The following is a 57,671-nucleotide window of genomic DNA, read 5'->3' on the forward strand; positions in this document are numbered from 1 at the left end:
GTCACGGTGACTATTAGTCAGGCCCAGGCAATGCGTCAACTATCACCAACGATGCAGGCTGTTTCTAAGTTTTGGATTGAAACAGCGCAAAACGGGATCACGTCAAACCAAACCGCGCCCGGGGTTGCAGTTTGGGAAACAAGTTCCCGTTATCAAGAGGTTGAACAGATGGCTCGCTATATTCGGCAAATGGTAGCCCATGGGACGGCACGTTATCGTGATTTCTTGTTGCTCACACCAGATTTAAAACAGTATCAAAATATGTTGCCGGCGATTTTTAACCGGTTTGAGCTACCATTTTTCATGGATGTTGACCGGTCGATGAGTGCCCATCCCCTGGTAGCCATGTTACAAGAATTATTAAGTCTTGCGCCACACTTTGATCTTAAGGCGATTATGCTTATTTTGAAGACGGAACTGTTGATTCCAACAGGTGTTGAAGTGGGTGCTTACCGTGAAGCGTTAGCCTTGACTGAAAACTATGCGTTGGCTAAAAATGTACCTGGTTGGAAATGGCAAAGTACAGAGCCTTGGCATTTTGAGGTTAATCTCGCAGTTGACGAAGATGAAGTTGTCAAGGCACGTATGGCTGAGCGCGATGCGCAATTAGAATTAATTCATACACAGGTCAGTGAACTACTGAACCCATTTCTGCAAAATTTGGCGACAGCTAAGACAGCCCGTGAACTGGCTACGAAACTGTATCAATTTTTGCATGATGCTGGCGTGGAGCAAAGGTTGCTCCAGTGGCGGGATGCAGCGATGGATCGTGGTGACTTATTTGCGGCTAAACAACCTGAACAAGTTTGGACACAGTTGATGGCCGTGCTGGATGATTTTGTGGCAATTTTTGATGAACAACATGATATGGCGATTAGTGATTTGCAAGTCGCTCTCCAAACCGCTTTTGAAACAGCTAAGTATAGTGCAGTTCCATCGACCATGGATCAGGTAACAGTATCTGAATCAGGTATTGTTCAGATGCAAACGGCTAAATACGGTTTCATTTTTGGGGCAACAAACAAGAATTTGCCAGTTACGATCAGGCAGCATGCCCTCCTACAAGATGATGATCGCCTGATTTTACAAACCTTATTGCCAGACGGGGTGAGCTTACGTGAAACCGCGGATGCTGAAATGGCCCAGGATGCGATGTTAATTTATAACGCCATGATGAGTGGTCGTGAAAAATTAATCTGGGTATATGCTACTAGTGACGGTGATAATAGTACGCAAGCTGCCTCATATGTTAAAACTTTTGTGCGGGGAATGGGTATCACTGTGACAGTCATTCCAGCATTACCAGCACCTGATGACCAGTCTGATGCCATTCTTTGGCGACTCGGCTCAGTGCAGAGTACGCTGGCAAATCTGGTCGTTGTGAATCGCCAAGCAGCCATGCAAAATACCAAACTCTCGGGTGCCTGGCAGCAACTGACTCACTTACTAACTCGCCTACAACCTGATTATTACGCCCGCATTATGGCGGCCCTTAACTACCGAAATACGGTTGAACAGATTAAACCCGCGTTGGTGACGGCGTTATTTGGTAATGATTTAAAAGCCTCGATTTCCCGTCTCGAAACGTATTCTCGTAACCCCTTCGAGTATTTCCTTCGTTATGGACTAGGTTTGCAGCCACGACAAGCATTTGATGTCACGCCTGCTGAAATGGGTTCATTTATGCATGCCATTTTAGAAAATGTTTTCCAAAAAATGATGGGGCGTGAGTTAGGATCAGTTTCCAATGCTGAATTAGTTCAATTGGAGACGCAAGCTGCACAAGAAATTTTGCAAGCAGGTAATACGATGTTCGATGTCTTACAATCATCGAGTCGAATGCAATTTTTAACGCAAACTTTGATTGAACAAGTCCATGTGGCATTGCTTAACATGCGGCGGGGCCAATTACCTAATGCAGGCATTCAAACGATGGGAACCGAAACCGGCTTTGGTATTGCTAATGGTTCCTTTAAATCAATGACCTTTGACTTGGGTGATGGTAAAGCGGTGACTGTCCGTGGAAAAATCGATCGTTTTGATAAGGTGCATGTCACGACGACGCCTAAAAATTTCTTGTCAATTGTTGATTATAAGTCTGGTAATCGCAGTTTCGATTATCGAAAGGCTTTTGCTGGTCTAGAGCTGCAATTAATGACTTATTGGTCTGCTATGTTGGCCAATCTTGATCAGTTACCCGCGGATACGACGATGGGTTCTGTTGCTTTTTGGTCATTGAAAAATGAGGTACTCAAAGTGGGGCAACAACTAGAACCAGCCCCCTATGAAGATCTATTGCGTCAAGCGGATGAAAAACGGCAGACACAAGGGACTTACAGTGGCATTATTTTGCATGATGATGACTTCTTACAACAGATGGTTAATGAAGCGGTTAAATCACCATATAAGATTAAGTTCAATAAAAACGGTAGTGTCGCTAAGAAGGGTTCAGATGTCACCGAACCTGAGGTCATTGATACCTTAGTGGCCTTCAATGAGGCCAAAATTCAAGAAATTGCGGCTAAAATTTTGGCTGGTCAGTTTGAACTAGCGCCATATCGTGATAACCAAAGCACTGGCTTGCAGTATTCTGATTTCACAAGCATTATGCGCTTTGACGCGATGATGGGGGATCAGTACCATGACTTACCTAAATGGCAAAAAGAGGACATCTTAGCAGCCATGCATGATTTCTTACAGAAAGGAGCGCAGAACTAATGGCTATTCAATTTACAGATACGCAACGCCAAGCGATTGTTGATAAAGGGAAAAACATCTTAGTGTCAGCTTCAGCTGGTTCCGGCAAGACGCGTGTGTTGGTTGAACGTGTTTTACAACGGTTACTTGATGGCGAGGATATCAACCGGTTTTTGATTGTAACTTTCACAGAAGCGGCCGCTGCTGAAATGCGTGAGCGTTTGGAGAAAGCGATTCAAGCTGAAATTAACAAGCAAACTACATTGGCTAAGCAACAGCATCTGTTGAAACAATTGCGGCTCCTAAAAATTGCTAATATCTCAACCCTACATGCTTTCGCCCTGCGCTTGATTGAACAATATCATTATGCGATTGATTTAGATCCCGTCTTTCGCTTGATTGCCGATGATGCGGAAAAGCAGCTCCTGATGTTAGCTGTTTTCCAGGATTTGATTGAAGAAAAGTATGCCAGCGGGGATGCATCTTTTAACAATTTAGCACGCCAATTTGTTTCAAATGGTGGTCGTGATGATGCCTTGCGCCAAAATGTGTTTAAGCTGTTTGACTTTGCCATGGCACGGCCAGATACAGATGACTGGTTACAGAGCTTGGTTAACGCCTATGAAATAGGAGATGAGTACACAGCATCAGTTTTTTATCAGCAGCAGATGCAGCGTAACTTACAAGTGCGGATTGAAGGCCTTTTAAAACGGGCAGAACAATTAGTGAATACAATTAACGACCAGCCTGTGCGTCAAGAAGATGTGCAAACAACGGTTGAGCAGCTGGAGTGGCTTTTAGCACAGTTAAAAAGTACCACTTCATGGGACAGTTTACGTCAGGCTGCGCGGGGCTACGTGTGGACAGCTTGGACAAAAAAGGGTCTTAGTAAACCCCGTGGCCTTGATGAACTTGAAGCGCAAGAATGGGAGCAGGTTAAGGAGACTCGTAAGGCGATTAAAGAAGATTATGAAAACCTCTTGCAAGACTATTTTGCCTATGATAATCAAACCTTACGCGTGGCGATTGCGGGTGCCCGTGAAGTCGTTGCTGGCTTAGTACAATTAGTACGTGACTTCCGGGAGGCCTATTTTGCAGAAAAAACGCGCCGCCGGACTTATGATTTCAATGACTTGGAACATTTTGCGTTAGCAATCGTTTCAAACGCTGAAATTGCAGCAAATCTCCGTGAACATTATGTAGAGATTATGGTCGACGAATACCAGGATACCAACTATTTGCAAGAATACATTCTGCAAGCGATTGCCCGGGATAATAATGTCTTTCAAGTTGGGGATATTAAACAATCGATCTATAAGTTCCGTCAAGCTGAGCCCAAGTTATTTGGTGACAAATTAACTGATACCTACCCTAACGATGCTCAATCTGAAGTCATCACGTTGGCAGAAAATTTCCGTTCCCAAGCAAATGTCACTAATTTCATCAACTACTTATTTATGCAGTTAATGAGCCAAAATTTGGGAGATGTAGAGTACACCGGGGATGCTAAGTTGGTGGCAGGTGCCGATTACTATCCGACTGACATTCCCCATGAGGCTGAATTATTAATTTATCTCAATGATGGTGTCAACGACGATCAGGATGACGACGAGGAACCGAGTGAATTTATCGTGACAGATGGGTTCACACCACGGACTGGGCAGCTAACGTTGATGGCGCATAAAATCCAAACGATGCTGGCAGAAGGTTTTGAAATTTATGATCGTGAAGAGCAAGTTAAGCGGGCCATTCGATATAGTGATATTGCGATTTTGGTACCCTCACGTAACTTAAACTTGGATTTGGTCGATGTTTTCAAACAATTTAATCTGCCAGTGACAATTAATGGGTCGGCCAATTATTTCCAAACCACTGAAATTGCCATCATCTTAGCTTTGTTGCAGGTGGTTGATAATCCGCACCAAGATATTCCCCTTGTGGCTGTGTTACGTTCCCCAATTTATGGTATTAGGGAAAACGGGCTGGCCTTGATTCGGGCCCAACATCAGAAGGGTGATTTTTATGATGCGGTGCAAGCATTTGCTAACAATCAATTAACGATTGCGATTGATGGTGTTTCGACTGAATTGGTCGAAACGACTAAGGATGCGGTCAAGCGTTTCTTACTTGATTTGCAACAGTTTCGTGAAACAGCCGTCCAAAATCAAATTGTCACGTTGCTCTGGCAAATTTATGATACAACAGGCTGGCTGGATTATGTTGGCGGTTTGCCATCCGGCGCGCAACGGCAAGCTAATTTGCACGCGCTATATGAACGCGCGGCGGCTTACCAAGCAAGTAGTTTTGTCGGTTTGTATCAGTTCATTAACTATGTCAATGAACTACAGGCAGTCGATAAAGACTTGAGTGAAGCTGATGCTAATCTAGCCACTGATACTATTCAAGTCATGACCATTCATGGCTCGAAGGGCTTGGAATTTCCGGTAGTCTTTCTGTTAAACGCCACTAATCAATTCAACACGCGGGACCTGAACGGTAAAATGATTCTGGATTCACAGGCAGGCGTTGGGGTCGAGTATGTTGATACTGACCATAATCTGGCCTTGCAAGCGCCGCAGGTGACTGCCGTTCGGGATGCCATCAAACGCGCCATGTATGCCGAGGCTTTTCGAGTGCTCTATGTTGCCTTGACCCGGGCAGAGCAACAACTTTATTTGGTGGGTACCTACAAGAATGTAGCGGAAATCGCCAAAAAGTGGGGCTTGGCTAGTCAATCAAGTGCTGATTGGATTTTAGACGAATCGATTCGACTCCAAGCTAAGTCATATATGGATTTGGTAGGTATGGCTATGGTACGCCATCCCCAATTTAGCAACATGGCTCAGTCATTAGCGCAATATGGTGAATTTGACTTTGGGGATGTTCCTGTAAAGGCGCCGGCGACATATCAAAAGAAAGATTATGCCACGGGCAACATTGGAAATTTGAGTGGTGAATTTGACTTTGATATTCAAGTTGCCAACGGTGCTGAGTTAGCAGAGTTGGTGGCTAAAAGTGCGCCTGCTAATCCTGAGCAACCACTACAGCCAACGACTACCCCGGCAGATATTGACGTGGATGCCACTCGTGATTGGCAGCAAATCCTTGCTTTCAACTATCAATATGAAATGGCTACGCGCGCGACAGCTTATCAATCGGTATCAGAAATCAAACGCTTATTTGAAGATCCCGATTTAGCGGTCGGACGGGATGTTGTTGATTTGCGCATGGCTGTGGGTGATTCCCAGGGAATGCGCTACACTAAACCAGAGTTTGCAGTACCAGCCTTTATGCAAGCCCAACATTCGCGCCCAACGGCGACAGCTATTGGTACAGGTGTTCATCTGGTGATGCAACGTTTGTCCTTGAAAGATGGTGCACCCACTACGGCGGATGTGTTAGCTTTGATTGAGGAATTGACCACGAGTCAGTTGCTTGACCCGCCGGTCGCGATGATGGTACGTAATCAAGCGGCCAGCTTGGCAGAGTTTTTTAGTCATTCAGAACTAGGTCGAGCCATGGTTACAAATGCTGCGACGTTGCAACGTGAAGTTCCTTTTTCAATGTTAATGCAGGCAGAGCAACTCTACAAAGGCTTTATTGGGGATGAACGGGTATTGATTCACGGAATCATCGATGGTTACTTTGAAGTTGACGGGGGCATCTGGTTGTTTGATTACAAAACAGATTATGCGAAAACTACAGCTGATTTAGAAAAAATAAAAGAGCGTTATGCTGGTCAGATTAATGTCTATGCCCAGGCATTGACCGCGATGGGCAAAAATGTGGTTCGGAAATCAATCTATTCCTTCAGTGCCAAAAAGATTATCAATTTATAACGTAACACCCTCAGTGATGAGGGTGTTTTTTTGGTTCTAAAAAACTTCAAAAATAATTGTGCAAAAAATCACATAATTGGTTGAAACTGAAGTGTTGATACGGTATAATGTATTTGTGAAATAGTTAACAAATGTTTTTGAAATTAAAGGAGACAGACCAATGAAGGCTGCAGTAGTACGTGAAACATTAGATGGATTCTTGGACTTGATTGATAATTGGTCACCAAAGCCATTGGCATTTGGTGAAGCGTTGGTAGATGTTGAATATTCAGGCTTATGCCACACCGATTTGCACGTTGCCAGCGGTGATTTTGGTAACCCAAATGAGTTGGGTATGCGTAATGGGAGCTTCCGACGGGTGGTCGGTCATGAAGGTATCGGCCGGGTTGCTAAGTTGGGTGAGGGCGCCTCTGATTACTTAAAGGTGGGTGATCGCGTCTCAATCGCCTGGTTCTATGATGCTTGTGGCACATGTGAATTCTGTGTTTCCGGTAACGAAACTTTCTGTCGTAAAGTTCGTAACTCTGGTTATACAGTTGATGGTGCGATGGCCCAACAAGTAGTTGTGAATGCTAAGTACGCCGTACCAGTACCAGAAGGTTTGGATCCTGTTGAAGCCTCATCGATTACCTGTGCCGGGGTCACTGTTTACAAGGGCTTGAAGGTCGGTGAGACGAAGCCAGGTCAGTGGGTATCAGTGCATGGTGCCGGTGGTTTAGGTAATTTAGCTGTTCAATACGCGCATAATGTCTTTGGCGCCCATGTTGCAGTGATCGATGGTAACGAAGACAAGTTGGCCGCCGCGCAGTCAAATGGGGCTGAAGTCCTGGTTAACCGGCATACCGATGATGTCGTTGCTAAGGTGCTTGAATTGACTGGTGGGGTGCATAATGCGCAAGTTACAGCGGTTAACGATGCTGCGTTCAGTCAAGCTGTGAGTGTGCTCCGGCCAATGGGTAAGTTAGTCGCCATGGCCTTGCCACAAGGGGATATGTCATTGAACATCGCCAAGACAGTTTTGGATGGTATCGAAGTCCGTGGTTCACTGGTTGGAACGCGTAATGATTTAGCAGAGGCCTTTCAATTTGGGGCTGAAGGTAAGGTTAAGCCAATTGTTGAAAAGGTTGATATTCGTGATATTAATGATGTCATCGAAGAAATGAAGGAAGGTAAAATCACTGGTCGTAAGGTCATTGATTTCACGACTTTGTAATTTTGTACTTAAAAAGCACGTTCGTCATTGTGACGAACGTGCTTTTTTGTGAGCCATTTTCAGGCGGTTATCAACTAGCCAGGATAGGATTGAGAAGCCCATTAATAAACCAAAAATTGAAAAGAATAATAATTTATAAGAACCATGATCAATCATCACCCCGCCATAGAAGGGGCCGAGCGCGCGACCAAATGATATCATCATTGTGACGTAACCTTGTTCTTGCCCTTTAGCATTTGGATTACCAATCGCGTCAATCCAGGCAGGAATTTGTGGTGAAGCCAGTAGTTCACCAACGGTTAGAATCAGGAAGGCGACCAAAAAATCTGTGTAAGTTCGCGCAAACATCAAAAAAATAAATGAAATGGCGAAGAGTGTTGTACCACCCAAGACAGTCAGTTTAAAGGAAACATCAGCCAAAAAACGATTTAAAATAACTTGACCAATAATGATCACAATGCCGTTAATTGTCCAAAGCATCGAGTAGTCCTGGGTAGTTAAACCTAATGCGATCATATGCGTAGCAATGACCGTTTCCCACAGGATGTAGCCGAGGTACAGTGAAAACGTTAAGCCTAATAAGATGTATATTAGGAAGGGGGGCTTAAAGGTACTGCGCGCCGCTTTGGCAGCCGAGCGCGCGGCCTGTTTAGTCATGCCTGGCACGTTAAATGTTAGGATGACTAAAACTGAGAAAATGACGTACATGGCCGTGGCGGTTCCAAAGACAAGTTTTGCACCATGGTCGAATAAGAAGCCCACGGTCAGGGTACCGAGAACCACCCCAACATTCATGAAGAGGTATTGCATATTGAAAACTTGACGGGAATCACGGGAAGTGACGGTGGCCGTATAGGCATTTAATAACGTATAAATCGCCCCATCTGCCAGACCGGTCAGCATGAGTAGCCCAGCAAAAGCGGGCCAGCTATGCTGTAAAGTGAGCGTAGTTAGGATGGCGGTAGCGAATATTACCGCGGTGACAATTGCCTTATAGGGGTGCCAACGATCAAATAATTGACCACCCAGCCAACTACCAAGCATCATCATTAGGGACATACCCATCAAGACGATGCCTGTCGTCGTCATAGTTTCATGTAGTTCGTCATGCATATACAAGGTCGTGATCGGCCAAAGAAGTGAAGCCCCGGTACTTTGGATGAGCGTGGCGATATATAAAACACGTGGCTCAACTTCGACGTGGTACGGTTTGGATGCTTCATCGTCCGTCGTGGGATGAATTTGCATAAATACCTCCTGAGAGTCAAAGCAACTCTCGCTATTGTTAAATATGAATTGTTGGTAATAGTTTAGCATAAAGCGAATTCTTGATATACTATGAAGTAGATGAAAACGGATACATCAGTTTAACGCGGTACAAAGGAGTAACAAATGGCGATTACACGACCCAAATATATTATGGCAGTGGATCAAGGAACGACGAGTACGCGGGTGGTGTTGTTTAATCATAATGCCCGCCGTGTCACTTCTACATCGGTTCCGATTACTGCAGTGACGCCAGAAACAGGCTGGTTTGAACAACAACCGATCGACATCTGGCGCACCGTACAAACGGCAGTCGCTGAAACGATGATCAACGCGGGGATTCATGTCGACGATATTGAAGCGATTGGTATTGCTAATCAACGTGAAACAACGATTGTTTGGGATAAAAACACGGGTCAACCAATCTATAATGCGATTGTCTGGTCGTCAACGCAATCACAAGCCATCGTTGATGCCCTCGATCAGGCTAATCAAAAAAAATTAATTACTGAAAAAACCGGGTTGCCTTTAAGTGCCTACTTTTCAGCAAGTAAAATTCGGTGGATTTTGGATCATGTCAGTGGCGCGCAAGCAGCGGCTGAAAAGGGTGATCTATTATTTGGAACCATTGATTCTTGGTTGGTGTGGAATTTAACTGACCGTCAGAGTCATATTACTGATGTTTCAAATGCCGCACGAACGATGTTATTCAACCTGCATACGCGTCAATGGGATGATGAATTACTAGCGTTATTCAATATTCCTAGACAAATGTTGCCAGAAGTTGTGCTATCGGCGGGTGAACTAGCTGTCACCAACCCAATGCAATTTTTTGGTGGCAGCGTACCAATTACGGCTATGGTAGGTGACCAAAATGCAGGTTTGATTGGCCAATTAGGCTACAAGCCGGGCACGGTTAAAACGACGATTGGCGCAGGAACTTTCTTGATGATGAATACAGGGAATCATCTGGTGGCGTCACACAATGACCTGGTGGCAACGATCGCATATCAAATTGGGGAAGAACCGGTTTATGCATTGGAGGGTTCTGTTTTTGCGGCCGGTTCAGCCGTACAATGGCTACATGATCGAATGGGGATGATTTCTGACATGACCGATGCCTGGCAGGCCGCCGAAGCCTCGCAAAACAATGATGAAGTTTATGTGATACCAGCCTTTTCTGGGTTAGGTGCACCATACTGGGATCCCCATGCCCGGGGCGCGGTTTTTGGGATGACACGTGGGACCAATAAGAATGATTTTATTAAAGCGACCCTACAATCGATTGCATACCAAACTGCGGAGATTCTACGCATGATGGACCGAGCGACGGATCATCCAATTGAAGTCATCAAGGCTGACGGCACGGTGTCACGTAATCCTTATTTGATGCAGTTTCAAGCTGATATTACCAATATTCCGGTCGACCGATCAGTACATGAAGATACGACGCCATTGGGTGTGGCCTTCTTAGCTGGCTTGGAAGTAGGCTTTTGGCATTCATTGGATGACTTAGCTAATTTAACTAGTCAGGGGCGGATGTTTGAGCCACAAATGGCAACAGTTAAGCGGAATCGGCTCATTCGTGGCTGGAAAAATGCGATTAATGCAACGCGTTTTTTTGCCAATGCGATGGAAAATGAACCTGATGACGTCGTGAAATAAGGTGTAAATTTTTTACATACGCCACTGTGATTTTGTGAAAAAAATGTTATAATAAGTTAAACGGTTTAAGTTGAAACCGCTAACATAATTTGTTGTTGAGATAAAATAAGGAGTAATTAACATGCCAGCTGAAATTACGACGTTGTTGACATTCTTTGGTGGAACTGGTGACCTTGCAAAGCGTAAGTTGTATCCATCAGTTTATAACTTGTTCAAGAAGGGTTACTTGCAAGAGCATTTTGCAATTGTTGGTACTTCACGTGCAGATTTGACTGAAGAAGAATTCCACGAGATGGTCCGCACTTCAATTCACGACTCAATTGAAGATGAAGCCAATGCCGAGGAGTTTATTGCACACTTCCGTTACATCAAGTTAGACGTTGCTGATAAGGACGGCTATGCGGACATGTTGGCATTGAACAACGAATTGGACGCAAAGTTCAATTTGAAGGGCAATCGGATCTATTACATGTCAGTAGCACCACGTTTCTTCTCTACAATTGCTAAGTTGTTGAAGTCAGAAGGTTTGATTACTGAAAACGGTGAATTCAATCGTTTGATGATTGAAAAGCCATTTGGTTCTTCATACGAAACAGCCGAACAATTAAATAATGACTTGAATGAAGTGTTTGACGAAGATCAAATCTTCCGTATTGACCACTACCTTGGTAAGGAAATGGTGCAAAATATTGCAGCAGTTCGTTTTGGTAACCCATTGTTTGATGCTGCCTGGAACAAGGATTACATCCAAAATATCCAAGTAACTTTGTCAGAAGTTTTGGGTGTCGAAGAACGTGCTGGTTACTATGATACAGCCGGTGCGTTGCGTGATATGGTGCAAAACCACACGATGCAAATTATTGGTTGGTTAGCGATGGAAAAGCCAGCTACATTCACTGACAAGGACATCCGTGCTGCTAAGAACGTCGCCTTTAATGCCTTGTCAATCTATGATGAAGCTGGTGTAAAGAAGAACTTCGTCCGTGGCCAATACGGTGAAAATGCTGATGGAACACAAAAGAAATACTTGGACGAAGACGATGTGCCAGCTGACTCACAAAACAATACATTTGTGGCTGGTCGTTTGCAATTCCGTTCATCACGTTGGGAAGGTGTGCCATTCTATATCCGGACTGGTAAGCGCTTGAAGACAAAGCAAACGCGGGTTGATGTCGTCTTTAAGAAGGGCACTTCAATCTTTGGAGATGCAGCTGGTTTAGATAACCCAGTATTGTCAATTTTGATTGACCCAGTTGGTGGCATTGACTTCAAGATCAATGCTAAAGACACGACGACTGAGTTCCAAACACGTACGAATACTTTGCACTGGGAAGTATCTCCATTGGATGTCGAACGTACGCCAGAACCATACGAGCGTATGATTCATGACGCGATGGATGGTAACGGTTCAAACTTTGCTGATTGGAACGGTGTCGCCATTGCCTGGAAGTTTGTTGATGCAATCCAAAAGGTATGGGATGAGAACCACGAAGAGTTCCCTAACTACGTTTCAGGAAGCATGGGACCTAAGGCCTCTGATGATTTGTTGGCTGAAGATGGCAACGAATGGATTTATAAGTAAACAGTACAAACAGCGAGTAGTTAATACCCAAGTTTAAACCAAGACATGTCCACTGCGGTGGACATGTCTTTTCTGATGTTAGCCACCATAGTCTGAACGCATATCGTGACAAACTACGAATATTCGCAAATCAGTCTGTAAATGCCTGATGTTAAATGCATATTTCGCATTTCGGCATATCTATTGCAACAAAATAGAACGTTCGTGTTATAATTGAAGATATTAAAATGAAATTACCGAACATTTGAGGATTATAATTATGAAAACACGTCGCAGTGATCGTTTAGTTGATATGACGCGCTATTTGTTAGAGCGTCCCCGTACATTGGTGTCTTTGACACAATTTGCTGAGTTGTATGAATCAGCCAAGTCTTCTATTTCTGAGGATTTGACTATTTTGAAGCGCACTTTCCATGAGCGTGGGATTGGTTTGTTAGAAACAATTCCTGGGGCAGCTGGTGGAGCTCGCTTTACACCATACATGACCAAGGCCGATGCCCAGGATTTCGTGGCTTCATTAGTGAATGAAGTTAATGACGAAACACGTGTGTTGCCAGGTGGGTATGTTTACCTGTCTGATTTGTTGGGGCAGCCATGGGTATTACAACGCATCGGTCGTTTGATTGCCACGCAATACTTAAAAGAACCAATCGACGCCGTGATGACTGCGGCTACCAAGGGTGTTCCTGTTGCTCAAGCCGTTGCTGAAAATTTGAATGTTCCCTTTGTGATTGTGCGTAACGATACCAAGGTGACTGAAGGACCAACGATGTCAGTGAACTATGTCACTGGCCAATCACAACGTTTGGAAAAGATGGAATTGTCACGCCGTTCATTGCCAATGGGATCACGGGTGTTGATCGTCGATGACTTCATGAAGGCTGGTGGAACTATTCGTGGCATGGCATCATTGGTTAAGGAATTTGAAGGTACGGTCGTTGGGGCAGCAGTGGTTGCCGAAGGGCGTGTTGAGCATCGCGTGATTGATAAGTACACATCATTGGTGCATGTTGATACCAATAAAGAAGATGGCGTGATTCAGGTCCGCCCCGGTAACTATGCCGAAGAAATTTTCTCGGCTGGCAATGTGACCGATTACGTAGATTAATAGAAAAGAGAGTTTGAGAAAATGTCTCGTTATGTCATTATCTTAGCAGCGGGTAAGGGTACCCGCATGAAATCAGATTTGCCAAAGGTGTTGCATGAAGTTGGCGGCAAGGCAATGGTTGAATTAGTCCTTGATACAGTACTGGAAGCCCAAGTCGCTCAGGTTGTCACCGTCGTAGGTCATGGGGCTGAATTAGTCGAGCAACGCGTGGCGGATCGTTCTGCTGTCGTTTTGCAAGCTGAACAACTAGGTACGGGGCATGCCATTCAAATGGCTGAGCCAGTTCTTGGTGACAAAGAGGGGGTTACCTTGATTGCTTCAGGGGATGCGCCACTCTTCACCTTGGATACGTACCAAGCGCTCTTCGCCTTCCATGAACAAAGTGGCAACGCCGTGACGGTATTAACGGCACAAGCACCCAATCCTGTTGGTTACGGACGTATTATCCGTGATGAAAACGGCAACGTTATTCGGATTGTTGAACAAAAGGATGCGACGCCAGAAGAAGCCCTCGTGCACGAAATCAATACTGGCGTGTACGTGTTTGATAATCGTCTATTATTTGCGGCCTTAAAGCAGGTGACCAATGATAACGCCCAGGGTGAGTATTACTTGCCAGACACATTAGAAATTTTGCGTCAGGCGGGACACACAGTTGGCGCCTATGTGATGGCTGATTTTGATGAGTCCATGGGGGTCAATGATCGGGTGGCCTTGGCACAAGCAAACAAGGTGTTGCGGCAACGTATCAATGACATGCATATGCGTAATGGGGTGACTTTGATTGACCCAGCCAATACGTATATCGATGTCGACGTCAAAATTGGCGCCGATACTGTGATTGAACCCAATGTTTACCTCAAGGGACACACAGTCATCGGGCAACGTGTGTTGTTAACCACGGGCACGCGCATCGTGGATTCAGTGGTGGGCGATGATGTCCAAGTTGATGCTTCCCATTTTGAAGAAGCCGAAGTACGGGCAGCTGCTACGGTAGGTCCATACGCTCACTTGCGGCCACAGTCCGTCTTAGGCGAACGCGCTCATGCTGGTAATTTCGTTGAAATGAAAAAAGCATACTTGGGTGTTGATTCTAAGATGGGACATCTTTCATACCTTGGTGATGCCACCATTGGCGATGAGGTCAATATTGGTGCGGGCACCATTTTTGTGAACTACGATGGTCTGCATAAGTGGCACACTAATGTGGGTAACCGTTCATTCATTGGCTCAAATTCAAAGATTATCGGTCCGGTAAATATTGGTGATGAAGCCTTTATTGCAGCTGGTTCAACCATTACCGATGATGTGCCTAAGCACGCGATGGGGATTGCTCGTTCACGCCAGACGACAAAACTCGACTTTTGGGAGCGGACACCATTGCACGAAAAGTTTGATGGTCTTGAGTAGCCGACAGATAGCATCAAGGGTGAGTTAACCATTTTTTATGTATTAATTTACTTTAATCAAAGTCCTTTAGACATAATCAGTGTCTGAAGGATTTTTCTGCTGGAGAAACTAAAAAGCGATTTATCAATCGTACTAATTGAAAAATGTTGCGAAAAAAGCTATCATAGTAAGTAATGAACTAACAAGTAAACACGAGCTGTTTAATGGAGGACAACATGACGACATATGCGGATCCGCATTTGAAAATTTTCTCATTGAGCGGTAATCGTCCCTTAGCGGAAAAGATTGCAGCATCAATCGGTATCGAGCTTTCATCAATTGATATTGCCCGTTTTAGTGACGGTGAAATCAAGATTAATATCGAAGAATCAGTACGTGGGGATAACGTCTACATCATCCAATCAACCTCAGCACCCGTCAATGATAACTTGATGGAATTGATGATTTTGATTGATGCTCTGCGTCGTGCTAGCGCCAACACAATTAACGTTGTCATTCCTTATTACGGATACGCTCGTCAAGATCGTAAGGCCCGTTCACGCGAACCTATTTCAGCCAAGTTGGTTGCCAACATGTTGGAAATGGTTGGCGCAACGCGTGTCCTAGTTTTGGACTTGCACGCCGCACAGATCCAAGGCTTCTTCGATATTCCTGTTGACCACATGGCCGGTGCTGCTAAGTTAGCCGACTATTTGTTAACTAGTGGCATTGCTGATGACAACACTATTGTTGTTTCACCAGACCATGGTGGTGTGACCCGTGCCCGTACGTTGGCGGAACTATTGGGTTCAACTGAACCAATTGCCATCATCGATAAGCGGCGCCCTAAGGCCAATGTTGCTCAAATTATGAACATCATTGGGGATGTCAAGGGTAAGCGCGCCATCATGATTGATGACATGATTGATACTGGTGGGACCATTACCCAAGGTGCCCAAAAGTTGAAAGATGAAGGTGCTGCAGAAGTCTACGTTGTCGCGACGCACGCTGTCTTCTCAGGTAAGGCTGTTGAGAATCTGCAAAATTCAGTTTTCGAACAAGTGATTGTTACAGATTCAATCGATTTGCCAGCTGAAAAGATGTTCCCTAAGCTGGTACAAGTAACGGTTTCAGACTTGATTGGTGAAGCCATTACTCGTATTAATGAAAATCGAGCAGTGTCACCATTATTCAAGACACGGTTTCGGTCTACACTCTAATTAAATTTATAAAGACGTTCACCATAGAGGTGGACGTCTTTTTTGTGTAGCGGTTACTTAAGAACCGTCCGCTTCAAATATATGTATATGTGATTAACATAATTTGATATTTTAAAACAAAAAGTAAGTTATTTTTTCCAAAAAACGCTATTTTGGACTGGTAAATAATTAAAATAGCCACATTTTTTGTATTCTTAAGCAATTTGTTACAACTTTTTCTCTAAATCACAACATTTGGTGACCTAAATAGGACTATAATGAAATGGTTTGAAGAAATTATTGTGGTAGCCACTAGTCGATGCGACAGGTTCAGCCTGTTACCGCTTCTGACTACCTTATTTGTATATTAGGAGTATAGGATTTTGGTTCATCAATTATTAGCCGAGTTCATGGGCACGGCGCTTATGATTATCTTTGGTGTCGGCGTGCACGCTGACACAGTGTTGGAAAAGACCAAGTATCATGGTTCAGGGCATTTATTTGCGATTACGACCTGGGGCTTTGGGATTACGATTTCTCTGTTCATTTTTGGGGATGTGTCAATTAATCCAGCGATGGCGCTGGTTCAGACGCTTTTGGGACACTACACCTGGGGAACCTTCTTCTTGGTGTCCATTGCTGAAGTATTAGGTGGGATCATCGGGGCATTAATCGTCTATGTCATGTACGCAGATCAGTTTAAGGCCTCTTATGGTAGCGTTAGCCCAGTGACCATTCGGAACATGTTTTCAACTTCACCAGCGATTCGTAACTTGCCCCGTAATTTTTTTGTTGAAGCCTTTGCAACCTTCATCTTTTTGTCAGCGATTTTGGCCATCGCGCAAATTAAGACCCCTGGCGTGGTGCCGATTGCGGTTGGATTATTAGTCTGGGCGATCGGTATGGGGCTTGGTGGACCAACTGGTTTCGCGATGAACCTGGCCCGTGATATGGGGCCACGGATTGCACACGCGTTGCTGCCAATCCCCAATAAAGCTGATAATGACTGGCAATACGGGATTTTGGTACCAGGTATTGCCCCGTTCGTTGGGGCAATCGCAGCCGCTATTTTCGGGAAATATTTCCTAGGCTTGTAGTAGTCGGTGCTAATATTTTTAGACATTGATCCAGGCAGTAACCAAATCAGCCTGGTGATTCCAAAAGGAGGGTGTAGTATGCCTGAAGAGTTTATTCATTATTTATCATTTCGTTACACTGATGAACAAGGTGGCACGCACATCTGGCAAACGAGTGTACATGGACCAAAGTATTTAAAACGGTCACAATTCCATGATTTGCTGGAAAATAAAGCGCCCTTTGATATTGAATATCAACACTGGGTCATTTTGGCAGACGTGCTCTTTATTGATGATGTTGATGCCTAGTTCATGTAGGCCTGCAGTGGCGAGAACCGCTGGGAGATCGTCGATAAAACAGTTGCGCTACCGGCAGTTAACTGGTAGAATAATATATTGTGAATTAGAGACGAATTGTGTCTGATTTGCTCCTTGCCGGCAGGAATAGAAAGTCGGCCATAGACCAAAAGGAGGAACATCATAATGTACGAATTAACTTACATTATTCGCCCTGATATGGATGCAGACGCAAAGAAGGCTTTGGTAGAGCGCTTTGACGGTATCTTGAAGGACAACGGTGCCGAGATCGCTAAGTCAGAAGACTGGTCATCACGTCGCTTCGCATACGAAATCGCAGGATACCACGAAGGTGTATACCACATCGTGAACTTCTCTGCTGAAAACGATGCAGCATACGTTGAATTCGACCGTTTGGCAAAGATCTCTCAAGACATCTTGCGTCACATGATCGTTAAGCGCGCAGTTGAATCAGCTAAGTAATTACTGATTTACTGAGCAGTTGTTTCAGTAACTAGAATGCTGAAAGGGGATTTACCTATGATTAATCGTGTCGTTTTGGTTGGACGTTTGACGCGTGATGTTGAATTGCGTTATACGACGTCTGGTGCAGCGGTGGGGACTTTCTCACTCGCTGTGAATCGTCAGTTTACTAATGCAAGTGGTGAACGTGAAGCTGATTTTATCAACGCCGTTATCTGGCGGAAATCAGCGGAAAATTTCGCTCAATTTACTTCAAAGGGTTCATTAGTAGCCGTTGAAGGACGTTTGCAAACGCGTAACTACGAGAACCAACAAGGTCAACGTATCTACGTGACCGAAGTTGTAGTCGATAACTTCTCATTACTTGAGAGTCGCGCTGAATCAGAGTCGCGTCGCTCATCACAAGGAGCAACTCAAACTAACAACAACGGCTTTGGTGGGAATAATGGTGGTGGCTTTAATGCACAACCATCAAGCAATCCTTTCGGAAGTGCGGAACCATCAAATGGTAATGTCTTTGGCGGTGCACAATCTAGTGCAGCACCAAAGAATGATCCTTTTGCAGGTCAAGGTCAGGAAGTTAGTCTTTCTGATGATGATCTACCATTCTAGATTACTGGATAAATCATTGTCTATCTAAACTATCAGGAGGAATTTAATCATGGCACAACAACGTCGTGGTGGCGGACCTCGCCGTCGTCGTAAGGTTGACTTTATCGCAGCCAACCACATTGAATATGTTGACTACAAGAACACTGAATTGTTGGAGCGTTACATCTCAGAACGTGGTAAGATTTTGCCACGTCGTGTGACTGGAACTTCAGCAAAGAACCAACGTAAGGTTACGACTGCTATTAAGCGTGCTCGTATCATGGGTCTTTTGCCTTTCGTAGCTGAAGACTAATATTTACGTTAAAAGTCTCTGAAGATTTTATCTTCAGAGACTTTTTTGTCTAAAAAAGGCCAGTCCCACCGCATGTCGGTAGGACTGGCCTTTTAGTTAGTCATTACGGGTATGACCGTGTTCAGCGTGGACAGGTGTGACAGGTGCATCGTCTGGGTTACCTGTTCCTGTGTAAGGCTGCACGTCATCAAAATGCACCCCGCGTTCAGCATACCACTGCAAAAGTTTCTGGCGAGATGCCTCAAAACGTGGGGGTATCGCAAAGGTAGTACCTAAATCTTGAATAGATTCATCCAGCGTAACCCCAGGGTTTAGGGAGGCGACCTCGACCCGGTTACCAGCTGGTTCAATTAAGTAAATGGAATTGAAGTAACCCCGGTCAACATAGAGTTCGCGCTGCCAACTAAGGGTTTTAGCGCGTTCCCAGAGATAATCTAAATCGACACTTGAGGCCACCGCGAGCGCATAGTGATCGGTTGAACCGGCCCCAAATTTAGAATCAGGGGTATCAGCTGCGGTGGCTTGCAAATAAATGGCTTGTTCATGGTCGAGATTGATGACATTACCTTTGACAAACACGCCATAATCATGGAACATCGTCTCAAAAAAATTAGCGGTTGCAGCGACATCGGGGACGTGTAGTTCAGCACCCAGCACCCCGGTAATTTGCTTTTCCGCCGGGATATCGCTCATAAAGTTAGTATGCCAATCAAAGACTGCCCGCTCAACTTCCTTCAAAACAACCGGAATAGCCTCCAAATCTTCTGTATGGAGCAGGCAGCGGTCATCAATGGTGACTGGGCGACCAGCGGTCTCTAAACGTTGCTGCCAGTATGGCATGGTACCGGCAGGAATCCCAAAATGTAAGCCAGAGAAGAACATCCTACCATCAACTCGTGGTCGGTCTAATTTCGGATGTACGAAGAAAGTGACGACGGTACCAGGCGTCCCCATGAAGTCTCCATAATAAATGTGGCGCATGTGGGCGTTGGCCTGATTAATTGAATTTTTAATGAACCGTAAGCCGAGGATCTGCATGTAGAAAAGTTTATTCTTCTCAATGTCCCCTGATAACAATGACACGTGATGTGTTTGCATATTGCAATCCTCCTGAGCGTTATTAATTGGTATCATTATGCCAGATGTGGGTCAAAATGGCAGTGAAAAAGGTTAGTTGGTATAATGAGTGATAATCGCGGTGGCTTGGGCTGCTGGGACTGACTCAGAGAGAAACCGACCCATTGGTGAGATGGCGTGGCGATCCTGAAAACGCAACTTATGCACCGCAACCAGCATCACGGTCAAACTGTTTTCTGTTAAAAATAATTGACCAGGTTGACCGAGCTTCCCTTTTGTGTGCTTGCCAATGCGCCAGCTATGATAATCGGCTGGCGTGAGCGGGGTGTTTTGGGGTTCGTACTGACCAGAATTATTTTGAGTCATTACAACGCCAATGAGTTCAGCGGTGGGATATTTATCTGCCATGGTGGTGCTCCTTTATCGTTGTATTATGAAAATTATAGCATTCAAGGTGACATTGCGCTTAGCCAAATACCGGTTAAGGGTGTAAAATGATAGCACAGAACAAGAGAGTAGGTGGCCAGTTTAGCGACGGTAGGGCCCCCGGAAAGTATGTAATTATGCTAAAAACAATTACCCCGTTAGACACGTTTACTTGGACGACGGTTCATAACATGACGCCCGGTGACCGTGAAAAATTGAATAATGAATTTGGCATTGACAACGAGTTGATTAATTATGCCATTGACCCATATGAGAGTGCGCGGATGGAATATGATGATGTTAAGGGTGTGACCTTAATGATAATAGATGTCGTGACGCCGACATCAACGATTGCGACGACTGAGCCAGTCGGGTTGATGTTCACCAACGACATGCAGCATTTTCTGTCGTTTACGCGCGAAGAAACCAGTTATGTGACGGATTACCTGCGCCAAATCATCGAAGAGTTGCTCCAACGGCAAGCGCACGATGTGACCCCCATCAGTCTGTCGGTCAATGTCATCGTGTTGATTGCTGCCAAGTTTTTAGCAGCTATTTTGGAGATTAATCGGCGCCGGATGCCGATACAACGAGAAATGCGGCATGTGAAGAATACCCAGGCACAGATTGATATCTTGATGGATTTGCAAACTGATTTGATTTATATCTTGAATTCATTGCAAACCGACATTGATTTGTTACGTGGGTTTAAGAAAAATCACCGCTATTCGTTAACCGAAAATAACCTGGAACGGATTGAGGATGCGCTGGTTGAACTAGTCCAAGCCCTTGATACCGGTCAGTTATCACAAAAGGTGACAAAAAGTGTTTCTGATTCATATTCAGATTTGTCAAATAACCGGTTGAACTGGACAATGAAGGTTTTGACGGTTTCATCGATTGTGCTAACGATGCCGACCATTATTACGGGTTTTTTCGGTCAAAACGTCAGCCTGCCGTTTGCCCACACGCCCTTTGGTTGGGTGATTACCATCTTTATCTGTCTCCTATTTATGGCGGCGGTGACTTGGTTGTTTTGGTGGATGGATTTCTTGAAAAAATAAAGGCGCACAAAAACAGACCACGCACCTCAACCGTGAAGTACGTGGCCTGTTTATGCAGTGCTTATTTGGCCACTGGATGTTGACTGGCATAAAATGCCATGATGATACCGTGCGCCACGGATACATTCAATGACCGGACGGAGCCGGCTTGGGGAATGTAAATCATGGCATCGGCCGCTTGAATTAAATCATCCGCCAAACCAATTTGTTCCTCACCGAAGACAAAAGCTGATTTAGCAGGGAAAGTCACTTCGAACAGACTCTGTGGATGGTAGGATGCAATGTTATCAACGGCATAAATGGTGTAACCTTCGGCATGCAACTGATCAAAGACGGCTTGGTAATCAGTCACACGGTGATGTTCAATGTGCTCGAAGTTATACGTGCCAACAGAACCACGACGATCCCATTTCTTAGACCCTTCTTTGCGGTCGGGGAAAGATTCGTTCACGGGATTCATGAAAATTAATTTACGGCCGGCAAAGGCATTGCTATTACGCACAGCCGTGGCCTTGTTGAAGTCATGCGTTAAGTTTTGCATGATTGAAATGACGTCAGAGCGATGCGTGTCTAAATCAGCACGAATCGCTTCATCGGACATGTTTTTATAGTAATCGGTGACGTTGCGGTAATCATTTGACCGCGATAGGTCGATATCAGCCATCATGGCCTCCTTGCATACGAAATAGTGTACATTTAGTATAACAAAGATTCGGTAAAAAACACTGCAACGGCTGGGGCTTTTTGGTAAACTTACAGGATAGAAAGAAGGATGCGGCATGTCAGCGATGATTGAGTTAAATAATTTATCATATACATATCCCAACGCGGCCCAACCAGCATTGCAGTCGATTTCAGTGACCATTGAAAAGGGCGAATGGGTGGCCATCATTGGTCATAATGGTTCCGGTAAGTCGACGCTGGCTAAATTGTTGAACTATTTACTCATCCCAACTGCTGGTGAGATTAAAATTGCTGGGGTAACGGCCAGTGAGGAAACGGTATGGGACATCCGTGATTTAGTGGGGATGGTGTTTCAAAATCCAGATAATCAATTCGTTGGGGCCACGGTCGCCGATGATGTGGCATTTGGTATGGAAAATCGAGGTATCCCGCGTGATGCGATGCTCCCCCGGGTGCAGATGGCATTGGAACGCGTTCATATGGATGCCTTTGCCGATCGTGAACCGGCCCGTTTATCGGGTGGTCAAAAACAACGGGTGGCCATCGCCTCGGTCTTGGCGATTGAGCCGAAGGTCTTGATCCTAGATGAGGCAACGTCAATGCTTGATCCCAAGGGGCGCCGGGAAATGATTGCGGTCGTCCGTGAGTTAAAAGCTGAATTAGGGGATGAATTGACCGTGTTGTCAATTACTCATGATATTGAAGAAGCGGCCTCAGCTGACCGGGTCGTCGTCATGAATGATGGCGTGTTAGCCGAAAATGGAACACCGGCTGAAATTTTCACCGGCGCGGATCAATTGCGCGCATTTGGCTTGAATGTCCCGTTTGCTGAAGTGCTTAAGGCCAAGTTGGCTGAGCGAGGCGTAGTGGTGCCGACAACATATCAAACGACAGAAAGTATGGTGGATTGGTTATGGCAATCAATTTCAAAGAAGTAGGCTTTACGTACCAACAGGGTACGCCTTTTGCGACGCCTGCTTTGCATGATGTCAATTTGGATATTCCAGAGGGGCAGTTTACCGCGGTGATTGGCCATACGGGTTCCGGCAAATCGACGATGGTGCAACACTTGGATGGGTTGGTCCTGCCGACTGCGGGTACGATCACGATTAAAGACATGCTGATTACCCCAGCCACGGCGCTCAAAGAGACCAACAAAATCCGCCGGCATGTGGGGATGGTTTTCCAATTTCCAGAAGCCCAATTATTTGAACAAACGGTGATGCGGGATGTCATGTTTGGACCATTGAATTTTGGTAAAACAGTGGCTGAGGCCCGGGTCTTGGCCGAGCATGCCCTTGAAATTGTCGGCTTGGAAGCTAGTTTCGCGGAACGCTCACCATTTGATTTATCAGGTGGTCAGATGCGCCGGGTGGCCATTGCGGGCGTGCTAGCGATGGAGCCGGAATTGTTGATTTTAGATGAACCAACAGCCGGGCTAGATCCCAAGGGCCAAGAAGATTTAATGCAGCTCTTTGCCACCCTCCAAAAGGAACGGCAGATGACCCTGGTCTTAATTACCCACCAAATGGAATACGTCGCCCAGTATGCTGATCATGTGATTGTCTTTGACGGGGGTACGGCAGTCAAACAAGGCACCCCGCGCGAAGTATTTGCCGATGCCGCGTGGCTCAAATCACGTCAGTTAGATGTGCCGATCGCCCGCGAATTTGCGGACGCCTTGGCCACCAAAGGTATTGTGTTAGATGATGTGCTGGATGTCGACACCCTGGCTGACCAGTTAGCGGGTTTGTTGACGGAGGTGGCCCATGTTTAATCAAATTTTAATTGGGCGTTATATGCCTGGCGATTCCTGGATTCATCGGTTAGATGCCCGCACAAAATTAATTATTAGTGTATTATTTATTTTTGCCATTTTTAGTGCGAACAATGTCGCCGCATATGGCATCGCCGCGCTGTTTACATTTGGGGTGATTTTACTCACCAGCTTGGGGCTGGGCGTATTCATTCGTGGTGTGCGGCCGATGCTATTTTTGATGTTATTTACGGTGGCCTTGCAGATCTTCTTTACGCCAATGGGTCAGACGATTTGGGCGTGGCATTTTATCAAAATCACGGACCTGGGTGTCTATAATGCCGCTGCGGTATTCATTCGCTTTATGCTGATTATTATGTTCTCTACGGTACTGACATTAACAACGCCACCTTTGGAAGTGGCTGATGCCATGGAAGCGATTATGCAGCCCTTGAAAAAGATTGGGGTGCCCGTGGCCGAATTGGCATTGATGCTTTCAATCGCGTTACGGTTTGTGCCAACGTTGTTGGATGAGGCCGAATCGATTATGAATGCCCAACGCGCCCGTGGTGTGGAATTCAATGAAGGCAGCCTGATCAAGCGCATCAAGGCATACGTGCCATTGTTGATTCCACTGTTCATTAACGCCATTAAACGGGCGATTGAACTGGGGGATGCGATGGAAGCCCGGGGGTATCGGGGTGGTGATCACCGAACCAAATACCGCCAATTAGTTTGGACGCGCCGGGATGGCATTGCCTTTATTACCTTTGCAGTGTTTACCTTAGCGTTAATTTTGACTAGAATTATCTAAGACACAAAGCTCGCTCGCCCTCGTGTAGCGGGTTTTTCATTAGTGAGAATAAAGCACATTTAAATGGGAAAAACATTCGTAAAAACTATGGGAAAGTAGGAAAATATTATGCCTCGTTATCGCGCAATTATCTCGTATGATGGCACAAACTTCTTTGGCTGGCAGGTGCAACCAGGAAAACGGACGGTGCAATATGAGATGGAGAAGGTGGTCAACCAAATGGCCAAGAATCCAGCCGAGCATATTCGTGTGCAAGGATCGGGGCGGACTGATACTGGGGTGCACGCTTTAGGCCAAGTCGTGCACTTTGACCTACCGTTTGATATTGAAGCCGAAAGTGTGCGGAAAGGGCTGTCGTCAATGTTGCCGTTTGATATTGGTATCAGCCAAGTCGAAAGAGTTTCGACTACCTTTCATGCACAGTACAGTGCGCATACCAAGACATACCGTTATCGCTTATCAGTCACGGAATTCCGGGATCCATTTAAGCGTAACTACACGGGGCATTGGTACCGTCGCTTGGATTATGACAAGATGGCGCTGGCAATCCCCGATTATCTGGGTGAGCATGATTGGTTGAGCTTTGCGGCGGCTGGTTTCCAGGCTAAGACCACGGTCCGGACAGTCACCCGCGCCGTTATCGAAGACCACCGTGATGAGGGTGAAATTGTGTTTGAATTCACCGGCACCGGTTTTTTGTATAACCAAATCCGGATTATGGTGGGAGTATTGTTAGAAATTGGCATGGGCACACGTCCCGTCGATGATATCCCCCGGCTGTTAGCCGCCAAAGATCGCCAGCAAGCCCGCTTAACGGCGCCGGCCAGTGGTCTATATCTAAAATCGGTTGATTATTAGAAAGGAGTGTACATGGCTGAAGAATATAATGATTTGTCCCGCTTGGTGAACGCTTTTGAACCAGCCATGAACGCTGAGAATTATAGTTATGAACCGCATGAAGCGCTGGCATTAGAGATTCATTTGCAAATTTCTGAATTAGGCTATTACCAACGAGACGCCTCGTCCCTGGCAGTCTATTTCAAGTTAGGGGTCGCCTCAAGTAATAAGCGCTATATCGTCCGCAATGTCGAACGGTTGATTGATGATTTGAATATGGGACGCGACCATGTCTTGACGCCTAAAAAAACACTGTTCGTAAGTTGGTCACTGTTATCGGATGAGCAAGCCCAGTTGTTACGTGAAATCTGGGCACAATCTGGTGATAACGTCCGTGATGTGCCGGCGTATATGTTGCAAGATGACGCGCAACGCTATCTGCAAATCACGCCTTATTATTTGGCGAAATTTATTAAACAAATTAGTAACCAATCCCCCGTCTCGGTCAAGTTTAAGTCACGTTATGGTGGCAGCACCGAGGAATTGCTGACGATTACTTACATGGATGCCCCCCTGCAGCCTGATTTTCGTTTACAGGCAGAAGGGGAGGGTTACCGCCTAGATCTGATGATTCCACAAGGTGAAACCTGGGCGACCTATGAAGTTTTTGTCGAGCACGATGATCATGAATTGATTTTTTGGCCATTCGACAGTGCCTTAGCGGAAACGCTAAACACCATCATGCGGACAGTTTCTGGCAACTCCATTTTTATCCGCCAAAATCAATTGACAGAATTCATCGAAGTCGTCTATCCGATGTTGCAGCGGGTGGGTGAGGTTGAACTCCCCGCCGAACTTGCTGCATTTATCGCCGCTGCAAGGTTACATACAATAATCACGATTAATCTGGTACAAGATCATCTGGAAATTATTGTCCAATTTGATTATGGTAACGCGACCATGGCCATTCCCAATTTGGAAGTGCATGACTGGCGCGGTGAAAACCAGATTATTTTCGCCATCGAGGGGATGTTTATTTTTGAGACGGAGAACCATTATGGTTATGCGTTTAGAACGGTCGCGCAAAAGGTCGACTTTTTCAAACGCTATCTGCCACAATTGCAACAACTAGATGCTGAGGTTAAAGTGGCGGCGGCCGTGATGCAACAGTTCATTAATCCACGGGATCTGTTACCCGAAGTCTTTTTGAATACACGGCAATCTTTATTTGATATTTCCTTTGATATCAAGGGGATTTCTCAAGAGGAAGTCGATTTGATGATGACGGCCATCTTGAACCAAGAGCAGTATGTTGAGTTGAAATCGGGGGGCATCGTACCACTGAACGAACCAGCCTATGCGCCGATGAATGCCATGCTAGCTAAAATCCGCACGATGGGTGCCGCGATTAACGCTGGCACGATTTCAGTTAATTTAGCTGCGGCGTTACGTCTGCAGGACGATTTTACAGCGACCCATGCGAAGAGTGATTTGACCATTCAGCAAATCTTTAATGACTTAGCGCACCCGGAAGCCTTTGCCGCCACCGTCCCAACGGAGATTAAAGCCGATTTACGTGATTATCAAAAAATGGGGCTGAAATTTCTAGCGATGTTGCACCATCATGGTTTTGGGGGCATTTTGGCTGATGAAATGGGTCTTGGTAAGACTCTACAAGCGATTGTCTTCTTGCAATACATCAAGAACCAGGCCGAAGCGCCTATCTTGAACGTGATTGTGGTGCCGGCGAGTGTGACGTATAACTGGGCCCAGGAATTAGCGAAGTTTGCCCCTGACTTGCGTTATCGCGTCGTCATGGGTCATAAGCAAGACCGGGTTAACATGCTCACTGATTTAGCAGCGGTGGATATCGTCATCACGAGTTATCAATCATTACGCGCCGATGAAGAGATCTACCAGCACCTAGCGATTGATACGTTAATCTTGGATGAAGCCCAAATGGTGAAAAATGCGGCTTCTTTGACGGCCAAGGCCATTACTAAGCTAAAAGCTGCCCATAAGTTCGCATTGACCGGTACCCCGATTGAAAATTCCTTAGATGAACTCTGGGCGTTGTTTAATATCTTGGTGCCAGGTCTCTTTCCTAAAAAGCGGGACTTCAATAAGCTCGATAACGCCACCATCGTTAAGTTGATTCAGCCATTTATGCTACGTCGCACGAAAGCGGAAGTCTTGCAGGAGTTGCCGGCAAAGACTGAAGCGGTGATCTATAACGTGATGACGGCTGAGCAGAAGAAAGTTTATTTGGCCTATCTATTGCGGATTCAACAAGAAGTTGCCAATATGTCCTCTGAGGAGTTTAAGCGGCACCGGATTGAAGTGCTGGCGGGAATTACTCGTTTACGGCAGATAACCGATGATGCGAGTCTCTTCTTGGATAATTATCAGGGCGGTAGTAGCAAGCTAGACCAACTATTAGATATGGTGCAGACGGCCCATGCTAATGGCCGGCGCATGTTGATCTTCAGTCAATTTTCTTCAATGATTCACCGCATCAATACCGCCTTAAGTGCGCAAGGCCTAACAACCTTTGTCCTGACGGGGGGCACTCCAGCTCAGGAACGTCTGGCCATGAGTAATCAATTTAATGAGGGGGCCGGGGATGTCTTCTTGATCTCATTGAAAGCGGGTGGGACTGGGTTGAATCTAACCGGTGCCGACATGGTCATTTTGTTTGATTTGTGGTGGAATCCCGCCGTTGAAGAACAAGCGGTCGGCCGGGCTCACCGGATGGGTCAAGCCAAGCACGTTGATGTTTACCGGATGGTGACAGAAGGTACCATTGAAGATAAAATCCTCCTATTACAAGAGAGCAAGCGTGATTTATTTAGCCAAGTGATCCAAAACTCAACCGAAGCGGTGAAGTTGTCAGAGAGTGATATTCGTGACTTATTGACGACTGATTTAGTAGATTAAGTGGGATAAATTAATCCGTGATTTGGTTGACTTTGCCCTTGATAAAAGGTAAGATGAGTATCGGTATTGTTTACCATCACTAATGGGAAAGTCCCTGGTACGGATATTTTTATTTTAGATTGTAAACAAACAGAATTTTGGAGGATATTTCCATGCGTACAACTTATATGGCAAAGCCAAATGAGATTGATCGTAAGTGGTATATCGTTGACGCTACAGATGTTCCTTTGGGACGTTTGTCAACGGTTGTCGCATCAATCTTGCGCGGTAAGAACAAGCCTACTTTCACACCCAACGTCGATACTGGTGACAACGTTATCGTTATCAATGCTGGTAAGGTCGCTTTGACTGGTAAGAAGGCTACTGATAAGATTTATTATCACCACTCAAACCACCCAGGTGGATTGAAGCAACGCCAAGCCGGTGACTTACGTGAAAAGAACCCACAACGCTTAATTGAGTTGTCTGTTCAAGGTATGTTGCCAAAGGGTACCCTTGGTCGCAAGCAAGCTTTGAAGTTGCACGTTTATGCTGATGCAAATCACGAACAAGCAGCTCAACAGCCTGAAGTGTTGGACATCACCAACCTCATCTAATTAGCAGAAAGGAGAATTAAGTATTATTATGGCTACTGTACAATATTACGGAACTGGTCGTCGTAAGAACTCTGTTGCGCGTGTACGTTTAGTACCCGGTAACGGTGCGATTACTATCAACGGTAAGTCTGTTGAAGACTACATTCCTTTCGCTAACTTGCGTGAGGTTATGGTTCAACCATTTAACGTCACTGAAACACTAGGAAACTACGATGTTTTGGTTAACGTTAATGGTGGTGGATTCTCAGGTCAATCTGGTGCGATCCGTCATGGTATCTCACGTGCTTTGTTGCAAGTGGACCCTGACTTCCGTGCCGCTTTGAAGGCTGCAGGATTGTTGACTCGTGACGCTCGTATGAAGGAGCGTAAGAAGCCAGGTTTGAAGAAGGCCCGTAAGGCTTCACAATTCTCAAAGCGTTAATCAAAAGGCTTACAAAGCCCGTTGTATCAACGTTTTCGGAATTGTATGGAGCGAGTTCCATTTAAATTTGCGATTTAACGACATTAAAAGCATCTATTACTTCGGTAGTAGGTGCTTTTTTGTTGTCTATTGGGCTTCATTTAAAAAGTCGATGGCGAGCGCGTCTTGCTTCATTTTTGACTCGGGCATCAGTTCCAAATAGTACTTTTGCGTGGTCATAATATCCGCGTGACCAAGTCGTTTTGAAATGTACATGATGGCTTGATCCATGTTAGTTTCACCAAACTTGGCGAAAATGTATGACGCGTGAGAATCGCGTAGACCGTGAAAAGTAGTTTGTTCAATACCAATGTGGTCTAACAAATCATGGAGTAGCCCGGCTTGCTTGAAATCATCATCGTCGAAGATGCGACCTTTGTCGTTTGCGGGGATGGCCTTAACCAGATTGAAAACTCGTTCGCTGATTGAGACGGTTCGTTCTGAACTAACAGTTTTCATACTCAAATCATCAGAATCCGGACTAAGCGACTTTGTAAATGACACTTCAAAGCTATCGACTAATAAATCGGACGGCGTAAGCGCCAGTAGTTCACCTCGTCGTGCGCCTGTTTCAGTAGCTAATAGGACAAGAACGTTGAATTTAACATCAATGTTTTCGAATAGATATGATCGAAGCTTATTAAACTCAGTCATGGTTAATGCCCGATTGACCTTCTTGCTAGACTTCTTACCATGTGCTTTCAAAGCCCGGGTAATGTCATGAGTAATCTTTCGTTGTAGTAATGCGTAACGCAGTACACGACGAATTTTTTTAAGATACTCTTCGATTGTCTTTTGGGCTACTGTTTTAACGTATTCGTCCAGAACTGTTTGAATCTTGCGCAAATCCTCAAAGTCACTGAGGGTATAACCTTCAAATAAACGATGGTTGATGCGACCGGCGTTGTAGTAGTTCTTGAATGAACTTTCAGCGATTGCGGGTGCCTGAATATCGTGGAACCATTCGTCATAGACGTCAGTGAATAATTCATCACGACTAGCAATTTTTACACCGTTAATCTTTGCTTGTTCATTCTCGATAGCCCACCGCTTAGCGTCAGTCTTGTTTGAAAATGACTTGCTCTTCAACTTGCCTTCGCCAATGTAAATGCGTGCTCGGATTTTACTGTTATTTAGTTTTTCGTAATATGCCATATTTGGAATCCTTTCGGGACCCCACGCTTTGCTTGCGTGGTAAATTGTAGCATCAAGATTGCTTATTGGAAATATGTATCCGGCAGACTGCCGGTAATTTGCTAATGGTGTTCGGCACTCGCCTCAATAAAATCCATTAGTAATTGATATGGATAACGAATCTCAGAACCAATCATGATTGAGCGTAAGTTTGGGTTTGAGCGAAAGAATCGATCAAATGAGTTCACTGAAATCCCCAGTAATTCGGCCGCTTCTTTTCGCGTGAGTAAAATGTGTGGCGTATTTTGGTTCATGACTGTTCTCCTTGAGCGGTTGAAGCATCGTCACTTGGGATAATGTTATCTAGAGAGTGGTCATCCTCATCTTCGTTGCTCTGTACAAACTTAGACTTATAGTTCCAGGTATTTTGCTTAGTGTTCTTTTCGATTGGTTGATACGTTTCAGCCTTGTCATCGAACTGGACATCAAAAACGTAATCAGCTGTGACGTAGAAGGTTTTTGAAATACGACGAAGCAATTGATCGAACTTATCAATTTCATCCGTTTTCATACCTTCAAAAAATGTCTTCGGATCAAATGGTGAGGTAACGATAAAATAATCTGCTACCAAATTGGGGTCTTTAAACCTGGCTGGTGCCCTTGATGTAACATCAAAAGGATCCAGAATCGTAAGTAAGTCTGAATAAGTCATACTTTGTCGGGGACGTAACTCATCCATGATTACTGAACTTTCACCGGAATAGCCCTGAAACGGGTCTTTGGAAGAGCCTGTCTTGAAGTACCTTCCGTCTTTGGAAAATTGACCGGCTAAAATTTTGGCCAATCGTGACTTTCCAAGACCAGCAGCTCCGTAAAACCATAGAACTTTGATGCCTTCGCCACTTTCGATTTTGGCTTGTCGCCACTTATCTGCGTCGTCTTTTGCCTTCATTGTGAATGCTGTATTGATCACAGTGTGGTATCGAGAGTACAGATGACCAGGAAGTTGATGATACAAGTCAAGTTCTGAGGTGATTGTGCCAGCCTTAATATTGTCTAAGGCCTCGTTGATTACGGCGTTATCCGTTGCTTCAGAACTGCGAGAGACACCAGCTATGATGTTCTCCATTGCGGTAATGTAGTCAAAATTATCTGAGGTGTGGACATCAGATAATTCATATTGATACTTGTCCGTTGCCTTGCCTGTACGATGCGTCAAGTATGAAAGGGCGTTGTTGAACGTGCCAGACCATACCTCTACGTACTGCATTTCGATTTGAAAGGCCTTACCAGTGTTGGCAATTGAACGAGGGTTAGCAAACTTCAGTGCAATGTGAACGTGTGGCTCAATAAGCTGTCCGTTATCATCGACGTCCTTGTCGTGAATAATCCATGCACCAATTTCTGGGTTCAACGACTCGACGATTTCAGGGATGCTATTTACGATTTCAGAATCTAAATGTGACACTTGTTGTGCAATCATGAATTGACGCTTCTTTTGAGATGCTGCCATGATGTTGCTCCTTCTGAGTTATGAATAGGGAATATGTGGGAGTTCCAAACGTCTTTGGAACACTCGGCACAGTCTTTTGAATGTGCCGGAATAGCTATGTATCCCGCAGGAAATGCGGGTTGGGATTCGGATTGGAACACTTTTGAGAGGGAGCAATAACAAGCCCAGCTCCCTATGCTGTAAGGTTTCTGCCGAGTATGGAACAGTTTTAGCGTTGTCAGATTAACAATGAGCCTGTTATTAACGTTCGCCAGTAATGGTTAGATACTTGCCGTGATTACGTACTGGGCTCATGACGTAATTTGGAAACTCAGCTTCTAAGTAGTCTTGAAAGCCTTTAGATTCCAGGCGTTCGCGAATATCTTGGCGAACTGTTGCGCTTGGGCTAAACTGCCACCAGGTTTTTACAGGAACGCGGATGATAACCTTACGTTGTGAAAGCTCAACGGTTGCACCGCTGATTGCGACGTTAGCAGCCATAACTGAATTTGCACCATCTGTTTCAGGGTTTGTCCAAATTCGCAGAGTTCGACGAAGCCGCATTGAAGGAATCAATGGACGACCGTGGAAACTTAGATACCAGTACGTTGCCGCCATGATGATTAGAATCACAGCAAATGCGATTGTGAAATGAACTACTCCTGTAACCAATGCTTCCAAAGGAGCAAAAGGATCGATAGGTTGAGTTTGTGCTGGGACTGTATTCATTGTTAAAAATCCTCCATTACAGTGGGCATAGCAATTGGTTCGATACCAATGTGCTCGCCATCGTTAATTGATACAATACCGGTTCCCTTGCCTCCAATTGGCAATGGAAATCCAGATTCGAGTTCTGGAAATAGGAATTTCGCACTCTCCTTGTCAATTCGACCAAGAAGAAGGCGTAAGCCCACATTTTGACGAACTTGTGATCCACCAAAAATTTCGGCCATAGCTGATTGTGCGATAATTCCGAGCGTGATGTTCGCTTCCCGTGAAAGTAGACTAAGCACCTTAAGCTGCGATTGGAATGTTTCCAATAGGTTCTTCTTTAAACCCACTGTTAGTGCCTGAGCTTCCTCGATGATTACGAAAATAGGGTCGCCAAACTCTGAATAATCAGTTACCTTATCGGCTGACTGGTTAAACATGAAATCTTGGCGACGATTCATCTCGTCAATGACCTCAGCTAACTTTTCAGTAACACGTGGTAAGAAGTCTTCTGGACGATCACTTGGATTTGGTACGAGCAAATCAACCTCTGGGTGTTGCTTTGCCCAGCGCGCACCATGACTCTTCTTCACGTCAATAAGAATTAGTCGGCCGTTAGTCCCGATCTTCCGTAAGAAAGTATTTAAGAAATACTTGGTTGCGACGGTCTTACCAGAGCCGCTGCCGCCACTAATGATGAAGTGGGGAGCTTTTCGAAGGTCGTATTCCATACCTTTCATAAGGGTGACTGTGTACCGATCAGATGAAATTGGAAGGCTGTCGTAGGTTGGAGCTACAAGCCTTTCGGAAACACCTACCTTCCAAGGGTAGAAGAATGCGCGTGCCATTGACAATGAGTCTTCTCGTTGAACAAGTTGCATTGTTGTTGCACGAATGACGGTGTACGCTGGGAAAAGAGATCCAGCGACAATGTCGTAGATTTTGTAGTAAAGTGATGAGTCTAGAATCAAACTTGAAGGCATGCGTGGGATAAAAAGAAAGCCATCGCTTTGAGCGATGACCTTGTATGCCTGTTTGACGGAACTGTCCTCACTGGCAAGAGCCGCATCAATTACCATGGTGATGTAGCGTTCTGTTTCAGACTTGTCCATTACGCAAGTTCTACCCCCGATGCGCGGAAGTAGTAATCACCATAGGGGTTAATATAAGCCGTGGGTGACACAAACTTAATCTGTGCCACGTCATCAAACTTTGGAAGCTTGTAGTCGGCAGGCAACTTGACCTTGTCTGCCCCAACTACCTTGATGTAAATCTCCAGAGTCAAGCTTTCGACTGAATCAGGCACTGGATGTTGCTTTCCGTCACCTCCTTTTTCAAAGACGGGATTGACAATCAATCCTTGTCCGACGAGTGCGAAAATTGGAATTTGATCCCAGCCCCCCTCTTCATACTTCGCGAAAGTGTAACCGTTTCCTGTTGTTACACCCTTTACTGGTCGTACCATGATAAGCACCTCCTAAAATTTAATTGCCTTTCGACATAATTATTGTAAAAAATTTTTCGGACTTTTTTGATGTAAGTAAAAGTAGGTATGTGTGTTACATTTTTCTCTACAGACTTTTCTCTACAATACAATTTCTAGTTTTAGGAGAATAATAGTCATTATTAACATAGGAGGTGCTTATCATGGCGCAGGTGCGATTTGGTAAAGTCATTCAGACGAAGTGGTTGTCATTTCAAAAGGTGATGCGAGAATATGTTACTCCACAGGAATTGGATATATATCTGTTTGAGATGGGTTTTTTTATTTCACGAGACACGATTGACAGTTGGATGTTTCGCAAGTCAAAGCCAACATTTCCTCGGGAGTTATTGCAAAAAATCATGGATAAGGAGTTAGATCCAAGCTCTATTCGTGATCTGCAGGGCCGAAACAAAGTTCGTAGGATGTTTGACGCGTTATTGATGCACTTTGCGACAAGAAGTGCTGCTGAGGACGGGGTTTTACAAAGTAAAGTCATGGCGTTTGAAATGATTAAGTTTTCAGATTTTTTTCGCGAAAAGCGTAAGCTTGATGAGAGGTACAGTGTAAAAGATGCAATCGATGAGATGAACCGCTCGAAAGCGGAGACCGTTCGAAAGAACGCCAAGGTCATTGAAGGAATGATTTCGTGGATGGAAAAGCATGATTTATATTTTGCCGAAAATTTTGAGATTTTAGAGATTCAAGCGGCAACAAATGCTCGTGGCATTTCAATAGCAGATCCAGAAATTCAGTCATTTGATGAGCTTAAGGAAGATGGGAGCGGGCGACCAATCGGGAAGACAATCCGTGATTCGGAAAGCGATGAATTTGATGAAGTGCTCAATATATTACGGATATTATCGGTACTCATTGCTTCTGAATTAGGGGCACTGGGGGCTACGCGGGTTGAGAAAATTTGGAGTCAAACCCGCAATCAAATTGTTAGTGGGTTGCCCATTTATAAGTTTGGTATTTACAAATATGCAAATGAAAAAGAAGTTGATTCTACGTATGAACAAATAGTAAATAACCCAGAAATTTTACGAAACCAGATAAATAACAAAGACTTCATCAAGCATCACGTTTATAAAACACCTACCTTATCAAATGTTGAAATGGAAGTTTTGAATACGATTCTAGAATATATGGAATTTAAACGGTGGGATTATGCGCATTTTGAAGTCTCAGAAAAGTCGCTAAAGGAGGAGATAAAAAAAGGGGTTGAAGCGGCTAAGTTAGCTTATACATTTGATCATTCACATCAAGATGAACCAGTTGAAGAAGGAATACGAGGTGATTGGATTACAGTATAGTGAGGTGTATAGAGCTAAAAGAGTGTACTTCGAAAGCCGATTTCAAAACTTTGGAAGAGACGTAGCTTTCGTCAAAGGAGCTGAGTTGATAAGGAATGTACCTTTATCGGCAGTAGCTATGCCCGTTCCTTCAGGTGTAGTCGTCTACATCGACAGATTTGATGTATTTTTGAGGGGCGATATGTTGAACAAAGCTTTAGACACTCTTGATAAGAGAGATTCGAAATCTGAAGAGTAGCGTTACGCCTACCGCGGGTAACCGCAAAAATAATGTAGGTGTTCACAAACTCAGTGTGGATTTGCTGTATAATCGTACTATGATAAATGGTTAAAGGGAGTAGTAAATATGGCGAATGCATTTGATGACCTCGTACAGAATGCCAATGAAAATATTCATGAGCAACGAGACAGGGGGACGTGGTTCGAACGAATGGTCGTGGCTTATCTGAAAAACGAGCCACTTCAAAAGGCCACATATAGCGATGTTTGGATGTTATCGGATGTACCTGATGAATATGGCATTTCAAAGCAAGACAAGGGAATTGATATTGTAGCGAAAGATGCAGTAACCGGTGAGCTAACTGCTGTCCAAGCAAAATTTTATAAAGATAAGATTGAAAAGAGTACGATCGATTCATTTTTGAATCAATCACAGTTGGCCGTATTTTCCAAAGGGTTGATTGTTTCTACCGTTGATAATTGGAGTAAAAATGCTGAAGAAGCATTGGATGGTCTTCGCAACCCGGTTACACGTATTGGATTGTCAGAGTTGCGAAACAGTGAAGTTGATTGGACGAAGTACAAGTTCGAAGCTCCTGATGCAGTCGAACTGAAAAAGAAGAAGACTCTTCGCCCACATCAATTGGGAGCATTAGATGCGGTACTCAAAGGACTGGAAAATGCTGATCGTGGTCAATTAATTATGGCGCCTGGTACTGGTAAAACATTTACGTCGCTGAAAATAACTGAGGCATTGGCGAAAAAGTCAGGAAATAAGCCGTTCAACGTATTATATTTGGTCCCTTCAATTCAACTTCTATCACAAACGCTGAAGGCGTGGAATTCGGACACGGAGATGCTAATGCACTCGTTTGCGGTTACCTCAGACCGAAAGGCAACGAAAGTTAAGAAGGATGAATCTAACGCTGACATTTCTGCGCGTGATTTGGGATATCCGGCCACGACTGATCCGATGAAGTTAGTTGATAATTATAAACAAGCACTATCTCAATCACCACAACGTGATTTGATGGTTGTTTTTTCAACGTACCAATCAATTGATGTTATCGGGCGCGCTCAAGATTTTGACTTGCCGGAATTTGATTTGATTATTGCTGATGAAGCTCACCGAACAACTGGAAGTCATTTGATGAATGACGATGAATCAGTGTTTACAAAGGTTCACAGTAATGAAAACGTCCGAGGAAAGAAGAGATTGTATCAAACTGCCACACCAAAGATTTATGGGCCAGCAGCTAAGCAAAAGGCGGATGAAAACAGTATTGTCTTGGCAGCAATGGATGATGTAACTCTTTACGGTGAAAAGTTCTACACCTACAGCTTCGGGGACGCTATTACTGATCGCGTTCTAACGGACTACAAGATAGTAGTGCTAGGTGTTGATGAAGCAGCAGTGTCACGTACAATGCAGAGCGTTATGAAAGATGCCGAGACTGGTGAACTTAAGCTCGATGACGTTACGAAGATTATCGGTGTTTGGAACGGTATGGTGAAACGCCAGTCTTTCACTGATGCAGTTGATGGATTGCCAATGCGTCGAGCTATTTCATTTATCGATACAATTGATCACTCAAAAAATATTATTGCTCCAATGTTTGAGCGCGTTGTTAACCAGTATTTGGGTGGTTACGGTGTTGCCGACTCTATGTACCGCGTAAAGGTTAAGCACGTCGATGGATCTATGAACGCGCTTCAAAAGAATGACGCCTTAGACTGGTTGAAGAGCGACATTCCAGACGATAAGAACGAAGCTCGAATTCTGTCTAATGTTCGATTCTTGACAGAAGGAATCGACGTACCCAACCTAGATGCTGTAATCTTCATGTCACCAAAGAAGTCACAAGTTGATATTGTGCAAGCTGTCGGTCGAATTATGCGTAAGTTTGATACCAAGGAATATGGTTATATCTTGTTACCAGTAGGTATTCCAGCGGATACAACACCTGAGAATGTGTTGAATGATAACAAAGCATATAAGCAAATTTGGCAAGTTCTAAATGCTTTGCGTTCGATGGATGGCCGTTTTGATGCGATGATAAACAAGATTGACCTAAATAAGAATAAGCCTAAGAATGTACAATTGATTGGTGTAGGAGGTGCACCAGATGATGAACGACCATTTGGCGGTGAAGGTGTTGTGCCTAAACCAGCAGATGAACAGTTGTCTTTGAATTTGGAGACGTTTGAAGAAGTTGAAAATGCCATCTACGGGAAAATTGTCCAGAAGGTAGGAGACCGTCGCTACTGGGAACAGTGGAGCGGTGATGTCGCAAAAATTGCTCGACAGCACATGACTCGTATCAGAGTGATGATTGAAGATGAAAATTCTGAACCGGCTATTGCCTTCGAAAAATTCTTAAAAGAAATTCGCTATGAATTGAACTCAGGAATTACCAAAGACTCAGCTATCGAAATGTTAGCGCAGCATATGATTACAAAACCGGTTTTCGATGCATTGTTTGAGTCTTATTCATTTATTAAAACTAACCCTGTTTCTCAAGCTATGGAAGATATCATCCAGGTACTGGAGCAAAATAAGTTTGAAGAAGAGCAAGAATCACTGGATGGGTTTTATGCAAGTGTAGCTCAACGCGCTAAGGGAATTGATAACGCTGAAGGCAAGCAGACTGTAATTAAGGAACTGTATGAGAAATTTTTCCAAACGGCCTTCAAAGATACAACAGATCGATTGGGAATTGTATTTACACCTGTCGAAATTGTTGATTTTATTGTGAAGTCTGTGGATCAAGTTTTGGATAGACATTTTGGTAAAGGATTATCAGATGAAGGAGTACATATTCTGGATCCATTTACAGGAACAGGGACATTTGTCACTAGAACACTACATTATCTTGAGCAGCAGATGAATGAAGGAAAAGTCAGTTTTACTGATGTGTTGAGAAAATACACTCAGGAACTACACGCAAATGAAATCGTGCTGTTAAGTTACTATATTGCTGCAATCAATATTGAAGCCGTATTTGATGATATCAACGGAGACGATAGAGGGTATGAACAATTCCCTGGTATTGTTTTGACAGATACAACCGAACACAAAGATGATTTTTTAACAGATATGCTTGGTGAAAATAATGCTCGCTTGAAATCGCAACAGGAGAATCCAATTTTTGCGATTATTGGTAATCCACCATACTCAATTGGACAAGAAAATGTTAACGAGGACAACGCGAATATCGAGTACCCAAAACTTGAGGAAAGTATTGCAAACACGTATGCGAAATATACAGATTCTGACTTGAAAAAGGGACTCTATGATACGTACATTAAAGCTTTCCGTTGGGCTACTGACAGAATTGGAAGTCAAGGTGTTATTGGATTTGTTACAAACGGTTCATTTATTGATACCAAGTCTACGGCTGGATTCCGTAAAGTTCTTAATGATGAATTTAATTACTTATATATCTTTAATCTACGTGGTAACCAACGAACTGGAGGAGAAATGTCTCGTAGAGAAGGTGGAAAGGTATTTGACTCTGGAAGTAGAGCACCAATCGCCATAAGTATTCTTGTCAAAGACGGGTCGGATAATCACGTTATTAAGTACCACGACATTGGGGATTATCTCAGTCGTCTTGAAAAATTAGACATTATTAAAAATTTTGATGGCGTTGACGATATAGATTGGGTGACTATTACTCCTGATGAGAATAATGATTGGATTAATTTGCGAGATGCAAATTATCAAAATTACCCAAGTCTGTTCAGCAAAACCGAAACTTCATTGTATGAATCTCAATACACTGGAATTTATACAGCTCGTGATAACTGGGTGTCAAACTTTAGTAAAAAGCAGGTTAATAAGAACGTTATCACATTGATTGATAATTATAATTCTGAGATTGATCGACTAACTAATGTTTTAGATGCCAATGATCGAATGACCCAAAAAAATAATAATGATAGTTTTGTGAGCTGGTCGACGGGACTGAATTCAAAATTTAAAAAAGGACAAAGACTAAGTCCTGAAACTGGAAAGTATATTCAATGGATGTATAGGCCGTTTGTTAAGAAGTGGTTGTATTGGGACGATTTCTTGAATGAGCGACCAAGTTCATACAGAGGCCTTTCTGACATTATGGGAACGGTTCTTTATATGCAAGGTTCAGGAGCTAATAAAGATTTTTCTGTTCTGGCAACGAATCTTGTACCTAGTCTCCAGTTAGTGCAAAATGGTAAAGGTTTTCCACAAAACGTTGGCAAGGATGCTATGGGCATGTTGTCTAACTTGAATGAGGTTACGTTGGAACAAATTGGTATGGCCTCAGAAGAGGATGCAATAGCGTATGTCTATGCATTATTGCATCATCCGGATTTTTTGCAGAAGTATGCTAGTGACTTAAAGAAAGATTATCCACGAATTCCGAAAGTGGAACAGCAAGTTCAATTTATTGAAATTGGAGAAAAGTTATTAGGGCTACATTTGCAGTACGAGGACGTACCATTAAATTCTGATGTAGAAATAGTTTTGAAAAAGGATAATCCTTCTTATTCTGTAATTTCAATGAAGCCGCAAAAGAAGACAGGGATGGATACAATCCACTTTAACGCGGATATTGACATTAGAAACATCCCAGATGTTGCATGGGAATATGTTGTGAATGGTAAGCCGGCAATTCAATGGATAATTGAACAATATCAGGTTGGTACTGATTCTGCTACAGGAATAGTGGATGATCCGAACCAATATAGTGACGATGAAAAATACGTATTTAACTTGTTGCTTCGAATAATAGAGCTAGCAAAGCAGACTCAAGAGTTGGTGAAGTCACTCCCAACCTTGAGAATATTGAATTAAAACAGAAAAATCGACAACTTGGTAATTTAACTAATGACAAAAGTGTTGTGAGGTAGATAGGTTGAATGAAAATGATTTTTTTAACGGCCAAATCAAAAGTGACAAAGGATCAACTACACTGACAGAAAATACACCTGTATTGAAACCGCAGTCTTATCAGAATGATTATTACTTGTATATTCGAAATTCGGAGATCAAGAAAATTAGAGAACGGTCCGAAGCAGTGAAAAATAAGAAAGGGCATAATTGGCATGGTATTTTGGGAACTTTGTCAGGTGCTTTCTTTGGTGCATATGCTGGGTACGCATTTTCAATTGGGAAATTAGTTTCTGATGATACTATAATGAGTCAAATTGGGACTGTAGGAATGCTTGTTGGTTGGGTGGCTACAATGGTTGGTTGGTTTTTTACAAACAATAATGAAATTGCCGATTCTAAAGCATTTGCAGAATTTGTGTTAGATACGTTAATTGAGGAGGGACAGCAAAATGAACTTAAATAGTATAGGTAATCAGTTACTGTTCACGACTGTCCAAATTACGGGTCAGACGGATAAAGGATTTACTTCAGGAACGGGATTTATTTTCGCCCGGCGTGTTCCGGACGAAGATGTGGTAGAGCCGTTTTTAATGACAGCGTATCACGTTGTGCAGCCAATCCAGAGTGGGGAAATAATATTTACCATGGAGCAGGATGGACAGCCGGATTTAGAGAAAACGTTTACGGCTACTTTTGATGCAACGTTTTTTGCTAATTCAAAATTAGAAAATCTAGATATCGCTGCGGTGAATATTGCACCATTCTTAAATAGTTTCAACGATAGACAAGAAAAAATATTTTTTCGCACCATTGATAGCGGTATGATTCCTGAACAAAAAATTGTAGATGAGTTACAAGCGATTGAAACATTAACCTTTATTGGGTATCCCGCTGGTTTGAAAGATACTAAACATAATTTGCCAATAACTCGTCAGGGAATCACATCAACTCCAATATGGAATGATTATGAAGATGAACCAAAGTTCTTTATAGATGGGGGAGTTTATCCAGGGTCCAGCGGTAGCCCTGTTTTTGTTCTCAATCAAGGATCATATGGAACTAGTGATGGAATCACTATTGGAAATCGGTTATATTTTGTTGGCGTAATAACTGATACTAACATTAAAGGTGACACATATTTACAATTGGGGATAGCGGTCAAATCTTCGGCAATTTTAGGTGCTCTGAATTTGAAATTTCCATCAAAGGCGTAATTTATGTATACAAGCAAAGCATGGAGCGATTTGTGGAGCGAGTGATATGTTTTCAGTGATTTTTGGTGACTTTATATGACTCGGAAACCTTGATTTAGCGGCATTCTGTAGTCATGGAGAATCATCAAAATCGTCTCAAAGCGTTAATTTTAAGAACAGCGTTGCTGTTCTATCAAAATTTAATGCCTGTGAATTGGTGATTTATGATGATCGTGGATCAACCACGGTTACCATCTGTCATACAAAACCTAAAAGATTAAAAGCACCAGCATTTTGCTGGTGCTTTTTTCGTGCGTTCATCTCTGTAGAGCACATCAAAATTATGGAGTTGCGTTGCTAAGGAATCAGAAAGTCATCAGGTGATTTATCTTTCGGACTATTTCTCAGGATTTTTGGTTAAAGCATGACTTGTTTAGGGCGAATAATATTCATCAAAAAAGGAACGATATGTGGTGTAATAACTGATGTACCATAATTTAGCTATATGAGTGACTACAATAAGGAGATATCAATGGAGAATCGTGAATTAGCCGAACAACTGGTTAGTAAAAGTATAGAGGCATTTATTATGGGCCTCGAAGTCTATAATAAACCAACGATTCGTTACCGAATTGAAGGATTTTCGTTTTTTATTACTAATGCGTGGGAGTTGATGCTAAAAGCAAAATTACTAAATGATGGAGTCAGTATTTATTTTAAAAATAATCATGATCGGACGTTAAGCTTGAATGAAGTCATTACTAAAGTTTTCCCTGATAAAAAACAGCCACTACGTTTGAATCTTGAAAAAATTGTAGTCCTGCGCAATACCAGCACACATTTTATCACCGAGGACTATGAAACTGTTTATGCGCCATTGTTTCAATCAAATGTTTTGTCATTTGGAGAGCAACTTCAAAGATTCCATCAGCATGATATTACACAAGATACTCCGCAAAATTTTTTAACATTATCAGCAACAATGGCACCGCTTACGGACGAACAAATTGAACTTAAATATGCTCCAGAGATAGCGGAGCGTTTAATTTTCCAAAAGGATGACATTGCAACTACTTCGGCATTGAATCCAACTGATAAATTTACTATTGATATTGTTCATTATCTATATCAAGTTAAAGGTAAAGATACTGCGGATTTTACTTTTAAAATCGCAGCTGAGGGGGAAGTGCCAGTAAAAACTATTACACGGCGTAAGAATCCGGCTGAGACTCATATGTATTCTCATAACGATTTAGTTAACGAAATCATGCGCCGTATTAGAAAACAGAAAATTAATTTTGAATATCAATCCAAAGAGCGAATTAGACGAGACTTCACGTCTTCCCTATTGACTTTATTTATGAATTTCTATGATATGAAAGCTGATGGTAAATATGCTTTTAAGCACGTAATTGGCAACAGTGAGAGATATTCATATTCTCAAGCTGCGGCCGAATTTGTTGTGTCAGAAATAAAAAAGATCCGCAAAATATTATTGCGAATCTGAAGAAAGCTAAATTAAAAAGATAACCCCAGGCACATAGGAATGCTCAGTCGAATGACTTACCCCGTTATGGGACCCAGCGTTTGTCCTTCTCAAGTTATCTGTTGCAGTAATAGTACCATATATTGTAGTAATTATCATCTTTGGGGTCACGCATCTCTCAAAAAAGCACCAGCATTTTGCTGGTGCTTTTTTTCGTGCGTTTAGTTCTTTACAAATTTAATACACGCAATCTCAATAACCTCATGTTTTGAGGCTAAACTTTCGATTTTTATTCACAAATTTATGATATATCTGAGGGAAAGTAGCTGCACTTAGATGTAGCTAATCGGACAAGCGGAGTTGCGTCGTGTGCAATCACAGCGCATTCTAACCTCTGTAAATCATGCACAAATGGGTGTAACAGCACAAACTATTGCTCGATGGGGGCATATTTATGAATAATGAAAAATCACAACGAATTAGTATCTGGTTCATCTATATCAACGTGGGTATTGTGTTCACCTATTTGTTAATCACGCGTTGCCATGCTGATTTAGCCAATGGCCATACGGTTGTGCAGAGTAGTTGGCTGGAAATTTTGATGATGTCAGTTATCGGTTCGCTGGCTACGGTGAGTATTACATTTATTGAATATAAAATTGGCCAGTTGTTAACAGACATCTTCTTTGAACAGGATTTTCATTTTGCATATGATATCGCCCTTTGGAAAGTCGTAGCAACAGCGGTGGGTATCGTTTTAATGTTGTTAAGCACAAGGGGCGCTTACCTATCCGCGATGATCGTGTTCCCCAATCTTTTGGCAGCGCTGATGCTAACGGTCGTGGCCATCAGCAAGTTTACTTTTAAAATCACCCTGGCACTAATGATAATATTTTGGCTGGATGTTGCCGCCACGGTACTGGTCAAACTGGTGGTCTAACGAAGGTTAATTCTTTGATATTGCTTCGCCACTTCCATCTGGTTTACTCATTAAACAACACACTGACACAAGGGTAGTAAGCGTTTACATTTTAGTAAAGTAATGCTAAACTATGGTTGTAATTTAGTAAACGTTTCCTGGAGGTTACCAATGGCTAGTGCAAGAATTTTTTTTGATGACGATACGGGAGTTTTTCATCTCCAAAATGATTTGATTTCATATGTTTTTCAAGTTGAAACGGGTGCCATTTTAAGTCACCTGTACTTTGGTAAGAAGGTTACGGCCTATCATGATCAACGCCGTTATCCGCGTCTAGATCGGGGCTTCTCACCAAATTTGCCGGGTGAGCCGGGTGAAGTCGACCGTGGTTATTCAAAAGACACGTTACGGCAAGAGTTTTCGGGCTTTGATACGGGCGATTTTCGGCAACCAGCTGTAATTGTCCGCGCGGAAAATGGGGCTGAGGCCACTGATTTCCGGTATGTCTCACATGAAATTATCGCGGGTAAGCCTGATTTAGATGGCTTGCCTCATGCCTATGTACTAGCGCCAGATGAAGCTAAAACACTGGTCGTTCATTTAGTGGATGAGACGCTAGCTGCTGAGCTGGAACTTACTTACACCATTTATGCCGAGCGCCCAGTCATTGCGCGGTCAGTCAAATTGATTAACCAAGGGTCACAACATTTGACTATTGAAAAGCTGGCCTCAGTTCAATTGGATGTGATTCAAGATCAAATTGAAGTTATTTCATTGCCGGGAGCGCATTTGCGCGAACGCCAAATTGAACGCCAAGCCCTACGGCACGGGGTGACTGAATTTGCGAGTCATCGTGGTACCAGCTCACACCACATGAATCCGTTCGTTGCCTTGGTAGCACCGGAAACAACGGAAGAGCAAGGAACCGCGATTGGGGTGCAGTTGGTTTATTCTGGTAATCACCAATTTACCTTGGAAAAAGATTATACCGACCAAGTACGCGTGCTGGCAGGGATTAACGAACAAGGCTTTAGCTGGCAATTAGCAGCGGGGGACGTCTTCCAAGCACCAGAAGCCTTGTTAGTGTACTCTGATGAAGGCATAAATGGTATGTCGCAAGCCTACCATCATCTGTTACGTGAACGCGTAGCCCGTGGGCGCTTCCAATACGCACCGCGGCCCATTGTGATTAATAATTGGGAAGCAACGTACTTTGATTTTGACGCCGATAAGCTGGATGACATTTTGGAGCAAGCGGCGCCATTAGGTATTGAGATGTTTGTGCTCGATGATGGTTGGTTTGGTCATCGCGATGCCGATGATAGTTCACTAGGTGATTGGTATGAATATACTGATAAATTAAAAACTGGTGGTGGGTTGACTGGCTTGGCGCAGCGCGTGCATGACCATGAAATGCAATTCGGACTTTGGATTGAACCGGAAATGGTCTCAAAGGATTCGGATCTCTATCGTGCGCATCCGGACTATGCGCTCCAAGTGCCAAATCGTGGGATGACGCCTAGCCGTGATCAACATGTCTTAGATTTCTCACGGCCAGAGGTTGTTGATGCCATTTATGACCAAATTGCAGCTGTTCTGGATGAAGTGCCGATTGATTATATTAAGTGGGACATGAATCGGCATCTTACGGAGCTGTATTCAGTCGCCTTGCCGGCAGACCAACAGGGTGAGATTGCTCATCGTTATATGCTGGGCGTCTACCAACTGGCAGAACGTTTGACGGCTAACTACCCAGACATCCTCTTTGAAGGTTGTTCAGGCGGGGGTGGCCGCTTTGATGCGGGGATGTTGTACTATTTCCCACAGTCATGGACGTCTGATAATACGGATCCCGTGGAACGCCTCAATATCCAATATGGCACGTCATTGGCTTACCCTGTTTCAAGCATGACAGCTCACGTGTCAGCCTCACCCAACCATCAAACGGGGCGGGCAACTAGTTTGGCCATGCGTGGTGATGTGGCGATGGCCGGCGTATTGGGTTATGAGCTTGACTTGAGCCAGTTGTCAGCAGCGGAAAAGGCGCAAGTGCGTGAGCAAATCGCCTTCTATAAAGCACACCGCGAATTGATTCAATATGGTGATTTTTACCGTATCAATTCACCATTCGCGGGTAATGAAGTTGCTTGGCAGTTCGTGAGCGCTGATAAGTCGGAAACCATGCTGTTTGAGTATCGGGTATTGTCTACTGGCCAACCATCTTTCCACACGGTGCAACTGGGTCATCTGGATCCTGAAAAAACGTATGTTGATGCGGCCACCGGAGCAACGTTTGGTGGGGATGAATTGATGCAAATCGGTTTCTATAATGCACCAATCCAACCAGCTGACTTCACGTCACGGGTGAGATATTTCAAGGAACAGTAAACACATAAAGGTCGGTGCATGAACGACAAGTTAGCGACGAAAATTAAAGAAGGGTTTTAGGATCATGACGATTCTAAAACCCTTCTTTTCAGTAAGTGTAAAAAAAGCCTTAAACGAACTTGCGATACTGATTATCTTTTTTGGGAATCTGTTTATAAATAATGGACATGATCGTTTCTTATTAAATTCATTATCAGTGTATTTGTTGATCTCTATTGCGCAATCTTTTTTTAAGTTTGTCCTGCAGATGACTAATAGAATTAGTGAATACAGTGTACTTACGATTTTATCAAATATGATCTATTTCTTTTCTGTAGTATTATTGCTAATTTTTAACTTTCGGAACTTTCAGGTTCTTATAGCAGCGTTCATCTTTGGTAATCTTGTGGCGATGATCTATGGACTAGTTGCCTTAAAAGATCTATTTATCAACAAAGATAATTTTAAATTTTTTTGGTCTTGGAAAGAAGCATGGGACAACATAAGTGTTGGAAGCCAATTGTTAGTTGCAAACGCTGCTTCAATGTTGATCGTTGGTATTGTGCGAATTGGAATTCAACAAGGGTGGGGAGTAGAAACGTTTGGAAAGGTGTCATTAACGCTGTCTATTTCTAATTTGCTCATGGTTTTTATTAATGCAATCAGCATAGTGATTTTCCCAAAATTAAAAAGAATTAGCTTAACCAAAATAAATGATATATATTCAATGATTCGGGATTTGCTAATGCCCATTGTGTTGACTGGCATGTTGATTTATTTTCCTATAAGCTATTTTATTCCACTTTGGTTACCAAAATATGGCTCTACCTTAATATATATGTCAATTTTATTTCCAATGATCACATATCAATCAAAGTTTGAAATACTATCCAATACCTTCATGAAGGTACTTCGTATGGAGCGTCAGCTGCTATTCATTAATATTACCACCTTAGTAATAAGTTCCATTTTGACAGTTATTTCAGTCTTTGTGTTACATAATCTAACCACCACAGTGTTTGTTATTATTATTGTTATGGCAATCCGAAGTACTATATCTGAACTATATCTTAAAAATAGATTACACGTCAAATTTTCGTCAGAAATGTTTTCGGAGACAGTGATGGTAGTAGTATTCATCGTATTAGCATGGTATTTGCCAATATTTGAAGCCATGGTCGGGTATATTGTTATTCTCATTTTGTATTTATTGATGAAAAAAAATGATATTAGTAAGGCCATTAAAAATATTAAAACAATGTAAAACTATAATTTAATAAATTTTAGTTTCCGACTAACTATACAACTGTTTTAAATTGAGTATGCAATCATTTAAATAAACAGGGCCATTGAAATTACAAGGCAATGGGCTTAATCAATGAAAAATTTAACTACAATATTGTGCATATAAATAGTGTATCTTAAGTAGAGAGGAATACGCAAAAATGAAGGGCATTATCTTAGCCGGAGGATCCGGTACGCGTCTTTATCCAATAACTAAGGCCACCAGTAAGCAACTGGTCCCTATCTATGACAAACCAATGATTTATTATCCATTGTCAGTGTTGATGTTGGCGGGGATTAAGGATATTTTGTTGATTTCAACGCCTGAGTACATTGATCAGTTTGAAGCACTGTTTGGTGATGGGCATGAACTGGGATTAGAAATTCAGTATGCTATCCAAGAAGAGCCTCGTGGTTTAGCGGATGCCTTCATTGTGGGTGCTGACTTTATTGGTCAAGACACTGTCGCACTAGTTCTTGGAGATAACATCTTCTATGGCGCTGGCCTCTCAAAGCAACTACAAGCTGCTGCGGCGAAGACATCTGGGGCAACGGTCTTTGGCTATCAAGTTAAGGATCCTGAACGGTTTGGGGTGGTTGAATTTGACGAAAATGGTAAAGCATTATCGATCGTTGAAAAGCCAGCCGAACCAAAGTCTAATTACGCTGTGACTGGACTTTACTTCTATGATAATGATGTTGTTGAAATCGCAGCTAACGTCAAGCCATCTGCACGTGGCGAAATTGAAATTTCTGATATTAACCAAGCGTACTTAGATCGTGGTGATTTGGATGTTCAAGTCATGGGACGTGGTTATGCGTGGCTAGATACTGGCACGCATGATTCTTTGTTAGAGGCGTCATCATTCATCGCAACCATTCAGAAGCAACAAAATTTGAAGGTGGCCTCACTGGAAGAAATTGCCTATCGGATGGGGTATATCGACCTTGATCAACTAGCAAAATTGGCGCAACCATTGAAAAAGAATGATTATGGACAATATTTGCTACGCATTGTTGCAGAGGAAGGATAAGCAAGATGACTGATACATTTTTTGAAAAAGAATTGGCGGCCCGCCCAATTGAAGCCATCCCCGGATTGATTGAATTTGACATTCCGGTCCACGGGGACAATCGTGGTTGGTTTAAGGAAAACTTCCAAAAAGAAAAGATGCTGCCACTCGGTTTCCCAGAATCCTTCTTCGCAGCAGACAAACTACAGAATAACGTTTCCCTATCACGACAAGGTGTCTTGCGGGGCCTACATGCTGAGCCATGGGACAAGTACATTTCTGTCGCTGACAATGGCCGCGTCCTTGGTGCCTGGGTTGACCTACGCGCAGGAGATTCATTCGGGCACGTCTACCAGACAATCATTGACGCCAGCAAGGGGATCTATGTGCCCCGTGGTGTGGCTAACGGCTTTCAAGTTTTGAGTGACACGGTGTCATACTCTTATCTGGTGAACGACTACTGGGCATTAGAGTTAAAGCCTAAGTATGCTTTCGTCAATTATGCTGATCCCGCCCTCGGGATTACATGGGATGACGTCGAGCATGCTGAAGTTAGTGAAGCGGACAAGCAACATCCCCTCTTAAAGGATGTGCAGCCACTGCAGCCAGAGCAACTGTAATTGGGAGAAAATTAATGACTGAATATAAAAACATTTTAGTAACCGGTGGGGCCGGCTTTATCGGGGCCAACTTTGTCCGTTATATTGTCGCTGAACACCCCGACGTGTTCGTGACAGTGCTTGATAAGTTAACGTACGCGGGTAACAAGGAAAACTTGGCTGGTTTACCAGCGGATCGTGTGAAGTTAGTTGTGGGTGATATCGCTGATGCACCATTAGTGGATAAGTTAGTATCTGAGACAGATGCCGTCATCCACTATGCTGCAGAAAGCCACAATGACAATTCATTAAAAGATCCCTCACCATTTCTACAAACGAATATCATTGGAACGTACACATTGATTGAAGCCGCGCGTAAGTATAACAAGCGCTTCCATCATGTTTCGACGGATGAAGTTTACGGTGACTTGCCATTACGTGAGGATTTGCCAGGGCATGGTGAAGGGGTTGGTGAGAAGTTCACCGCTGAATCACAATACCGTCCTTCAAGCCCATATTCATCAACGAAAGCTGGTTCTGATTTGTTGGTTCGTGCTTGGGTGCGTTCTTTCGGTTTGCAAGCAACGATCTCAAACACTTCAAACAATTACGGTCCCTACCAACACATTGAGAAGTTCATTCCGCGTCAAGTAACTAATATTATTTCAGGGATTAAGCCTAAGTTATACGGTTCTGGTAAAAATGTCCGTGATTGGATTCATACTTATGATCACGCCACCGCGGTTTGGGCTATTTTAACCAAGGGTAAGATCGGTGAAACCTACCTAGTGGGTGCCGATGGCGAAAAAGACAATCTCAGCGTGCTCCATGCCATCTTAAAGGACATGGGCAAAGATGAAAATGACTTTGACTTTGTGCAAGATCGTTCTGGACATGATTTGCGTTATGCGATTGATGCCACCAAGATTCGTGAAGAGCTTGGTTGGGAACCAAAGTACACTGACTTTGCGACTGGCTTGGCAGACACAATCAAGTGGTATGAAGATCATCAATCATGGTGGGCAGCGGAAAAAACTGCAGTTGAAGCAAAGTACGCACAGAATAATCAATAATCAAAAAGTCAGCGCAAGCTGACTTTTTTCGGAGGAAGCATGAAATATTTAGTTACAGGGGCCCATGGCCAATTAGGTCAGGAATTGCAAAAGCTGTTACAAGAACGTGAGCTTTCATTTGTGGCGTTTGATTCGCATCAGTTAGATATTACTGATCGTACGGCGGTAATGGCTGTCTTTGCAGCCGAACAACCAGATGTTGTCTTGCACGCGGCTGCGTATACCAAGGTTGATTTAGCCGAAGATGAAGGACGCGCGATCAATTGGCAAGTCAACGTTGAGGGCATGAAGAATATTGCTGATGCAGCTAAGCAATATGGGGCCAAACTAGTCGCGGTGTCAACGGACTATGTCTTTGATGGTTTGAACGATGGTGAGTATCAGGAGACTGATGCAGTGAATCCCCAAAATGCCTACGGACGCGCCAAATTAGCCGGTGAATTAGCCGTTACCGAAAGTGGTGCCGATGCCTACATCGTGCGGACTAGTTGGGTATTTGGCGAGTTTGGTAATAATTTTGTTTACACGATGCAACGGCTAGCGACGAGTCATCCAAAACTCACGGTCGTTAACGACCAACTTGGCCGACCAACCTGGACACGCACATTGGCAGAGTTCATGTTGCACCTGGTGGCGGTGGATGCTGAGTACGGTTTCTATCATTTGTCAAATGATGAGATGGCGACCTGGTTTGATTTTGCCAAAGAAATTCTAAAAGATGTGGCCGTTGAAGTGGCGCCGGTGACCAGTGCGGAATTCCCGCAAAAGGCCTACCGTCCGAAGCATTCAGTCATGAGCTTAGCCAAGGCTAAAGCGACGGGCTTTGTGATTCCTTCATGGCAGGAAGCCTTGCATCAGTTTCAGATGACCCTAACTAAAAAATAATGGTGATTGTATATTAGTGTTATGCACCATTTATAAATTTGCCTACACTATGAAGATGGATCGTTAGTCAGGAATTCTATTTAGATAAGTATAAATTTTCTCTGTTGGAGTGGTAGTAACATTAGCTAATAATTTGTCTATGTAAAAGGAGAAGATAAGTGAAGAGAAATTATGGGATTGACGTTGCTCGCGTTCTTGCAATGTTCATGGTTGTTGTTATTCATAATTTAAATCAAGGTGGGGTACTGAAAAATACAATCTCAACTCTAGGATTTTTATCCAGTTACGAATTATTTAATATTTCTATAGTTGCCGTAAATCTCTTTGCGTTAATCACAGGGTATCTCTACTTTGGAAAAGGTAGCAAACTAAAACGGGTAGTTGGGTTGTACTTTGAAGTTTGGGCGTTGTCGGTACTGGCTTTGGTGCTATATATGGGTTTTATTGGCATTCCGTCTAAACTGGATATATTAAAGTCATTTTTTCCTCTATCAGGCGGCGTTTTTTGGTATTTTAACGCATATGTCGGATTTGTCATAATCGAGCCTTTATTAAGGCGCGGAATAAAAGTCATCAGCAAGAATACATTATTAAAGATTTGCCTTGTATTGTTAGTATTCTCTGGGACGGTGGGTTTCACTGATACCAAAGTACTACAAATTGGATATTCAACAGAATGGATTATCATTTTATTTATTACAGGCATTTTAATAAGGGAATATAGTCTGGAAATTTCAAAAATTAAAAGTAATATTTTAGTATTCGTAGTCATTTTGGCATCACTTTCATCTCTTGCAGCCGAATTTATTCTTAAGTCACATGCAATTCGTTTTGCAGCTTATACCTCGCCACTAGTGATAGTAGAGTCGTTAGCACTATTTATTTTGATTAGCAGAATTAAAGTAGACAATGTTGTGATTCAAAAGATTTTGAGGTTTGTGTCACCTTTGTCCTTTGGGGTTTATATTTTGGATACCTCAGTTGTGTTCTATGGCTATTTTTTGAAAGATCTATTCAAAAATATTACAATTGATCATTACCCTATACTTACGCTAGTAATTGTACTTCTATGTTCATTATTATTTTTTACAATTTTTATTTTAATAAATTTTGTAAGAGCAAAGATATTCGAATTTCTAGGGATCAATAAATTAATTAATAAGATTTCAGAGTTCTTGGAAATGACTATGTCTAAAATGAATTTGTAAATTTACTCAGTTCATATATTAAAATAATCTAAGTATTAACTTAGCTATAGAATTGTCTTTAATTTGGGTGAATCGTCCCTTTAATTGGCTTTAATCTAACTAATTTGTGGGCTGTCTGCTCTTAGAAAACATTTTAGAAGATAAAGCAGTTGCATCACTATCAAGCACAGATATGTCCTGAAAATCTTATTGTCTCATACATCTAGTGATGAATTGGCAAAGGCCACGGAATTTCACATTCTCTCAAAGCAAGAGTTGTTGCGACAGTTTCAGCGGAGCCTAACTGAAAAATAATGGTGATCGTATATTAGTACGAGCCACCTATAAATTTACCCATATCCGCCATAGGACTAGCAGTCAGTTAGTTCTGTGGCGGATATGGGTATTTTTTTATCGCAGCAAGATGGTATCATTAAGTTAACAGGATGTTTAGTTCAAAGTTATGCCGTGCGAAAGGACTTTAAAAATGGTAAAAAAAGCAATTGCAGTCGATCTCGATGGCACCTTTTTACATAGTGACCAATCATTTGATGAAGCACGATTTGAAACCTTTTTAAATCAGTGGTTAGACCAGGGGCATGAGTTTATCTTGGCGACTGGGCGTGAAGAAAAGCTGATTGATCACCTTTTTGCCAACTACCTGGATCGCTTGAACCTGGTTGTTAATAATGGGGCGGTGATGCGGGCACGGTTTGACAGTCAGTCAGTAGCTGCCTATCTATCGCAAACGGCCTTGGGCGGCTTGCAGGCAATCATTCAGAAATTTCACCCAACGGATAGTGTGCTGGCTTTTTCTGATAACCATTTCTATGGTATTGCTGGTTTTGGCGAACGTGATAGTGGCTCAATGGCTTTACTCGAAGCGTCCTTTGGTCCCATTATCTGGGTGGATCATCTATTAGATATTGAAGAAGCAGTGACTAGCGTGACCGCCAACTTTGGTGAACAAGCCAGTGAACAGGTCGGAGAATATGTGAATGCAACCCTTGGTGAGATTGTGCATGCCACAACTTCGGGGATGGGTGCTTTGGATGTACTCGCTAAAGGTGTCAACAAGGCCAGTGGTTTAGAAAAGTTGCTGACGAAGCTGGCCATCGCTCCGGAAGACTTAACGGTCTTTGGCGATGGCATGAACGACGTTGAAATGATGCAACTAGCCGGTCAGGTCTTTGTGATGCCCAATGGGGATGCACGTTTAATGGATCTGGGCTATCAAATTGCCAGCTTCGATAATAATGCTGATGGTGTCTTTTATGAAGCAGAACGGATATTAGCTCAAGAAATCAACAATTAGTTCGGTAATCAAACGTTATCATTTCTTTTAAGATATAAACGTCCGGTAAAGTTGTAAAGGTTTTGTTTATGCCGTTTTAAAGGGTTTTATTAGAGTTGATCTGTGGTAAAATAAACCTTGTAAAAACGAAAAGAGCAGAGAACTTACAGGGAGTTTTTATCATGATTAAACCAAGTAGCGACGATGCCCCGATATATTTAGGACTCGCGTGGTCTACTGACGAAGCAAACAAGACACTGGCCGAAGCCGTGGTCACCGCATTACACCAAAATGGACATGCAGTGGCTGTGGTACAAGGTGAACTATTTAAATACATTGACGATACGTATGGCGATGACATCAGCTTGATGTACCGCTTGCAACCAGTTGGTCCGCTAACAAATGGGGCCAACAATCAAGACACTAGCTATCTGAGTGCGCGTGATGTTGTGTTAGCTGCTGTGATGGACTTAGCGCCATTCGGCTGGTCTCGCAAGAATCCTGTGCACGTCGTTGCCCATGATGGCATGATGCAACGGATGTACAAGATGGTGCATGAACTTTTCAAAGTTGATGAAGTGATCTTAGAAGTTGGCGTATATGCGAAGTATGATCCACAAGCTCCACAGCTTTGGACCCGGACGCGCGATTTATTTCACGCTCATGAAAGCCGTATCATTAGTCAATGGTCGGCTGGCAATCATGGTTACATTGTTACCTTACCAAGTTAATTATAGAAATTATTCCAGTCTGTCACAAAGTGGCAGGCTTTTTTTGTATATCCAGACGATTTTACAAAATACATCCAAAAATGTTCCGGTTTTCAATGGTATACTAACATTAATAGATATGCGAAATGGAGTAATTTACCATGGCAACAAAACCTTTATTTGGCTTGATATTGGTAGGGGCAACCACGTTGGATTTGCAGATTATTAATCGTAAATCAGGCAAAGTGCTTGAAAGGGCCCATCGTTCGACTATTATGAGCGATGAGTTATATAGTGAGGGCTTTGTCCCACAAGAACAAATTCAAAACATGGGTCATTTATTAAATGGCTTCAAACAATTATTAGCAGACTATGGCGTTGAGGCGTTTAAGGTTTTTGGTTCGACGACCTTAGCCAATGCCCACAATGCCATTTATGTCTTAGCACAATTGCAAACCGCCACGGGTCTCAAAATTACGTGGTTGAGTGCTAGTCAAGAGGCTTATTACCGCCAGATCTCGATGCGCTACACGGAACCACTCTTTCCGGTGGGTGAAAATAAGAATGTTTTTCTAATTTCATTGAGCTCAGGGCGTTTGTCCCTGGGGTATTATCAAGGGGATGAACAAGTCTTCTCACGGAGCATCAATCTGGGCGCCGTTAAATTAGCCAGTGAATTAGATGAACTGGCGGATGATATTGTCGATATTAAGGGCATTACACGTGAATTTATCCATAGTAAACTAGCCGATTACACCACCTTGTTGCCAAAATTTGAGGACGCCGATTTGTTATTGGTCAGCGGTTCCTTTGCATTGGAGCAAATTCTGGCAAAGCCGATCGTTTCAGTGACGAGTTTTTTTGCAGCAAATAACGAAATTTTGGGTGATCCTACTCAAAGCTGGTTGGATCAGTTACGGTTAACGGCCAGCCAGGTTGATGCCGTCATGCCAGAACTGCTGTTGCTGGAAGAAATCGCCCGCATGACCCGTACCAAGAAAGTCGGTGTGTCACATCAACACATGTTGCATGGCTTGATTTTGGAAGAGCTTGGCCAATTAGACAATCATGAAATTCTAGAGCATGCCCGTGAATTGGGGCAGCGTTTTGGGGTTGAGCCCAAGCACCAAGCGGCCGTATTGAAATTTGCCGAACAGTTGTTTGATCGACTGAAGGCCTTACACGGCTTGCATGGACGGGAACGGTTGCTTTTGCAAGTAGCGGCTTTGGTACATGATGTTGGTTCTTATTTGAATACGTATCATCATTATGAATATTCTGAGATGGTGATTTTAGCAGACGAAATGGATGGTTTATCACCGGTGGAAGTCCAGATGGTCGCCATTATTTCCCGTTACCATTCGCATGAGGTTCCTGGTGAAGGCATGCATGCGGTGCAGCAATTAAATGAACATGAACGGATTATCGTGGCCCAATTAACCGCCTTGTTGCGCTTAGCTGATGCCCTTGATGATAGTCGTTTGCAAAAAATCGAGAAAATTACCGTATCAACCAAGGATGCCCGGGTAGTGGTGACTGGTTTTAGTCATGAAAAACTTTACCTTGAGCAGTGGACGTTTGCGAATAAAGCTAATTTATTCCGCGAAGTCTTTGGTCGCGATATTATCTTAAAGCGAAAGGGGCTGCAATAATGAAAACATTAACAGCTGAGTATTATACGAACCGGGAAGTTAGTTGGTTAGCTTTTAATGAACGGGTGCTGGATGAAGCGCGCGATAAGAATAACCCACTATATGAGCGCGCCAAGTTTTTAGCCATTACCCAATCGAATATGGATGAGTGGTTTCAGGTCCGAGTGGCTAGCTTGTATCAATTACGGCATGTCAAAGAACAACAAGATGTGTCGGGCTTATCACCCCATGAGCAATTAAAGCTCGTCTCAGATTTAGCGGGTCAACAAATTAAAGAACAGTATCAGGTCTTGAACCGCTCAATCTTGCCAGCCCTGGAACAACATGGGTTACACATTGTCTCGATTGAACAAATTACTGATGAACAACGTAGTGAATTGGCTGGTTATTACCAAAGCTCAGTCTTCCCCGTGCTCACCCCGATGGCGGATGACCAAACTCGGCCCTTTCCATTTTTGGCGACAGATAGCTTGAACCTAGTGGTGTCATTAGCCAAGGGTAACGAGGATCGGATGGCGATCGTGCCCATTCCAGATATTTTGCCCCGGGTGATTGCCATCCCGGAGTTTGCTGGTCAATACATCCTATTAGAGGATTTGATTCGTCTGTTTATCGATGGTTTGTTCACTGGCTTTAGGGTCAAGTCGGCCACCGCCTTCCATATTTTACGTGACATGGAATTAGATGTGACCGATGATGAAGGTCCTAATCTCTTGGTCGAAGTGCAACAGAAGTTGTTCGAACGCGAACGCGGTGCCGTGATTCGGCTGGTCCACGAAAAGAATATGCCAAAACGCATTTTAGGTCGTTTGATGCGGGTCTTGGATGTGGCCGAGAGTCGCGTCTATGCCGTCAACGGGCCAATCGATTTAGACTTTTTAAATAAGCTCGTTAAGTTTGGTAGTGATCCAACCGCGCGTTATCCGAAGTATTCGCAATACTTAGATGAAAGTTTGAGTGATGAACGCATTTTTGAAACCATTGCGGATCACGATGTTTTGTTGCATCATCCCTATGATAGTTTCAAGCCGGTGGTGAACCTGATTCAGCAATCAGCCAAGGACGCCAATGTCTTAGCGATTAAAATGGTGCTTTATCGGGTATCCGGTAACTCGCCGATCATTGCTGCGTTGAGTGCCGCCGCCCACGCTGGTAAACAGGTGACGGTCCTGGTCGAAGTAAAAGCACGGTTTGATGAAGAAAATAATGTGCACTGGGCACAAGAGTTGGAACGGCAAGGGGTGCACGTGATTTATGGCCTGAAAGGGTTGAAGGTGCATGCGAAGGTTGCACTAGTTGTCCGGCGTGAAGGGGATGACATTAAGCGCTATGTCCACCTAGGCACGGGTAATTATAATGATGTCACGGCCAATTTTTATACTGATTTGGGCTTGTTGACGACAGATGCT

The 57,671-nt window shown here is 43.4% G+C and carries 48 protein-coding genes (2 of these 48 running past the window's edge); 38 read left to right on the top strand and 10 right to left on the bottom strand.

What is annotated here, in order from left to right:
• From WSWS_RS00890 to adhP, 3 genes are all read left to right on the top strand, one after another.
• Positions 1–2,718, top strand: partial view of a PD-(D/E)XK nuclease family protein gene (locus WSWS_RS00890; RefSeq protein WP_070229497.1) — the 3' portion only. 831 nt of this gene lie to the left of the window's left edge; 2,718 of the gene's 3,549 nt are visible here — the last part of the coding sequence; its start codon lies beyond the left edge, outside the window; the stop codon is at positions 2,716–2,718.
• Positions 2,718–6,536 (top strand): helicase-exonuclease AddAB subunit AddA, encoded by a 3,819-nt coding sequence (gene addA / locus WSWS_RS00895; protein ID WP_181777839.1) that lies wholly within the window; start codon positions 2,718–2,720, stop codon positions 6,534–6,536. The genes WSWS_RS00890 and addA overlap by 1 nt, the downstream gene beginning before the upstream one ends.
• A gap of 160 nt (positions 6,537–6,696) precedes the next feature.
• Positions 6,697–7,749: an alcohol dehydrogenase AdhP gene (gene adhP, locus WSWS_RS00900; protein ID WP_070229498.1), complete on the top strand. Its 1,053-nt coding sequence runs from the start codon at positions 6,697–6,699 to the stop codon at positions 7,747–7,749.
• Positions 7,750–7,773: 24 nt separating this feature from the next.
• Here the strand turns inward: adhP and WSWS_RS00905 are convergent, their stop codons facing one another.
• Positions 7,774–8,997: an MFS transporter gene (locus WSWS_RS00905; RefSeq protein ID WP_070229499.1), complete on the bottom strand. Its 1,224-nt coding sequence runs from the start codon at positions 8,995–8,997 to the stop codon at positions 7,774–7,776.
• Between the two features lie 144 nt (positions 8,998–9,141).
• On the opposite strand from WSWS_RS00905, the gene glpK reads away from it, so the two are divergent.
• The 10 genes from glpK to rpsR all read left to right on the top strand — a co-directional run bounded on the left by glpK (position 9,142) and on the right by rpsR (position 18,718).
• A complete protein-coding gene (glpK, locus tag WSWS_RS00910) occupies positions 9,142–10,680 on the top strand; it encodes a glycerol kinase GlpK (RefSeq protein WP_070229500.1) in 1,539 nt (512 codons plus the stop codon).
• A 121-nt stretch (positions 10,681–10,801) separates the two neighbouring features.
• Entirely contained in the window at positions 10,802–12,262 is a 1,461-nt protein-coding gene (gene zwf / locus WSWS_RS00915; RefSeq protein ID WP_070229501.1) for a glucose-6-phosphate dehydrogenase, read from the top strand.
• A 259-nt stretch (positions 12,263–12,521) separates the two neighbouring features.
• Positions 12,522–13,370 carry a pur operon repressor gene (purR, locus tag WSWS_RS00920; protein WP_070229502.1) on the top strand — a complete coding sequence of 283 codons (849 nt, stop codon included), beginning with the start codon at positions 12,522–12,524 and terminating at the stop codon, positions 13,368–13,370.
• Positions 13,371–13,391: 21 nt separating this feature from the next.
• Positions 13,392–14,780, top strand: coding sequence for a bifunctional UDP-N-acetylglucosamine diphosphorylase/glucosamine-1-phosphate N-acetyltransferase GlmU (gene glmU, locus WSWS_RS00925; protein ID WP_070229503.1), 1,389 nt, complete (start codon positions 13,392–13,394; stop codon positions 14,778–14,780).
• 215 nt (positions 14,781–14,995) lie between these two features.
• Entirely contained in the window at positions 14,996–15,979 is a 984-nt protein-coding gene (locus WSWS_RS00930; protein WP_070229504.1) for a ribose-phosphate diphosphokinase, read from the top strand.
• Between the two features lie 362 nt (positions 15,980–16,341).
• Positions 16,342–17,055 carry a D/L-lactic acid transporter LarD gene (gene larD, locus WSWS_RS00935; protein ID WP_070229505.1) on the top strand — a complete coding sequence of 238 codons (714 nt, stop codon included), beginning with the start codon at positions 16,342–16,344 and terminating at the stop codon, positions 17,053–17,055.
• A gap of 78 nt (positions 17,056–17,133) precedes the next feature.
• Positions 17,134–17,343, top strand: a complete 210-nt coding sequence (locus WSWS_RS00940; protein WP_070229506.1) for a hypothetical protein — start codon at positions 17,134–17,136, stop codon at positions 17,341–17,343.
• A 174-nt stretch (positions 17,344–17,517) separates the two neighbouring features.
• Positions 17,518–17,814 carry a 30S ribosomal protein S6 gene (gene rpsF / locus WSWS_RS00945; protein WP_070229507.1) on the top strand — a complete coding sequence of 99 codons (297 nt, stop codon included), beginning with the start codon at positions 17,518–17,520 and terminating at the stop codon, positions 17,812–17,814.
• 57 nt (positions 17,815–17,871) lie between these two features.
• A complete protein-coding gene (gene ssb / locus WSWS_RS00950) occupies positions 17,872–18,426 on the top strand; it encodes a single-stranded DNA-binding protein (protein ID WP_070229508.1) in 555 nt (184 codons plus the stop codon).
• A gap of 49 nt (positions 18,427–18,475) precedes the next feature.
• Positions 18,476–18,718: a 30S ribosomal protein S18 gene (rpsR, locus tag WSWS_RS00955; RefSeq protein WP_070229509.1), complete on the top strand. Its 243-nt coding sequence runs from the start codon at positions 18,476–18,478 to the stop codon at positions 18,716–18,718.
• Positions 18,719–18,814: 96 nt separating this feature from the next.
• Here rpsR and WSWS_RS00960 read toward each other — a convergent pair whose 3' ends face one another.
• Positions 18,815–19,816 carry a VOC family protein gene (locus WSWS_RS00960; protein ID WP_070229510.1) on the bottom strand — a complete coding sequence of 334 codons (1,002 nt, stop codon included), beginning with the start codon at positions 19,814–19,816 and terminating at the stop codon, positions 18,815–18,817.
• 72 nt (positions 19,817–19,888) lie between these two features.
• Entirely contained in the window at positions 19,889–20,203 is a 315-nt protein-coding gene (locus WSWS_RS00965) for a DUF7671 family protein (protein ID WP_070229511.1), read from the bottom strand.
• Positions 20,204–20,358: 155 nt separating this feature from the next.
• Here WSWS_RS00965 and WSWS_RS00970 point away from each other — a divergent pair, with 155 nt between their 5' ends.
• Complete coding sequence (locus WSWS_RS00970; protein ID WP_070229512.1) at positions 20,359–21,285, top strand: magnesium transporter CorA family protein; 927 nt, start codon at positions 20,359–20,361, stop codon at positions 21,283–21,285.
• A gap of 61 nt (positions 21,286–21,346) precedes the next feature.
• On the opposite strand, the gene WSWS_RS00975 is transcribed toward WSWS_RS00970, so the two are convergent.
• Positions 21,347–21,949 carry a TrmH family RNA methyltransferase gene (locus WSWS_RS00975; RefSeq protein ID WP_070229513.1) on the bottom strand — a complete coding sequence of 201 codons (603 nt, stop codon included), beginning with the start codon at positions 21,947–21,949 and terminating at the stop codon, positions 21,347–21,349.
• A gap of 115 nt (positions 21,950–22,064) precedes the next feature.
• Between WSWS_RS00975 and WSWS_RS00980 the strand changes: the two genes are divergently transcribed.
• From WSWS_RS00980 to rpsI, 7 genes are all read left to right on the top strand, one after another.
• Positions 22,065–22,907, top strand: a complete 843-nt coding sequence (locus tag WSWS_RS00980) for an energy-coupling factor ABC transporter ATP-binding protein (protein WP_070229514.1) — start codon at positions 22,065–22,067, stop codon at positions 22,905–22,907.
• A complete protein-coding gene (locus WSWS_RS00985) occupies positions 22,883–23,746 on the top strand; it encodes an energy-coupling factor transporter ATPase (protein ID WP_070229515.1) in 864 nt (287 codons plus the stop codon). Before WSWS_RS00980 ends, WSWS_RS00985 begins: the two co-directional genes overlap by 25 nt.
• Positions 23,739–24,539, top strand: coding sequence for an energy-coupling factor transporter transmembrane component T family protein (locus WSWS_RS00990; protein WP_070229516.1), 801 nt, complete (start codon positions 23,739–23,741; stop codon positions 24,537–24,539). The genes WSWS_RS00985 and WSWS_RS00990 overlap by 8 nt, the downstream gene beginning before the upstream one ends.
• 108 nt (positions 24,540–24,647) lie before the next feature.
• A complete protein-coding gene (gene truA / locus WSWS_RS00995; protein ID WP_070229517.1) occupies positions 24,648–25,397 on the top strand; it encodes a tRNA pseudouridine(38-40) synthase TruA in 750 nt (249 codons plus the stop codon).
• 12 nt (positions 25,398–25,409) lie between these two features.
• On the top strand, positions 25,410–28,313 hold the full coding sequence (locus WSWS_RS01000) for a DEAD/DEAH box helicase (RefSeq protein WP_070229518.1): 2,904 nt from the start codon (positions 25,410–25,412) through the stop codon (positions 28,311–28,313).
• Positions 28,314–28,465: 152 nt separating this feature from the next.
• Entirely contained in the window at positions 28,466–28,909 is a 444-nt protein-coding gene (gene rplM / locus WSWS_RS01005; RefSeq protein WP_070229519.1) for a 50S ribosomal protein L13, read from the top strand.
• A 28-nt stretch (positions 28,910–28,937) separates the two neighbouring features.
• Positions 28,938–29,330 (top strand): 30S ribosomal protein S9, encoded by a 393-nt coding sequence (gene rpsI, locus WSWS_RS01010; RefSeq protein WP_070229520.1) that lies wholly within the window; start codon positions 28,938–28,940, stop codon positions 29,328–29,330.
• Positions 29,331–29,456: 126 nt separating this feature from the next.
• Here rpsI and WSWS_RS01015 read toward each other — a convergent pair whose 3' ends face one another.
• The 6 genes from WSWS_RS01015 to WSWS_RS01040 all read right to left on the bottom strand — a co-directional run bounded on the left by WSWS_RS01015 (position 29,457) and on the right by WSWS_RS01040 (position 34,171).
• Positions 29,457–30,524 carry a tyrosine-type recombinase/integrase gene (locus WSWS_RS01015; RefSeq protein ID WP_070229521.1) on the bottom strand — a complete coding sequence of 356 codons (1,068 nt, stop codon included), beginning with the start codon at positions 30,522–30,524 and terminating at the stop codon, positions 29,457–29,459.
• A 101-nt stretch (positions 30,525–30,625) separates the two neighbouring features.
• Positions 30,626–30,817: a helix-turn-helix domain-containing protein gene (locus WSWS_RS01020; RefSeq protein WP_070229522.1), complete on the bottom strand. Its 192-nt coding sequence runs from the start codon at positions 30,815–30,817 to the stop codon at positions 30,626–30,628.
• Complete coding sequence (locus tag WSWS_RS01025) at positions 30,814–32,016, bottom strand: Rep family protein (RefSeq protein ID WP_070229523.1); 1,203 nt, start codon at positions 32,014–32,016, stop codon at positions 30,814–30,816. Before WSWS_RS01025 ends, WSWS_RS01020 begins: the two co-directional genes overlap by 4 nt.
• Before the next feature lie 240 nt (positions 32,017–32,256).
• Positions 32,257–32,724 (bottom strand): hypothetical protein, encoded by a 468-nt coding sequence (locus tag WSWS_RS01030; RefSeq protein ID WP_070229524.1) that lies wholly within the window; start codon positions 32,722–32,724, stop codon positions 32,257–32,259.
• A 2-nt stretch (positions 32,725–32,726) separates the two neighbouring features.
• Positions 32,727–33,818: an AAA family ATPase gene (locus WSWS_RS01035; RefSeq protein WP_070229525.1), complete on the bottom strand. Its 1,092-nt coding sequence runs from the start codon at positions 33,816–33,818 to the stop codon at positions 32,727–32,729.
• Complete coding sequence (locus WSWS_RS01040) at positions 33,818–34,171, bottom strand: hypothetical protein (protein WP_070229526.1); 354 nt, start codon at positions 34,169–34,171, stop codon at positions 33,818–33,820. Before WSWS_RS01040 ends, WSWS_RS01035 begins: the two co-directional genes overlap by 1 nt.
• 182 nt (positions 34,172–34,353) lie before the next feature.
• Between WSWS_RS01040 and WSWS_RS01045 the strand changes: the two genes are divergently transcribed.
• From WSWS_RS01045 to WSWS_RS01130, 17 genes are all read left to right on the top strand, one after another.
• A complete protein-coding gene (locus WSWS_RS01045) occupies positions 34,354–35,505 on the top strand; it encodes a hypothetical protein (RefSeq protein ID WP_070229527.1) in 1,152 nt (383 codons plus the stop codon).
• A gap of 346 nt (positions 35,506–35,851) precedes the next feature.
• Positions 35,852–40,561, top strand: coding sequence for a type ISP restriction/modification enzyme (locus WSWS_RS01055; protein WP_070229529.1), 4,710 nt, complete (start codon positions 35,852–35,854; stop codon positions 40,559–40,561).
• Between the two features lie 61 nt (positions 40,562–40,622).
• A complete protein-coding gene (locus WSWS_RS01060) occupies positions 40,623–41,063 on the top strand; it encodes a hypothetical protein (protein ID WP_070229530.1) in 441 nt (146 codons plus the stop codon).
• Positions 41,050–41,814, top strand: a complete 765-nt coding sequence (locus WSWS_RS01065; protein WP_070229531.1) for a trypsin-like serine peptidase — start codon at positions 41,050–41,052, stop codon at positions 41,812–41,814. Before WSWS_RS01060 ends, WSWS_RS01065 begins: the two co-directional genes overlap by 14 nt.
• A 511-nt stretch (positions 41,815–42,325) precedes the next feature.
• Positions 42,326–43,300: a DUF3644 domain-containing protein gene (locus WSWS_RS01070; protein WP_114981275.1), complete on the top strand. Its 975-nt coding sequence runs from the start codon at positions 42,326–42,328 to the stop codon at positions 43,298–43,300.
• Between the two features lie 433 nt (positions 43,301–43,733).
• Positions 43,734–44,219 (top strand): hypothetical protein, encoded by a 486-nt coding sequence (locus WSWS_RS01075; RefSeq protein WP_070229532.1) that lies wholly within the window; start codon positions 43,734–43,736, stop codon positions 44,217–44,219.
• 150 nt (positions 44,220–44,369) lie between these two features.
• A complete protein-coding gene (locus WSWS_RS01080; protein ID WP_070229533.1) occupies positions 44,370–46,586 on the top strand; it encodes an alpha-galactosidase in 2,217 nt (738 codons plus the stop codon).
• Positions 46,587–46,650: 64 nt separating this feature from the next.
• On the top strand, positions 46,651–47,829 hold the full coding sequence (locus WSWS_RS01085; RefSeq protein ID WP_070229534.1) for an MATE family efflux transporter: 1,179 nt from the start codon (positions 46,651–46,653) through the stop codon (positions 47,827–47,829).
• A gap of 181 nt (positions 47,830–48,010) precedes the next feature.
• Positions 48,011–48,883 (top strand): glucose-1-phosphate thymidylyltransferase RfbA, encoded by an 873-nt coding sequence (rfbA, locus tag WSWS_RS01090; protein WP_070229535.1) that lies wholly within the window; start codon positions 48,011–48,013, stop codon positions 48,881–48,883.
• Positions 48,884–48,888: 5 nt separating this feature from the next.
• On the top strand, positions 48,889–49,482 hold the full coding sequence (locus tag WSWS_RS01095; protein WP_070229536.1) for a dTDP-4-dehydrorhamnose 3,5-epimerase family protein: 594 nt from the start codon (positions 48,889–48,891) through the stop codon (positions 49,480–49,482).
• 14 nt (positions 49,483–49,496) lie between these two features.
• Positions 49,497–50,534 carry a dTDP-glucose 4,6-dehydratase gene (gene rfbB, locus WSWS_RS01100; RefSeq protein WP_070229537.1) on the top strand — a complete coding sequence of 346 codons (1,038 nt, stop codon included), beginning with the start codon at positions 49,497–49,499 and terminating at the stop codon, positions 50,532–50,534.
• Positions 50,535–50,573: 39 nt separating this feature from the next.
• A complete protein-coding gene (rfbD, locus tag WSWS_RS01105) occupies positions 50,574–51,419 on the top strand; it encodes a dTDP-4-dehydrorhamnose reductase (protein ID WP_070229538.1) in 846 nt (281 codons plus the stop codon).
• Positions 51,420–51,577: 158 nt separating this feature from the next.
• Positions 51,578–52,627: an acyltransferase gene (locus WSWS_RS01110; RefSeq protein WP_070229539.1), complete on the top strand. Its 1,050-nt coding sequence runs from the start codon at positions 51,578–51,580 to the stop codon at positions 52,625–52,627.
• A gap of 466 nt (positions 52,628–53,093) precedes the next feature.
• Complete coding sequence (locus tag WSWS_RS01115; RefSeq protein ID WP_070229540.1) at positions 53,094–53,921, top strand: HAD hydrolase family protein; 828 nt, start codon at positions 53,094–53,096, stop codon at positions 53,919–53,921.
• A gap of 161 nt (positions 53,922–54,082) precedes the next feature.
• A complete protein-coding gene (locus WSWS_RS01120; protein WP_070229541.1) occupies positions 54,083–54,631 on the top strand; it encodes a hypothetical protein in 549 nt (182 codons plus the stop codon).
• Between the two features lie 140 nt (positions 54,632–54,771).
• A complete protein-coding gene (locus WSWS_RS01125; RefSeq protein WP_070229542.1) occupies positions 54,772–56,262 on the top strand; it encodes a Ppx/GppA phosphatase family protein in 1,491 nt (496 codons plus the stop codon).
• Positions 56,262–57,671, top strand: partial view of an RNA degradosome polyphosphate kinase gene (locus WSWS_RS01130; protein ID WP_070229543.1) — the 5' portion only. It continues 696 nt past the right edge of the window; 1,410 of the gene's 2,106 nt are visible here — the first part of the coding sequence; its start codon is at positions 56,262–56,264; its stop codon lies off the right edge, out of view. Before WSWS_RS01125 ends, WSWS_RS01130 begins: the two co-directional genes overlap by 1 nt.

Origin of the sequence: Weissella soli, from assembly GCF_001761545.1 — a bacterium.
In the GTDB taxonomy this organism is placed as follows: domain Bacteria; phylum Bacillota; class Bacilli; order Lactobacillales; family Lactobacillaceae; genus Weissella; species Weissella soli.

Coding starts and splice junctions, on each gene's coding strand:
- addA (WP_181777839.1), top strand. CDS start 2,718: ATGGCTATTCAATTTACAGATACGCAACGCCAAGCGATTGTTGATAAA.
- adhP (WP_070229498.1), top strand. CDS start 6,697: ATGAAGGCTGCAGTAGTACGTGAAACATTAGATGGATTCTTGGACTTG.
- WSWS_RS00905 (WP_070229499.1), bottom strand. CDS start 8,997: ATGCAAATTCATCCCACGACGGACGATGAAGCATCCAAACCGTACCAC.
- glpK (WP_070229500.1), top strand. CDS start 9,142: ATGGCGATTACACGACCCAAATATATTATGGCAGTGGATCAAGGAACG.
- zwf (WP_070229501.1), top strand. CDS start 10,802: ATGCCAGCTGAAATTACGACGTTGTTGACATTCTTTGGTGGAACTGGT.
- purR (WP_070229502.1), top strand. CDS start 12,522: ATGAAAACACGTCGCAGTGATCGTTTAGTTGATATGACGCGCTATTTG.
- glmU (WP_070229503.1), top strand. CDS start 13,392: ATGTCTCGTTATGTCATTATCTTAGCAGCGGGTAAGGGTACCCGCATG.
- WSWS_RS00930 (WP_070229504.1), top strand. CDS start 14,996: ATGACGACATATGCGGATCCGCATTTGAAAATTTTCTCATTGAGCGGT.
- WSWS_RS00940 (WP_070229506.1), top strand. CDS start 17,134: ATGCCTGAAGAGTTTATTCATTATTTATCATTTCGTTACACTGATGAA.
- rpsF (WP_070229507.1), top strand. CDS start 17,518: ATGTACGAATTAACTTACATTATTCGCCCTGATATGGATGCAGACGCA.
- ssb (WP_070229508.1), top strand. CDS start 17,872: ATGATTAATCGTGTCGTTTTGGTTGGACGTTTGACGCGTGATGTTGAA.
- rpsR (WP_070229509.1), top strand. CDS start 18,476: ATGGCACAACAACGTCGTGGTGGCGGACCTCGCCGTCGTCGTAAGGTT.
- WSWS_RS00960 (WP_070229510.1), bottom strand. CDS start 19,816: ATGCAAACACATCACGTGTCATTGTTATCAGGGGACATTGAGAAGAAT.
- WSWS_RS00965 (WP_070229511.1), bottom strand. CDS start 20,203: ATGGCAGATAAATATCCCACCGCTGAACTCATTGGCGTTGTAATGACT.
- WSWS_RS00970 (WP_070229512.1), top strand. CDS start 20,359: ATGCTAAAAACAATTACCCCGTTAGACACGTTTACTTGGACGACGGTT.
- WSWS_RS00975 (WP_070229513.1), bottom strand. CDS start 21,949: ATGGCTGATATCGACCTATCGCGGTCAAATGATTACCGCAACGTCACC.
- WSWS_RS00980 (WP_070229514.1), top strand. CDS start 22,065: ATGTCAGCGATGATTGAGTTAAATAATTTATCATATACATATCCCAAC.
- WSWS_RS00985 (WP_070229515.1), top strand. CDS start 22,883: ATGGCAATCAATTTCAAAGAAGTAGGCTTTACGTACCAACAGGGTACG.
- WSWS_RS00990 (WP_070229516.1), top strand. CDS start 23,739: ATGTTTAATCAAATTTTAATTGGGCGTTATATGCCTGGCGATTCCTGG.
- truA (WP_070229517.1), top strand. CDS start 24,648: ATGCCTCGTTATCGCGCAATTATCTCGTATGATGGCACAAACTTCTTT.
- WSWS_RS01000 (WP_070229518.1), top strand. CDS start 25,410: ATGGCTGAAGAATATAATGATTTGTCCCGCTTGGTGAACGCTTTTGAA.
- rplM (WP_070229519.1), top strand. CDS start 28,466: ATGCGTACAACTTATATGGCAAAGCCAAATGAGATTGATCGTAAGTGG.
- rpsI (WP_070229520.1), top strand. CDS start 28,938: ATGGCTACTGTACAATATTACGGAACTGGTCGTCGTAAGAACTCTGTT.
- WSWS_RS01015 (WP_070229521.1), bottom strand. CDS start 30,524: ATGGCATATTACGAAAAACTAAATAACAGTAAAATCCGAGCACGCATT.
- WSWS_RS01020 (WP_070229522.1), bottom strand. CDS start 30,817: ATGAACCAAAATACGCCACACATTTTACTCACGCGAAAAGAAGCGGCC.
- WSWS_RS01025 (WP_070229523.1), bottom strand. CDS start 32,016: ATGGCAGCATCTCAAAAGAAGCGTCAATTCATGATTGCACAACAAGTG.
- WSWS_RS01030 (WP_070229524.1), bottom strand. CDS start 32,724: ATGAATACAGTCCCAGCACAAACTCAACCTATCGATCCTTTTGCTCCT.
- WSWS_RS01035 (WP_070229525.1), bottom strand. CDS start 33,818: ATGGACAAGTCTGAAACAGAACGCTACATCACCATGGTAATTGATGCG.
- WSWS_RS01040 (WP_070229526.1), bottom strand. CDS start 34,171: ATGGTACGACCAGTAAAGGGTGTAACAACAGGAAACGGTTACACTTTC.
- WSWS_RS01045 (WP_070229527.1), top strand. CDS start 34,354: ATGGCGCAGGTGCGATTTGGTAAAGTCATTCAGACGAAGTGGTTGTCA.
- WSWS_RS01055 (WP_070229529.1), top strand. CDS start 35,852: ATGGCGAATGCATTTGATGACCTCGTACAGAATGCCAATGAAAATATT.
- WSWS_RS01065 (WP_070229531.1), top strand. CDS start 41,050: ATGAACTTAAATAGTATAGGTAATCAGTTACTGTTCACGACTGTCCAA.
- WSWS_RS01070 (WP_114981275.1), top strand. CDS start 42,326: ATGGAGAATCGTGAATTAGCCGAACAACTGGTTAGTAAAAGTATAGAG.
- WSWS_RS01075 (WP_070229532.1), top strand. CDS start 43,734: ATGAATAATGAAAAATCACAACGAATTAGTATCTGGTTCATCTATATC.
- WSWS_RS01080 (WP_070229533.1), top strand. CDS start 44,370: ATGGCTAGTGCAAGAATTTTTTTTGATGACGATACGGGAGTTTTTCAT.
- WSWS_RS01085 (WP_070229534.1), top strand. CDS start 46,651: ATGACGATTCTAAAACCCTTCTTTTCAGTAAGTGTAAAAAAAGCCTTA.
- rfbA (WP_070229535.1), top strand. CDS start 48,011: ATGAAGGGCATTATCTTAGCCGGAGGATCCGGTACGCGTCTTTATCCA.
- WSWS_RS01095 (WP_070229536.1), top strand. CDS start 48,889: ATGACTGATACATTTTTTGAAAAAGAATTGGCGGCCCGCCCAATTGAA.
- rfbB (WP_070229537.1), top strand. CDS start 49,497: ATGACTGAATATAAAAACATTTTAGTAACCGGTGGGGCCGGCTTTATC.
- rfbD (WP_070229538.1), top strand. CDS start 50,574: ATGAAATATTTAGTTACAGGGGCCCATGGCCAATTAGGTCAGGAATTG.
- WSWS_RS01115 (WP_070229540.1), top strand. CDS start 53,094: ATGGTAAAAAAAGCAATTGCAGTCGATCTCGATGGCACCTTTTTACAT.
- WSWS_RS01120 (WP_070229541.1), top strand. CDS start 54,083: ATGATTAAACCAAGTAGCGACGATGCCCCGATATATTTAGGACTCGCG.
- WSWS_RS01125 (WP_070229542.1), top strand. CDS start 54,772: ATGGCAACAAAACCTTTATTTGGCTTGATATTGGTAGGGGCAACCACG.